Source organism: Pseudomonas sp. LBUM1659 (genome assembly GCF_059716045.1).
On the sequence record NZ_CP166797.1, the window covers coordinates 5,483,751 to 5,541,421 of the forward strand.

Annotated in this window: 50 protein-coding genes, 2 tRNA genes, 3 rRNA genes and 1 pseudogene (1 of these 56 only partly in view); 28 read left to right on the plus strand and 28 right to left on the minus strand. The window is 58.0% G+C overall.

What is annotated here, in order from left to right; all coding sequences use genetic code 11:
* From ACA048_RS24945 to ACA048_RS25010, 14 genes are all read right to left on the minus strand, one after another.
* Positions 1-1,800, minus strand: the 5' portion of a protein-coding gene (locus ACA048_RS24945) for a PqiB family protein (RefSeq protein WP_497626708.1). Its footprint begins 504 nt before the window's first position; 1,800 of the gene's 2,304 nt are visible here — the first part of the coding sequence; its start codon is at positions 1,798-1,800; its stop codon lies beyond the left edge, outside the window.
* Positions 1,793-2,416 carry a paraquat-inducible protein A gene (locus tag ACA048_RS24950; RefSeq protein WP_497626709.1) on the minus strand — a complete coding sequence of 208 codons (624 nt, stop codon included), beginning with the start codon at positions 2,414-2,416 and terminating at the stop codon, positions 1,793-1,795. The genes ACA048_RS24945 and ACA048_RS24950 overlap by 8 nt, the downstream gene beginning before the upstream one ends.
* Positions 2,403-3,062: a paraquat-inducible protein A gene (locus ACA048_RS24955; protein WP_497626710.1), complete on the minus strand. Its 660-nt coding sequence runs from the start codon at positions 3,060-3,062 to the stop codon at positions 2,403-2,405. The genes ACA048_RS24950 and ACA048_RS24955 overlap by 14 nt, the downstream gene beginning before the upstream one ends.
* Positions 3,063-3,211: 149 nt before the next feature.
* Positions 3,212-3,327: ribosomal RNA gene (gene rrf / locus ACA048_RS24960) — 5S ribosomal RNA — on the minus strand.
* Between the two features lie 156 nt (positions 3,328-3,483).
* Positions 3,484-6,375, minus strand: a 23S ribosomal RNA gene (locus ACA048_RS24965).
* A 236-nt stretch (positions 6,376-6,611) separates the two neighbouring features.
* Positions 6,612-6,687 (minus strand) — tRNA-Ala (locus ACA048_RS24970).
* A gap of 30 nt (positions 6,688-6,717) precedes the next feature.
* Positions 6,718-6,794: transfer RNA gene (locus tag ACA048_RS24975), tRNA-Ile, on the minus strand.
* A gap of 162 nt (positions 6,795-6,956) precedes the next feature.
* Positions 6,957-8,493 (minus strand): 16S ribosomal RNA (locus ACA048_RS24980).
* Together the 16S, 23S and 5S rRNA genes with 2 tRNA genes alongside form the textbook arrangement of a ribosomal RNA operon.
* 487 nt (positions 8,494-8,980) lie before the next feature.
* Positions 8,981-9,601, minus strand: a complete 621-nt coding sequence (gene msrQ, locus ACA048_RS24985; protein WP_497626711.1) for a protein-methionine-sulfoxide reductase heme-binding subunit MsrQ — start codon at positions 9,599-9,601, stop codon at positions 8,981-8,983.
* Complete coding sequence (msrP, locus tag ACA048_RS24990) at positions 9,601-10,614, minus strand: protein-methionine-sulfoxide reductase catalytic subunit MsrP (protein WP_497626712.1); 1,014 nt, start codon at positions 10,612-10,614, stop codon at positions 9,601-9,603. The genes msrQ and msrP overlap by 1 nt, the downstream gene beginning before the upstream one ends.
* A 63-nt stretch (positions 10,615-10,677) precedes the next feature.
* Positions 10,678-11,535: a CDP-diacylglycerol--serine O-phosphatidyltransferase gene (pssA, locus tag ACA048_RS24995; RefSeq protein ID WP_007948646.1), complete on the minus strand. Its 858-nt coding sequence runs from the start codon at positions 11,533-11,535 to the stop codon at positions 10,678-10,680.
* A gap of 145 nt (positions 11,536-11,680) precedes the next feature.
* Positions 11,681-12,697 carry a ketol-acid reductoisomerase gene (ilvC, locus tag ACA048_RS25000; RefSeq protein ID WP_007948647.1) on the minus strand — a complete coding sequence of 339 codons (1,017 nt, stop codon included), beginning with the start codon at positions 12,695-12,697 and terminating at the stop codon, positions 11,681-11,683.
* Between the two features lie 48 nt (positions 12,698-12,745).
* Positions 12,746-13,237 carry an acetolactate synthase small subunit gene (gene ilvN, locus ACA048_RS25005; protein ID WP_003176102.1) on the minus strand — a complete coding sequence of 164 codons (492 nt, stop codon included), beginning with the start codon at positions 13,235-13,237 and terminating at the stop codon, positions 12,746-12,748.
* A gap of 2 nt (positions 13,238-13,239) precedes the next feature.
* Positions 13,240-14,964 (minus strand): acetolactate synthase 3 large subunit, encoded by a 1,725-nt coding sequence (locus tag ACA048_RS25010; protein ID WP_497626713.1) that lies wholly within the window; start codon positions 14,962-14,964, stop codon positions 13,240-13,242.
* Positions 14,965-15,367: 403 nt separating this feature from the next.
* Between ACA048_RS25010 and ACA048_RS25015 the strand changes: the two are divergent.
* Positions 15,368-15,505: pseudogene (locus ACA048_RS25015) on the plus strand (DUF4124 domain-containing protein); the annotation flags it as partial.
* Positions 15,506-15,546: 41 nt separating this feature from the next.
* On the opposite strand, the gene ACA048_RS25020 reads toward ACA048_RS25015, so the two are convergent.
* The 3 genes from ACA048_RS25020 to mrcB are packed head-to-tail and all read right to left on the minus strand — an operon-like array spanning position 15,547 to position 18,969.
* Positions 15,547-15,882 (minus strand): YqcC family protein, encoded by a 336-nt coding sequence (locus ACA048_RS25020; protein WP_497626714.1) that lies wholly within the window; start codon positions 15,880-15,882, stop codon positions 15,547-15,549.
* A complete protein-coding gene (locus ACA048_RS25025; RefSeq protein WP_497626715.1) occupies positions 15,882-16,628 on the minus strand; it encodes a tetratricopeptide repeat protein in 747 nt (248 codons plus the stop codon). The genes ACA048_RS25020 and ACA048_RS25025 overlap by 1 nt, the downstream gene beginning before the upstream one ends.
* 16 nt (positions 16,629-16,644) lie before the next feature.
* Entirely contained in the window at positions 16,645-18,969 is a 2,325-nt protein-coding gene (gene mrcB / locus ACA048_RS25030) for a penicillin-binding protein 1B (RefSeq protein WP_223515688.1), read from the minus strand.
* 118 nt (positions 18,970-19,087) lie between these two features.
* On the opposite strand from mrcB, the gene ACA048_RS25035 reads away from it, so the two are divergent.
* From ACA048_RS25035 to ACA048_RS25045, 3 genes are all read left to right on the plus strand, one after another.
* Positions 19,088-20,644: a bifunctional aminoglycoside phosphotransferase/ATP-binding protein gene (locus ACA048_RS25035; RefSeq protein ID WP_497626716.1), complete on the plus strand. Its 1,557-nt coding sequence runs from the start codon at positions 19,088-19,090 to the stop codon at positions 20,642-20,644.
* An 89-nt stretch (positions 20,645-20,733) separates the two neighbouring features.
* On the plus strand, positions 20,734-21,078 hold the full coding sequence (locus ACA048_RS25040) for a pentapeptide repeat-containing protein (protein ID WP_310339230.1): 345 nt from the start codon (positions 20,734-20,736) through the stop codon (positions 21,076-21,078).
* A 233-nt stretch (positions 21,079-21,311) separates the two neighbouring features.
* On the plus strand, positions 21,312-21,584 hold the full coding sequence (locus ACA048_RS25045) for a TfoX/Sxy family protein (RefSeq protein ID WP_497626717.1): 273 nt from the start codon (positions 21,312-21,314) through the stop codon (positions 21,582-21,584).
* A 266-nt stretch (positions 21,585-21,850) separates the two neighbouring features.
* On the opposite strand, the gene ACA048_RS25050 is transcribed toward ACA048_RS25045, so the two are convergent.
* The 4 genes from ACA048_RS25050 to ACA048_RS25065 are packed head-to-tail and all read right to left on the minus strand — an operon-like array spanning position 21,851 to position 25,396.
* Entirely contained in the window at positions 21,851-22,702 is an 852-nt protein-coding gene (locus ACA048_RS25050; protein ID WP_497626718.1) for a ChaN family lipoprotein, read from the minus strand.
* Positions 22,703-22,722: 20 nt separating this feature from the next.
* Complete coding sequence (locus ACA048_RS25055; protein ID WP_497626719.1) at positions 22,723-23,490, minus strand: heme ABC transporter ATP-binding protein; 768 nt, start codon at positions 23,488-23,490, stop codon at positions 22,723-22,725.
* On the minus strand, positions 23,490-24,473 hold the full coding sequence (locus ACA048_RS25060; RefSeq protein WP_452628996.1) for a FecCD family ABC transporter permease: 984 nt from the start codon (positions 24,471-24,473) through the stop codon (positions 23,490-23,492). The genes ACA048_RS25055 and ACA048_RS25060 overlap by 1 nt, the downstream gene beginning before the upstream one ends.
* A gap of 50 nt (positions 24,474-24,523) precedes the next feature.
* The gene (locus ACA048_RS25065) at positions 24,524-25,396 is read right to left on the minus strand and encodes a heme/hemin ABC transporter substrate-binding protein (RefSeq protein WP_497626720.1); all 873 of its coding nucleotides are present in this window, start codon (positions 25,394-25,396) and stop codon (positions 24,524-24,526) included.
* A 164-nt stretch (positions 25,397-25,560) separates the two neighbouring features.
* On the opposite strand from ACA048_RS25065, the gene ACA048_RS25070 reads away from it, so the two are divergent.
* Positions 25,561-25,878, plus strand: a complete 318-nt coding sequence (locus tag ACA048_RS25070; RefSeq protein WP_497626721.1) for a Rieske (2Fe-2S) protein — start codon at positions 25,561-25,563, stop codon at positions 25,876-25,878.
* Here ACA048_RS25070 and sfsA read toward each other — a convergent pair.
* A complete protein-coding gene (gene sfsA, locus ACA048_RS25075) occupies positions 25,875-26,588 on the minus strand; it encodes a DNA/RNA nuclease SfsA (protein WP_497626722.1) in 714 nt (237 codons plus the stop codon). The two genes, ACA048_RS25070 and sfsA, sit on opposite strands and share 4 nt — an antisense overlap.
* Entirely contained in the window at positions 26,588-27,760 is a 1,173-nt protein-coding gene (locus tag ACA048_RS25080; protein WP_497626723.1) for a pyridoxal phosphate-dependent aminotransferase, read from the minus strand. Before ACA048_RS25080 ends, sfsA begins: the two co-directional genes overlap by 1 nt.
* A 333-nt stretch (positions 27,761-28,093) precedes the next feature.
* On the opposite strand from ACA048_RS25080, the gene dksA reads away from it, so the two are divergent.
* From dksA to ACA048_RS25155, 15 genes are all read left to right on the plus strand, one after another.
* Entirely contained in the window at positions 28,094-28,537 is a 444-nt protein-coding gene (dksA, locus tag ACA048_RS25085; RefSeq protein ID WP_007948662.1) for an RNA polymerase-binding protein DksA, read from the plus strand.
* A gap of 204 nt (positions 28,538-28,741) precedes the next feature.
* The gene (gluQRS, locus tag ACA048_RS25090) at positions 28,742-29,638 is read left to right on the plus strand and encodes a tRNA glutamyl-Q(34) synthetase GluQRS (RefSeq protein WP_497626724.1); all 897 of its coding nucleotides are present in this window, start codon (positions 28,742-28,744) and stop codon (positions 29,636-29,638) included.
* A 77-nt stretch (positions 29,639-29,715) separates the two neighbouring features.
* Positions 29,716-29,892 carry a hypothetical protein gene (locus ACA048_RS25095; protein WP_003176118.1) on the plus strand — a complete coding sequence of 59 codons (177 nt, stop codon included), beginning with the start codon at positions 29,716-29,718 and terminating at the stop codon, positions 29,890-29,892.
* Positions 29,876-32,830: a sensor histidine kinase gene (locus ACA048_RS25100; RefSeq protein WP_497626725.1), complete on the plus strand. Its 2,955-nt coding sequence runs from the start codon at positions 29,876-29,878 to the stop codon at positions 32,828-32,830. Before ACA048_RS25095 ends, ACA048_RS25100 begins: the two co-directional genes overlap by 17 nt.
* Positions 32,831-32,852: 22 nt before the next feature.
* Positions 32,853-34,289 carry a sigma-54-dependent transcriptional regulator gene (locus ACA048_RS25105; protein WP_497626726.1) on the plus strand — a complete coding sequence of 479 codons (1,437 nt, stop codon included), beginning with the start codon at positions 32,853-32,855 and terminating at the stop codon, positions 34,287-34,289.
* 739 nt (positions 34,290-35,028) lie between these two features.
* The gene (locus ACA048_RS25110) at positions 35,029-36,429 is read left to right on the plus strand and encodes a polynucleotide adenylyltransferase PcnB (RefSeq protein WP_497626727.1); all 1,401 of its coding nucleotides are present in this window, start codon (positions 35,029-35,031) and stop codon (positions 36,427-36,429) included.
* Between the two features lie 3 nt (positions 36,430-36,432).
* Complete coding sequence (folK, locus tag ACA048_RS25115) at positions 36,433-36,918, plus strand: 2-amino-4-hydroxy-6-hydroxymethyldihydropteridine diphosphokinase (RefSeq protein ID WP_497626728.1); 486 nt, start codon at positions 36,433-36,435, stop codon at positions 36,916-36,918.
* Positions 36,919-37,248: 330 nt separating this feature from the next.
* On the plus strand, positions 37,249-38,049 hold the full coding sequence (gene panB / locus ACA048_RS25120; protein WP_497626729.1) for a 3-methyl-2-oxobutanoate hydroxymethyltransferase: 801 nt from the start codon (positions 37,249-37,251) through the stop codon (positions 38,047-38,049).
* Complete coding sequence (gene panC, locus ACA048_RS25125) at positions 38,046-38,906, plus strand: pantoate--beta-alanine ligase (protein WP_497626730.1); 861 nt, start codon at positions 38,046-38,048, stop codon at positions 38,904-38,906. Before panB ends, panC begins: the two co-directional genes overlap by 4 nt.
* A gap of 195 nt (positions 38,907-39,101) precedes the next feature.
* On the plus strand, positions 39,102-39,482 hold the full coding sequence (gene panD, locus ACA048_RS25130; protein WP_497626731.1) for an aspartate 1-decarboxylase: 381 nt from the start codon (positions 39,102-39,104) through the stop codon (positions 39,480-39,482).
* 229 nt (positions 39,483-39,711) lie between these two features.
* Positions 39,712-41,376, plus strand: coding sequence for a glucose-6-phosphate isomerase (gene pgi / locus ACA048_RS25135; RefSeq protein WP_497626732.1), 1,665 nt, complete (start codon positions 39,712-39,714; stop codon positions 41,374-41,376).
* Between the two features lie 181 nt (positions 41,377-41,557).
* Entirely contained in the window at positions 41,558-43,495 is a 1,938-nt protein-coding gene (acs, locus tag ACA048_RS25140) for an acetate--CoA ligase (protein WP_497626733.1), read from the plus strand.
* Between the two features lie 50 nt (positions 43,496-43,545).
* The gene (locus ACA048_RS25145; RefSeq protein ID WP_497626734.1) at positions 43,546-44,418 is read left to right on the plus strand and encodes an oxygenase MpaB family protein; all 873 of its coding nucleotides are present in this window, start codon (positions 43,546-43,548) and stop codon (positions 44,416-44,418) included.
* A 173-nt stretch (positions 44,419-44,591) separates the two neighbouring features.
* Entirely contained in the window at positions 44,592-45,608 is a 1,017-nt protein-coding gene (locus ACA048_RS25150) for a class I SAM-dependent rRNA methyltransferase (protein WP_497626735.1), read from the plus strand.
* A 60-nt stretch (positions 45,609-45,668) separates the two neighbouring features.
* The gene (locus tag ACA048_RS25155) at positions 45,669-48,653 is read left to right on the plus strand and encodes a DUF748 domain-containing protein (RefSeq protein ID WP_497626736.1); all 2,985 of its coding nucleotides are present in this window, start codon (positions 45,669-45,671) and stop codon (positions 48,651-48,653) included.
* Between the two features lie 239 nt (positions 48,654-48,892).
* On the opposite strand, the gene ACA048_RS25160 is transcribed toward ACA048_RS25155, so the two are convergent.
* Together ACA048_RS25160 and ACA048_RS25165 are read right to left on the minus strand one after the other, a co-directional pair.
* Positions 48,893-49,246, minus strand: coding sequence for a BON domain-containing protein (locus ACA048_RS25160; RefSeq protein ID WP_497626737.1), 354 nt, complete (start codon positions 49,244-49,246; stop codon positions 48,893-48,895).
* 307 nt (positions 49,247-49,553) lie between these two features.
* Positions 49,554-49,976, minus strand: coding sequence for a pilin (locus ACA048_RS25165; protein ID WP_497626738.1), 423 nt, complete (start codon positions 49,974-49,976; stop codon positions 49,554-49,556).
* Between the two features lie 238 nt (positions 49,977-50,214).
* Here ACA048_RS25165 and ACA048_RS25170 point away from each other — a divergent pair, with 238 nt between their 5' ends.
* Genes ACA048_RS25170 through yacG form a run of 4 tightly spaced genes read left to right on the plus strand, consistent with a single transcriptional unit; the run spans position 50,215 to position 53,123 of the window.
* Complete coding sequence (locus ACA048_RS25170; RefSeq protein ID WP_497626739.1) at positions 50,215-51,432, plus strand: type II secretion system F family protein; 1,218 nt, start codon at positions 50,215-50,217, stop codon at positions 51,430-51,432.
* Between the two features lies 1 nt (position 51,433).
* Positions 51,434-52,306, plus strand: coding sequence for a prepilin peptidase (locus ACA048_RS25175; protein ID WP_497626740.1), 873 nt, complete (start codon positions 51,434-51,436; stop codon positions 52,304-52,306).
* Positions 52,303-52,926, plus strand: a complete 624-nt coding sequence (gene coaE, locus ACA048_RS25180; protein ID WP_497626741.1) for a dephospho-CoA kinase — start codon at positions 52,303-52,305, stop codon at positions 52,924-52,926. Before ACA048_RS25175 ends, coaE begins: the two co-directional genes overlap by 4 nt.
* On the plus strand, positions 52,923-53,123 hold the full coding sequence (yacG, locus tag ACA048_RS25185; RefSeq protein ID WP_497626742.1) for a DNA gyrase inhibitor YacG: 201 nt from the start codon (positions 52,923-52,925) through the stop codon (positions 53,121-53,123). Before coaE ends, yacG begins: the two co-directional genes overlap by 4 nt.
* A 3-nt stretch (positions 53,124-53,126) precedes the next feature.
* On the opposite strand, the gene ACA048_RS25190 is transcribed toward yacG, so the two are convergent.
* From ACA048_RS25190 to ACA048_RS25200, 3 genes are all read right to left on the minus strand, one after another.
* Positions 53,127-53,342 carry a hypothetical protein gene (locus ACA048_RS25190; protein WP_497626743.1) on the minus strand — a complete coding sequence of 72 codons (216 nt, stop codon included), beginning with the start codon at positions 53,340-53,342 and terminating at the stop codon, positions 53,127-53,129.
* 63 nt (positions 53,343-53,405) lie between these two features.
* Complete coding sequence (locus tag ACA048_RS25195) at positions 53,406-54,095, minus strand: energy-coupling factor ABC transporter permease (protein WP_497626744.1); 690 nt, start codon at positions 54,093-54,095, stop codon at positions 53,406-53,408.
* Positions 54,092-54,559, minus strand: coding sequence for an FAD/FMN-containing dehydrogenase (locus ACA048_RS25200; protein ID WP_497626745.1), 468 nt, complete (start codon positions 54,557-54,559; stop codon positions 54,092-54,094). The genes ACA048_RS25195 and ACA048_RS25200 overlap by 4 nt, the downstream gene beginning before the upstream one ends.
* A 129-nt stretch (positions 54,560-54,688) precedes the next feature.
* Between ACA048_RS25200 and ACA048_RS25205 the strand changes: the two genes are divergently transcribed.
* From ACA048_RS25205 to ACA048_RS25220, 4 genes are read left to right on the plus strand one after another with little or no spacing between them, the layout of a single operon-like run.
* Positions 54,689-55,315 (plus strand): DUF1780 domain-containing protein, encoded by a 627-nt coding sequence (locus ACA048_RS25205; protein ID WP_007942303.1) that lies wholly within the window; start codon positions 54,689-54,691, stop codon positions 55,313-55,315.
* Positions 55,312-55,839, plus strand: a complete 528-nt coding sequence (locus ACA048_RS25210; protein ID WP_497626746.1) for an MOSC domain-containing protein — start codon at positions 55,312-55,314, stop codon at positions 55,837-55,839. Before ACA048_RS25205 ends, ACA048_RS25210 begins: the two co-directional genes overlap by 4 nt.
* Before the next feature lie 50 nt (positions 55,840-55,889).
* Positions 55,890-56,063 (plus strand): DUF3094 domain-containing protein, encoded by a 174-nt coding sequence (locus ACA048_RS25215; protein ID WP_008028730.1) that lies wholly within the window; start codon positions 55,890-55,892, stop codon positions 56,061-56,063.
* A 60-nt stretch (positions 56,064-56,123) separates the two neighbouring features.
* Positions 56,124-57,422: an NAD(P)/FAD-dependent oxidoreductase gene (locus tag ACA048_RS25220; RefSeq protein ID WP_497626747.1), complete on the plus strand. Its 1,299-nt coding sequence runs from the start codon at positions 56,124-56,126 to the stop codon at positions 57,420-57,422.
* Positions 57,423-57,671 lie beyond the last annotated feature (249 nt).

The following is a 57,671-nucleotide window of genomic DNA, read 5'->3' on the forward strand; positions in this document are numbered from 1 at the left end:
GGTGACCAGGGTTTCGAGGTTGGAGGACTTGATCAGACCCAACTCAGGTTTCACCACCCAGAACTGACTGCCGACCCGGGCGATGCGCTCTGGCACTACGGTGATCCGTGCTGTGAGCATCACCGATTGCAGATCATCGGTGAGGTCAACGTCTTCAATCTTGCCGACATCCAGGCCTTTGAATCTCACAGGAGTGCCGTTACGCAAGCCATCGGCGCGCTCAACCTTGAGGGTGACCACGGTACCTTTCTGATTGGCCTCGTCATGGTTGGCGAACAGACGGAAACGCGGAATCTTCTTTTGCAGCGGTGCCTTGGCTTCAGGCGTCTCAAAGGCGATGCCCCCCGCCATCAGGCTTTGCAGCGATTCACTTTTGACTTGGATTCCGTCCGTCAGTCCGCCCGTGAGCGTGATGCCGCTGGCATTCCAGAATCGCGTCGAGGCGTTAACCAACCCTTCGTATTCCTTCTCGATGTGGACACCGATTACCAGTCGCTTCGTTTTCTTGGAGAATTGATAACTCTGGACCGAACCGACCTTGACCTGCTTGTAGAGAATCGGGCTGCCGACTTCCAGCGAGCCGAGGTTTTCGGTGAACAACACCAGGTGCAGGCCCGGCGAACGCAAATCCAGCGGCGGCGCCTTGGGCCGTGCCACGAATTCACGCTGCGGTGCTGAACCTTTATCGCCAGGGCGCACCGCGATGTAGTTACCTTTGACCAACGCTTCCAGACCGGTGATACCCGCGAGGGAAATCGACGGTTTGACCACCCAGAACTGAGTGCCGGTGACCAGGTAATCTTCGGCCAATGGATCGAGGGTCAATTCCGCAGTGGCACCGGACAGGTCCGGATCAACCTTCAGCGCTTTCAGAGTGCCGACCTGGATGCCTTTGTACATCACCGGCGTACGGCCTGCTTGCAAGCCTTCGAAATCGGTGAGTTTGACCTTGACCCGAATACCGGCTGCCGCGGCGTCAAAGTCTTCGTAGAGACGGAACGGCAGGCTTGGATCGGTGGGTGGACTGTCCTTGCGATTCTCCGGAGTGGCGAACGCGATACCACCGGCGACGATGCTCGCAAGTGACTCGCTGCGAATTTTCACACCGGACAGGTTGGCATCGATGCTGATGCCGCTGGCGTTCCAGAAACGCGTGTGTTTGCGCACCAGATTGGCGTAGGTGGGTTCAATGAAAACTTTGAGCTCGACGGTACTCTGGTCTTCCGAGAGCACGTAGCTTTTGATCTCGCCGACCTTGATCTGCTTGTAGAACACAGGGCTGCCACGGTTCAGAGAACCGAGACGATCAGCCTTGATGGTCAGGTGCAAACCCGGCTTGGCGTCGGACAACGGTGGTTCTTGGGCCAGCGCCTTGAATTTGCGAGTGGGCTCACCTTCACCGGGGCTGATCGCTACGTAATTACCCGAAACCAGCGTCTCCAGACCGGTAATACCGGCCAGTGTCACGCTCGGTTTGACCAGCCAGAAGCGTGTGCTGGTCTTGAGGTATTGCTCGACATCCTTATTCATCTCGACAGTCGCGATCACGCCTTTGGAAGCGCCTTCGTCATCGAGTTTGAGGGCTTTCACCTTACCGACGGACATGCCTTTGTAGACCACTTCGGTCTTGTTGGCCTGGATGCCTTCGCCGCTTTCGAAACGTATCTGAACTTCGATGCCTGTCTCGTTATAAGCACGCCAGCCGAGCCAGCCGCCGATGATCAAAGCAACCAGGGGCAGAATCCAAATGGCCGACCAGTTCGAGGCCGGTCGGGTTTTAGCTGTAGGCAAATCAGTCATGGTCGTCGTCCGACTCCGTGTTATCCCAAATCAGTCGGGGATCGAAAGAAACTGCGGCAAGCATCGTCAAAATCACCACACTGGCGAAGGCGATGGCGCCAAGATTGGCTTCAATGCTGGCAAGCCGGCCGAAATTCACGACCGCCACCAGGATGGCGATCACAAAGATATCCAGCATCGACCAGCGGCCGATGAACTCGATAAAGCGGTACATCCAGATTCGTTGACGAGCCGAGAGTGGCTGGCGGCGCTGTATCGAAAACAGCAGCAACCCGATGCCCACCAATTTGAACGTCGGCACTAGAATACTGGCAATGAACACCACCGCCGCGATGGGAAACATGCCGTAATGAACCAGGTCAATCACGCCGGACATGATGGTGCTGGGGGCGCCCTTGCCAAGTGAATTGATGGTCATGATCGGCAGCATGTTGGCCGGGATGTATAGAATCGCAGCGGTAATCAGCAGCGCCCAGGTGCGCACCAGGCTGTTCGGGCGACGGGCATGAACCAGCGCACCACAACGAGTGCAGACTTGCTCATCGCTGTCAGCTTCCTGCTTGTTCAACTCATGGCATTCAGCACAAATCAGAATGCCTGCATCAATCGCCCGCATGGGCATCCTCTCCTGATAAAGCCTGCCAGATCTGATGAGGCGACATCACAACCTCCAACCCGACCTGAACCAACAGCAAACTGATAAAGCACACCAGACCAAGACCTACACTAATGGCTGCCATATCTGCCAGTTTTACGAACGCGACCAGTACGCCCATGAGGTAAACCTCAAGCATTCCCCAGTCCCGTAAATGGTGATAAATGCGATAGAGCAGCAAGCCGTAGCTGCGTCCGATATCAAAGCGAATACTCAACAAGACTGCCAATTGGCAGAGCAGTTTGAGCAAAGGGATTCCCATGCTGCACAGGAACACAATCACCGCAACGCTTTGCATGCCGGTATCGAACAAGGCGACAACGCCGCTCCAGACAGTGTCCTTAGACGATTGCCCGAGTAGATTGAGCTCCATGATGGGTAAAAAGTTCGCCGGCACATACAGCAATAACGCGGCGATGACCAAGGCGAGACTGCGTTGCACGACGTTGTGCCGATGGGCGTAGAGTTCATAACCGCAGCGCGGGCACAGCGCTTTCTCGCCATGGGCGAGTTCGGGTTTTCGCATCAGTAAGTCGCACTCATGACATGCGACCAAATCGTCCAGCGGTAATTCTGACAGCCTTTGGGCGTCAACCGAATCTGGCATAAAGGCTCTGGCTCCGAGAAAGTTGGGCCTATTCTAGAGGTATGAATCGAAAATAACTGCGTCAATTTGTGCGCTAATTAGAGGAGTACTTTTTTTCGGGCAAAACAAAACCCCTACCTGCATACGCAGATAGGGGTTTCGGAATTTAATCTTGACGATGACCTACTCTCACATGGGGAAACCCCACACTACCATCGGCGATGCATCGTTTCACTGCTGAGTTCGGGATGGGATCAGGTGGTTCCAATGCTCTATGGTCGTCAAGAAATTCGGTAGCCAGGTCGTTTTCTCTTGCGAGATCACGCTCCAGCGAATGGGTATGTAATAGATTTGTGTGTTTCGTTTCGAATTTTCGAATGTGTATCGTCTTCACACACCGCAATCTGGTCTCTTTCGAGTTCACAGATTGCTTGGGTGTTATATGGTCAAGCCTCACGGGCAATTAGTATTGGTTAGCTCAACGCCTCACAGCGCTTACACACCCAACCTATCAACGTCGTAGTCTTCGACGGCCCTTCAGGGGACTCAAGGTCCCAGTGAGATCTCATCTTGAGGCTAGTTTCCCGCTTAGATGCTTTCAGCGGTTATCTATTCCGAACATAGCTACCCGGCAATGCCACTGGCGTGACAACCGGAACACCAGAGGTTCGTCCACTCCGGTCCTCTCGTACTAGGAGCAGCCCCTCTCAAATCTCAAACGTCCACGGCAGATAGGGACCGAACTGTCTCACGACGTTCTAAACCCAGCTCGCGTACCACTTTAAATGGCGAACAGCCATACCCTTGGGACCGGCTTCAGCCCCAGGATGTGATGAGCCGACATCGAGGTGCCAAACACCGCCGTCGATATGAACTCTTGGGCGGTATCAGCCTGTTATCCCCGGAGTACCTTTTATCCGTTGAGCGATGGCCCTTCCATACAGAACCACCGGATCACTAAGACCTACTTTCGTACCTGCTCGACGTGTCTGTCTCGCAGTCAAGCGCGCTTTTGCCTTTATACTCTACGACCGATTTCCGACCGGTCTGAGCGCACCTTCGTACTCCTCCGTTACTCTTTAGGAGGAGACCGCCCCAGTCAAACTACCCACCATACACTGTCCTCGATCCGGATAACGGACCTGAGTTAGAACCTCAAAGTTGCCAGGGTGGTATTTCAAGGTTGGCTCCACGCGAACTGGCGTCCACGCTTCAAAGCCTCCCACCTATCCTACACAAGCAAATTCAAAGTCCAGTGCAAAGCTATAGTAAAGGTTCACGGGGTCTTTCCGTCTAGCCGCGGATACACTGCATCTTCACAGCGATTTCAATTTCACTGAGTCTCGGGTGGAGACAGCGCCGCCATCGTTACGCCATTCGTGCAGGTCGGAACTTACCCGACAAGGAATTTCGCTACCTTAGGACCGTTATAGTTACGGCCGCCGTTTACCGGGGCTTCGATCAAGAGCTTCGCGTTAGCTAACCCCATCAATTAACCTTCCGGCACCGGGCAGGCGTCACACCCTATACGTCCACTTTCGTGTTTGCAGAGTGCTGTGTTTTTAATAAACAGTCGCAGCGGCCTGGTATCTTCGACCGGCATGGGCTTACGCAGTAAATGCTTCACCCTCACCGGCGCACCTTCTCCCGAAGTTACGGTGCCATTTTGCCTAGTTCCTTCACCCGAGTTCTCTCAAGCGCCTTGGTATTCTCTACCCAACCACCTGTGTCGGTTTGGGGTACGGTTCCTGGTTACCTGAAGCTTAGAAGCTTTTCTTGGAAGCATGGCATCAACCACTTCGTGTACTAAAAGTACACTCGTCATCAGCTCTCGGCCTTAGAATCCCGGATTTACCTAAGATTCCAGCCTACCACCTTAAACTTGGACAACCAACGCCAAGCTGGCCTAGCCTTCTCCGTCCCTCCATCGCAATAACCAGAAGTACAGGAATATTAACCTGTTTTCCATCGACTACGCTTTTCAGCCTCGCCTTAGGGACCGACTAACCCTGCGTCGATTAACGTTGCGCAGGAAACCTTGGTCTTTCGGCGTGGGTGTTTTTCACACCCATTGTCGTTACTCATGTCAGCATTCGCACTTCTGATACCTCCAGCAAGCTTCTCAACTCACCTTCACAGGCTTACAGAACGCTCCTCTACCGCATCACCTAAGTGATACCCGTAGCTTCGGTGTATGGTTTGAGCCCCGTTACATCTTCCGCGCAGGCCGACTCGACTAGTGAGCTATTACGCTTTCTTTAAAGGGTGGCTGCTTCTAAGCCAACCTCCTAGCTGTCTAAGCCTTCCCACATCGTTTCCCACTTAACCATAACTTTGGGACCTTAGCTGACGGTCTGGGTTGTTTCCCTTTTCACGACGGACGTTAGCACCCGCCGTGTGTCTCCCATGCTCGGCACTTGTAGGTATTCGGAGTTTGCATCGGTTTGGTAAGTCGGGATGACCCCCTAGCCGAAACAGTGCTCTACCCCCTACAGTGATACATGAGGCGCTACCTAAATAGCTTTCGAGGAGAACCAGCTATCTCCGAGCTTGATTAGCCTTTCACTCCGATCCACAGGTCATCCGCTAACTTTTCAACGGTAGTCGGTTCGGTCCTCCAGTTAGTGTTACCCAACCTTCAACCTGCCCATGGATAGATCGCCCGGTTTCGGGTCTATTCCCAGCGACTAGACGCCCTATTAAGACTCGCTTTCGCTACGCCTCCCCTATTCGGTTAAGCTCGCCACTGAAAATAAGTCGCTGACCCATTATACAAAAGGTACGCAGTCACCCAACAAAGTGGGCTCCCACTGCTTGTACGCATACGGTTTCAGGATCTATTTCACTCCCCTCTCCGGGGTTCTTTTCGCCTTTCCCTCACGGTACTAGTTCACTATCGGTCAGTCAGTAGTATTTAGCCTTGGAGGATGGTCCCCCCATATTCAGACAAAGTTTCTCGTGCTCCGTCCTACTCGATTTCATGACCAAGAGATTTTCGCGTACAGGGCTATCACCCACTATGGCCGCACTTTCCAGAGCGTTCCGCTAATCTCAAAGCCACTTAAGGGCTAGTCCCCGTTCGCTCGCCACTACTAAGGGAATCTCGGTTGATTTCTTTTCCTCAGGGTACTTAGATGTTTCAGTTCCCCTGGTTCGCCTCTTAAGCCTATGTATTCAGCTTAAGATAACCATCTTATGATGGCTGGGTTCCCCCATTCAGACATCTCCGGATCAAAGTCTGTTTGCCGACTCCCCGAAGCTTTTCGCAGGCTACCACGTCTTTCATCGCCTCTGACTGCCAAGGCATCCACCGTATGCGCTTCTTCACTTGACCATATAACCCCAAGCAATCTGGTTATACTGTGAAGACGACATTCGCCGAAAATTCGCAATTTAACTCACAAATTTTACCTTAGCCTGATCCGCTACCAGTGAAAGTAACGTCCAGTCTATCTTTCTATCACATACCCAAATTTTTAAAGAACGAACTAGTCAAAGACTAGAAATCAACATTCACCATCACCACGATGGAATGCTCATTTCTAAGCTTTATACAAACAGAAGCAGTAGTGGTGGAGCCAAACGGGATCGAACCGTTGACCTCCTGCGTGCAAGGCAGGCGCTCTCCCAGCTGAGCTATGGCCCCGTATTTCTACAGGCGTTTCCCACACAAAATTGGTGGGTCTGGGCAGATTCGAACTGCCGACCTCACCCTTATCAGGGGTGCGCTCTAACCAACTGAGCTACAGACCCAATTTCGAGCTACTAAGGCCGACCTCACCCTGCTCTTTACCACAAAGCATGGGGTGCGCTCTAACCAACTCAGCTACAAACCGATACAGGCTGCTTCTTTCGTCTTCTTCAATGAATCAAGCAATTCGTGTGGGAGCTTATGGAGCAGCTGATGTCGTCGATTAAGGAGGTGATCCAGCCGCAGGTTCCCCTACGGCTACCTTGTTACGACTTCACCCCAGTCATGAATCACACCGTGGTAACCGTCCTCCCGAAGGTTAGACTAGCTACTTCTGGTGCAACCCACTCCCATGGTGTGACGGGCGGTGTGTACAAGGCCCGGGAACGTATTCACCGCGACATTCTGATTCGCGATTACTAGCGATTCCGACTTCACGCAGTCGAGTTGCAGACTGCGATCCGGACTACGATCGGTTTTATGGGATTAGCTCCACCTCGCGGCTTGGCAACCCTCTGTACCGACCATTGTAGCACGTGTGTAGCCCAGGCCGTAAGGGCCATGATGACTTGACGTCATCCCCACCTTCCTCCGGTTTGTCACCGGCAGTCTCCTTAGAGTGCCCACCATCACGTGCTGGTAACTAAGGACAAGGGTTGCGCTCGTTACGGGACTTAACCCAACATCTCACGACACGAGCTGACGACAGCCATGCAGCACCTGTCTCAATGTTCCCGAAGGCACCAATCCATCTCTGGAAAGTTCATTGGATGTCAAGGCCTGGTAAGGTTCTTCGCGTTGCTTCGAATTAAACCACATGCTCCACCGCTTGTGCGGGCCCCCGTCAATTCATTTGAGTTTTAACCTTGCGGCCGTACTCCCCAGGCGGTCAACTTAATGCGTTAGCTGCGCCACTAAGAGCTCAAGGCTCCCAACGGCTAGTTGACATCGTTTACGGCGTGGACTACCAGGGTATCTAATCCTGTTTGCTCCCCACGCTTTCGCACCTCAGTGTCAGTATCAGTCCAGGTGGTCGCCTTCGCCACTGGTGTTCCTTCCTATATCTACGCATTTCACCGCTACACAGGAAATTCCACCACCCTCTACCATACTCTAGCTTGTCAGTTTTGAATGCAGTTCCCAGGTTGAGCCCGGGGATTTCACATCCAACTTAACAAACCACCTACGCGCGCTTTACGCCCAGTAATTCCGATTAACGCTTGCACCCTCTGTATTACCGCGGCTGCTGGCACAGAGTTAGCCGGTGCTTATTCTGTCGGTAACGTCAAGGCACCAACGTATTAGGTTAATGCCCTTCCTCCCAACTTAAAGTGCTTTACAATCCGAAGACCTTCTTCACACACGCGGCATGGCTGGATCAGGCTTTCGCCCATTGTCCAATATTCCCCACTGCTGCCTCCCGTAGGAGTCTGGACCGTGTCTCAGTTCCAGTGTGACTGATCATCCTCTCAGACCAGTTACGGATCGTCGCCTTGGTGAGCCATTACCTCACCAACTAGCTAATCCGACCTAGGCTCATCTGATAGCGCAAGGCCCGAAGGTCCCCTGCTTTCTCCCGTAGGACGTATGCGGTATTAGCGTCCGTTTCCGAGCGTTATCCCCCACTACCAGGCAGATTCCTAGGCATTACTCACCCGTCCGCCGCTCTCAAGAGAAGCAAGCTTCTCTCTACCGCTCGACTTGCATGTGTTAGGCCTGCCGCCAGCGTTCAATCTGAGCCATGATCAAACTCTTCAGTTCAAACATCTTTGGGTTTTTAAGAAACCCTAAACTTGGCTCAGCAATCGTTGGTTACATCTTTGATTTCTCGCGGAGTAACTTGTGATGCTGATAATCTTGTTGACTATCAGTCTGACTCCACAAGCACCCACACGAATTGCTTGATTCAGTTGTTAAAGAGCGGTTGGTTAAGATCTTTCGTCTCAACCGAGGCGCGCATTCTACAGCAGCCTCTGTTGCTGTCAAGCGGTTATTTTCAGAAGTTTTCAAAGTTTCCTTTGTAACTTCAACCACTTGCGCTTTCGATCTCTCGTCAGCGGGAGGCGAATTCTACAGCGTTACACACTGCTGTCAACACCTCTTTTTCAACTCCTTTCGGGCTTCGATGACCTGAAGCCGCTTACTGCCGAAAACCGCGTAACTCTTTGTTTATCAAGGAGTTTTCCGTTTCGACTGCGCCGGAAGTGGGGCGAATTATAGACATCCAGAATCTGCCGTCAACCTTTAATTAGGCCTTTCGCATAGGCGGTACCTTTTTAGCCACTAAACGCGGGATTCGACGGGCAACGACCGGTATACGCAGTACTAATAACAACGCCCCTATAGAGGTATACACCGCCCACTCCTTCAGATCGGCACGAACAATCCACAACATATGCAGCAATCCAAGCCCGAGAGCCACATAGACCAGGCGATGCAGCTTCTTCCAGCGAACGCCCAAACGCCGCTGACTGTAGCGATTGGAGGTCACCGCCAACGCCAGCAAACACAGAAGCCCCAATGCACCAACAATAATGTACGGCCGTTTGCGCAACTCAACACCCAGTTGCGACCAGTCGAACCCAAGAATGAACGCCGTATAGCCGCTTAAATGCAAAACCACATAGGCGAAGCACCACAACCCCAACTGCCTTCGCACCGCAATCCACCCTGCCCACCCGGTGAGTTTTTGCAGAGGCGTCAAGCTGAGGGTAATGAGCAGCAGAACAAGCGTCCCCAACCCCAGTCGATCGACCAGTACCTTGCCCGGATCGGGACCCAGCACATCCGCCCACGCCTGATACAACCAGAGCAGCGGCCACACCGCTGCCGCAATGAAGACGCCCATACGCCAAACAGGAAAACGCATCAGTAGTTCTTCCGCAAATCGAGCCCTGTATACAGAGAGGCGACTTCATCCGCGTAGCCGTTAAACATCTGCGTGTCCCGCACATTCGGCTTGAACAGACCACTGGGCAAACGACGCTCCCGCGCCTGAGTCCAGCGCGGGTGATCAACCGTGGGATTCACATTTGCGTAGAAGCCATACTCATCCGCGGCAATGCTCTGCCAAGTGGTTTTCGGCTGCTCGCTGACCAGGCTGATACGCACGATGGATTTGATGCTCTTGAAGCCGTACTTCCAAGGCACCACCAAACGTAGCGGCGCTCCATTCTGATTGGGCAATTCACGCCCATACATGCCCACCGCCAGAATCGCCAGCGGGTTCATCGCTTCATCCAGACGCAGCCCTTCTACATACGGCCAGTCAATCAAGGCAAAGCCTGACCGCTGACCCGGCATACTTTTGGGATCTTCCAGGGTTTCGAAACGAATGTACCTCGCATTTGAGGTCGGCTCGACATGCTTGAGCAAGGCCGAGATGGGGAACCCTATCCACGGAATGACCATCGACCACGCTTCAACACAGCGAAGACGATAGATCCGCTCCTCCAACTGATAAGGCTTCATGAAGTCTTCCAGCGCATACCGCCCTGGCTTGCCCACCTCTCCATCCACCACCACGCTCCACGGCTCAGTCTTTAACGCCCCCGCATTGGCAGCAGGGTCGCCTTTATCAGTGCCGAACTCATAGAAGTTGTTGTAGTGGGTTGCATCCTTGAACGGCGTAATCGCTTCGTCCTTGACGTTGATCGAGCCCCATTTAGTAGAGGGAAGCTTTTCGGCAAACCAGGAAGGCGCCTTGCCAGGCTCGACATCCGCATAGCGCACAGCTTCTTCGGCACGGGCCCAGCGCGGCAGGCTACTGACAGCCAAACCAGCAACGGCAGCACCGAGAACATTGCGACGGGATAGATAGAAGGATTCAGGCGTGACGTCCGACTCATGGCAGTCAGACGCTTTCGGGACTTTGATCAGCATGGCAACTCCGCAGCATTGGAGAACAGTTGCACCAATAGACTGCGGAGTATGAGGGAAATTACATCACTCGGCGTTTTTGTGCCGACGAAGACGCAACAGATATTGCACCGGGCCGGAGGCCGCGTAGGCGAGGAAAACCAGCAGCAGAATGCGTGGCGGATCGCTGAAGACCACAGCAAACACCAGCACCACCGCAAGGATCGCCACAAAAGGTACGCGCCCTTTCAAGTCCAGTTCCTTGAAGCTGTTGTACTTGATGTTGCTGACCATCAGCATGCCGGCAGCCGCAACCATCAGCGCAACCAGGAAGGACATCTTTGATCCCTGAATGCCGTAGTCGCTGAACGCCCAGACAATCCCTGCAACCACACCCGCCGCCGCCGGACTGGCCAGACCGATGAAGTAGCGCTTGTCCGCAGTGCCGACCTGAGTGTTGAAGCGCGCCAGACGCAGCGCAGCGCCCGCCACATAGATGAAGGCGACCATCCAGCCGACCTTGCCCATATCACCCAAGGCCCAGCCAAACGCCAGCAATGCCGGCGCGACACCAAAGGCGACCATGTCTGACAGTGAGTCGTACTCGGCACCAAAAGCGCTCTGGGTATTGGTCATGCGAGCCACACGGCCATCAAGACCGTCGAGCACCATCGCAACGAAAATCGCGATGGCGGCAAAAGCAAAGTACTTGCTCGCATTGACCGAATCACCAGCACTCAACGCCGCCTGGGCGCTCATCGAGTTGATGATGGAGTAGAACCCTGCGAACAGGTTCGCAGTGGTGAACAGATTCGGTAGAAGATAGATACCACGATGCCGGACTTTGCGGCCTTCAGCGTCATGCCCTTCTTCGATATGTTCATCGATGGGCAGCAGGCTTTCGGCGTCAGAAGCCTGGTTTGGCTCTTCGGGGCGTTCGCTCATGGACATTACCTTGCAACAGGATGGAAAGTTTTCGACAGGTGTCTGGGACGACGGTTCGGCCACAAACGATGCAGCTTTATACCAGAAGCAGCGATCCAAACGAAAAAACGCGGCCTAGGCCGCGTTTTCCGTACAAGGGCGTGACTTAGTTTTTGGCTTTGTCGACGATCTTGTTGGCACCGATCCACGGCATCATGGAGCGCAGTTGCTCGCCGATGATTTCGATACCGTGAGCGGCGTTGTTGCGACGCTTGGCGGTCATCGAAGGATAGCCGGTTGCGCCTTCGCTGATGAACATCTTGGCGTATTCGCCGTCCTGAATACGTTTCAGGGCGTTGCGCATGGCCTGACGGGACTCGGCGTTGATCACTTCCGGACCGGTCACGTACTCGCCGTACTCAGCGTTGTTGGAGATCGAGTAGTTCATGTTGGCGATACCGCCTTCGTACATGAGGTCAACGATCAGTTTCAGTTCGTGCAGGCACTCGAAGTAGGCCATTTCCGGCGCGTAGCCAGCTTCAACCAGGGTTTCGAAACCGGCTTTAACCAGTTCAACAGTACCGCCGCACAGAACAGCTTGTTCGCCGAACAGGTCGGTTTCAGTCTCGTCCTTGAAGGTGGTTTCGATGATGCCGGTACGACCGCCACCAACGCCAGCAGCGTAGGACAGCGCAACGTTCTTGGCGTTGCCCGAAGCGTCCTGATAGATAGCGATCAGGTCAGGGATGCCGCCGCCTTTGACGAACTCGGAACGCACGGTGTGGCCCGGTGCTTTCGGCGCGATCATGATCACGTCGAGGTCAGCGCGCGGAACAACCTGGTTGTAGTGAATCGCGAAGCCGTGGGAGAAGGCCAGGGTGGCGCCTTTCTTGATGTTCGGCTCGATTTCGTTTTTGTACAGGGCAGACTGGAACTCGTCCGGGGTCAGAATCATAACCAGGTCCGCAGCCGCAACAGCGGAAGCAACGTCAGTCACTTTCAGGCCGTGAGCTTCGGCTTTGGCAACAGTGGCCGAACCTTTACGCAGACCAACAGTGACGTCAACGCCGGAGTCTTTCAGGTTGCACGCTTGAGCGTGGCCCTGGGAACCGTAACCGATGATGGCAACTTTTTTGCCCTGGATGATGGACAGGTCGCAGTCTTTTTCGTAATAAACTTTCATGAAATTCCCCTATGTATCCAGGCCGTTCAGGCCATTCGCTAATTTGGTTTAGATGCTGAGTACTTTGTCGCCGCGGGCAATACCGGTTACGCCGCTACGGACGGTTTCCAGAATCGACGCAGTGCCAATGGACTGAATGAAGCTGTCGAGCTTGTCGCTGGTACCGGTCAGTTGAACGGTATACACGCTGGCGCTGACATCGACGATCTGCCCACGGTAAATATCGGTAGTGCGCTTGATCTCGGCACGCTGGGCGCCGGTGGCCTTGACCTTGACCAGCATCAGTTCGCGCTCGATGTGAGCACTCTCCGACAGGTCGACCAGTTTGACCACTTCAATCAGCTTGTTCAGGTTCTTGGTGATCTGCTCGATGACTTCATCGTGGCCAACGGTGGTCAGCGTCAGACGCGACAGAGTCGGGTCTTCGGTTGGTGCCACGGTCAGGCTTTCGATGTTGTAGTTGCGCTGCGAGAACAGGCCGACTACACGAGACAGAGCGCCCGGTTCGTTTTCCAGAAGCAAGGAAATAATGTGTCGCATGATTAAGTACGCTCCGTCTTGCTCAGCCACATATCGCGCATGGAGCCGTCTTTGATCTGCATCGGGTAGACGTGTTCGCTGGTGTCGACCGAAATATCGATCACCACCAGGCGATCTTTCATGGCAAACGCTTCTTCCATCTTCGACTTCAAATCTTTCGATTCGGTGATACGCATGCCGACGTGGCCATAGGCCTCCGCCAGCTTGACGAAGTCAGGCAGCGACTCCATGTAGGAGTGCGAGTGACGACTGCCGTAACTCATGTCTTGCCACTGGCGAACCATACCCAGAACGCCGTTGTTCAGGATGACGATTTTTACCGGCAAACCATATTGCAGACAGGTGGACAGTTCCTGAATGTTCATCTGGATACTGCCCTCGCCCGTTACACAGGCGACATCCGCATCCGGGAAGCTCAACTTGATACCCATGGCCGCCGGGAAACCGAAGCCCATGGTGCCCAATCCACCGGAGTTGATCCAGCGGTTCGGCTTGTTGAACTTGTAGTACTGCGCCGCGAACATTTGGTGCTGACCCACGTCGGAGGCCACAAAGGCATCGCCCTTGGTGACTTCGCACAGGGTTTCGATCACGGTCTGCGGCTTGATGACGCTGCCGTCGCCCTTGTCGTAAGGGAACAGGCCACGTTCACCGCGCCATTCGTCGACCTGCTTCCACCAGCTGGCAACGGACTCCTTGTTCGGGGTCTCGCCGATTTCCTTGAGGATCGCGACCATTTCGGTCAAGACGCTCTCGACCGGGCCGACGATAGGCACGTCTGCCTTGATGGTCTTGGAAATCGAAGCCGGGTCGATGTCGATGTGAATGATCTTGGCATTCGGGCAGAACTTGGCCGGGCCGTTGATCACGCGGTCATCGAAGCGGGCGCCGACTGCAAGAATCACGTCGGCATGATGCATCGCCAGGTTGGCGGTGTAGCTGCCGTGCATGCCGAGCATGCCGATGAACTGACGGTCGGTGCCAGGGTAGGCACCCAGGCCCATCAGGGTATTGGTCACTGGCAGGTTGAGCATCTTCGCCAATTCGGTCAGGGGCGCGGAGCCACCACCGAGAATCACACCGCCGCCGGCGTACATCACTGGACGCTTGGCCGCCAGGAGCATTTCTGCCGCCTTGCGGATTTGCCCGGAGTGACCGCGAACGGCCGGGCTGTAGGAACGCAGCTTGGCTTTCTTCGGGAAGATGTATTCGAACTTCTCGGCCGGGTTGGTCATGTCTTTCGGAATGTCGACAACGACCGGGCCCGGACGACCGGATTGCGCCAGGTAGAACGCTTTCTTCATGACTTCCGGGATTTCCGATGCGTGCTTGATCATGAAGCTGTGCTTCACGATCGGCCGGGAGATACCGATCATGTCGGTTTCCTGGAACGCATCGGTGCCCACCATGCTGCTAGGCACCTGGCCGGAAATGACCACCATCGGAATGGAGTCCATGTAGGCCGTGGCAATACCGGTGATGGCGTTGGTTGCGCCCGGGCCGGAAGTCACCAGTACCACGCCGGCTTTACCGGTGGCACGGGCATAACCGTCAGCCATATGGGTCGCAGCCTGCTCGTGACGAACCAGGATGTGGGTCACTTCCGGTTCTTTGAACAGGGCATCGTAGACATGAAGAAGAGCACCACCCGGGTACCCGTAGATATATTTGACGCCTTCGTCACGCAAGAAGCGGACGAGCATCTCACCGCCAGATAAAAGCTCCACGTTGTTCACCTCTAAAACGCCAGAATACCGCCCACACAAACGGGGACGGGTCTTAATAGGTTTACTTCTCAGCAGAGCATGAGCGACGGTGGTCGCCGACTACGTCAGCACTGACTGAGCAAGTATTGGGATCGTCCCAAGTGTTGCGGGCCTTTCCCACCCAGCGCGAGGTAACGCGTTGCGGGTGTAACAAGTCGGCGCGGATGTGCGCCTCATGATCTGCTGAGTGGGTCTGCTTCTGGCAGTCCCTCTACAGCGGACTTTGGATTCTTCTGTTTCGTCCTCTGCAAGTCAAGTCGTCAATGTGCTTTATTGAAGTAAGCACATGAGAAAGCAAGAAAAAATCGCCAAACAACGACTGTGTTAGCTTCGATTGCGCAACTCATGACCAGGAAATGGCGTGCAGGCGCGGACGAACCTGGCTCAACTGCAAAACAATCCGCGACTTCGGGAGGATGTGGACGGCGAGATGCGCCGCCTGACCGATCAACAACGTCAGGAACGCATTGGCGAAACACAGAAACAGGTTGCGAAAAACTGCTGTAGGAGCCGAGCAAGCTCGGTTCCTACAAAAGACCGGTGTCAGCGGGAGGTAGTGATCAGCAGGTCGAACTCTTTGAGCAGCACTTGCAGCTGCCGATCCTTGCCCTGGACATCACGGGCGGCGAAGACCATTTCGGCCATCTCCTGAATCCCGGATACAGTGGGCAATGGCAAATCCTGCTCGAGGAGCATTTTCATCCGAGGCAGGAAGATCCATTGCAGCCACTGCTCGAAGTCCAGCGTATCGACCGAAAACGGCTCGACGCTGGAAAGCGCTTCAGTGGAAGGCGAGACGTCATCCCACCACCCCTGCACCCGCAGTTCACGCTCAATCAACAGCAACTGCTCGGCAATCTTCGGGAAACGTGCGTCCATCACAGCGATACCTTGGCCTTTTGACGGGCCAATGCTGCGCCGGCAGAATCACCTTGCTTGTCACGCGCCTGGGCAATCAAATCCCAGAGGCTGGCCTGAAGATCCGGACGGCCATTGGCGAACGTCAGACCACGACGAGCGAATTGTTCCGCCTGCGCGGCATCCCCTTGAGCCATGCGCACCTGAGCCAGGCGATAAAGCACTTGCGGCTCACGCGGAGCGACGCGCTGAGCACGCTCCAGACTGGACGAAGCACCGTTGAGGTCGCCGCTTGCCTGTTGCTGCTGAGCCGTGGTCAACAACGCCAGCACCGGACCATCCAGCTGCTCGTCGGCTGACAGACCGCCAGCGTTCGCCGAAGGTATTCCGCTCGGCGTCGACGGCATGCTGTAACTGCCCTGATTGATCGGTGCCGACTGGACCGGCGACGTATCGATCGGCCCTGGAGTAATCGGGCCTGGCGTGATTGGCGAGGTACTGATCGGCGCCGAGGTGACGGCACCGCCGCCCGGGACCATCACCACTACACCGGTGTCGCCTTGCGGAATCGCCTGGGTTTGAGGTTGGGATTGGGCTTGCGCAGGACGCTTCACAGACGTCTTGCGAAAGCCACCATTTGCCGAAATCCGCTCACTGCTGGACACAGCCGTGCCGGAATCCTCAACCGGAATCGAACCACGCTGTACGGTGGAGCAACCGCTGAGCAACGCCACGGTGACAACCGCTGGTATCAACCACTTGTTCACTTGAATCCCTCTTTGCTTAATTCATCCAGCCCTTGACCCAATCCATCACCGTTTCACCGGAAGCAGGGCCTTCGCCACCACAAGCCGCACCGGGAGGTGGTTCGCTGCCGCGAATATACGGCATCTGTACAGCGCCTGGGCAGCCCGCATCGGAGCCTTGCCCGGTACGCGAATCGACCCAGGCTTGAACAACGTTGTCCGGCTGCGGCATGTCCAGCGGCAGCGGATCGGCCTTACGCATGAAACTGGTCCAGACCTGCAAGGCACCGGTGGCACCCGTAAACGGAGTCTTGCCGTTGTCATCGCGGCCCAGCCAGACCACCGCCAGCAAGTCCTGACTGAAACCGGCAAACCAGCTGTCCCGGGAATCGTTACTGGTACCGGTCTTGCCGGCCAGGGTCAGAGTCTTGGGCAACACGTTATAAACCGAACTGCCGGTACCTTCACGCATGACCCGCTGCATGGCGCTTTGGATCAGGTAAATGGATGCCGGGTCAAAACGCTGCTCTATCTGGAACGGATAGCGCTTGAGCGGTTCGCCTTCGGCGGTCAATACGCTACGAATCCCACGCATCGGCGTATTGAAACCACCGTTGGCGAGGGTCTGGTACATGGTCGCCACTTCAATCGGCGTCATGCCACCTGCGCCCAGCAACATCGACGGGAACGCAGGGAATTCGCGAGTCACGCCCAAGCGAGCCAGGGTTTTGAGGACATTCGGTACACCCATTGCCAAGCCCAGACGCGCGGTCGACAGGTTGTAGGAATGCGCCAGCCCCTGATACAGGAACACCGTACCGTGGGAACGGTGATCGTAGTTCTGCGGTTTCCAGACCTGACCGTCCGCGCCTTTGACCGAGAAGGATTCGTCCGACAGCCAACTGGTCAGAGTGTATTGAGTGGGTTTCTCAAGAGCCGTCAGATAAACCGCCGGCTTGATCAACGAACCGATGGGGCGTACCGCGTCCAGTGCACGGTTGAAACCTGCAAAACTGGCCTGACGGCTGCCGATCATGGCCTGGACCTCACCGGTTTCCGGGTTGGTCACGACCATGGCCGCTTCGACTTCATCGGAACCCTTGCGACCGGACAGGCGCTTGAAGGTGTCGTTGACAGAGGCTTCGGCTTTCATTTGCAGAATCGGGTCGAAGCTGGTGAAGATCCGCAGCCCCTCTTCGGTCAAGTCTTCGTCGCGGTAGTCTTCGCGCAACTGGCGTTTAACCAGATCGATAAAACCCGGGAACGAACTGTCGGCCAGCTTGCCGCGCGTCGTCACACCCAGTGGCATTTTCTTCGCGGCAGCGACCTGCTCAGCGGTGGCGACGCCTTGTTGCTCAAGGACATCGAGCACCAGATTGCGTCGTTCCAGCGCCCGCTCAGGATTGCGACGCGGGTTGTAATAGGACGGCCCCTTGACCATCCCCACCAACATGGCAACTTGATGCAGTTTCAGTTCGGACAACGGCTGCCCGAAGAAGAACTGGCTGGCCAGACCGAAACCGTGAACCGCGCGCTGGCCGTCCTGACCAACGAACACTTCATTGAGGTAAGCCTCAAGAATTTCTCGTTTGTCGTAATGCAGCTCAAGCAACATCGCCATCATGGCTTCGGTGAGTTTGCGCGACAGGCTGCGTTCACTGGTCAGGTAGAAGTTCTTGACCAACTGTTGTGTCAGCGTACTGCCGCCCTGGGTCATCTTTCCGCCAGAGGTGTTGACGTAGACGGCTCGGACAATCGACTTGGGTGACACGCCCCAGTGGCTATAGAAATCCCGGTCTTCCACTGCAACCAGGGTTTCCAGCAGATACGGGGGCACCTGATCGAGTTTGATCAGGATACGGTCTTCCAGGTTTTTCGGGTAAATCCCGCCGATCATCAGCGGCTCCAGCCGCACCACCGAAAGCTTCGAACCATCGGTCGCCGAGAGCTCCGCGACATAGTCACCGGAGAAACGCACGCGCACGGGCTGCGGCTTTTCCAGGCCTTCATAGAACTGGAAGCCACGGGTATTCAAGTCGACGGTATTGCCGTTGACCGACGCGGCGCCCGGGCCGTTGCTCACGCTTTCGCGGCGGTAGCCCAAGGCGTCGAGCTCGGTAAGGAAGTCATCCTTGCTCAGTTTCTGGCCGGTAAACAGCTCAAGCGGGCGCGCATACACCTTGGCCGGGATCGTCCAGCGCTTGCCGGAAAATTTTTCCTGGACGATAGCGTCGAGGTAAACCGCGAATCCGGCGAGCACGACGAGGCCGACCAGACTGAGTTTAAGGGCCCAGCCCAGCCAAGGGCTCAGGCCCCTGGAAGGTGGTTTTTTTGGAGTGCGGGGGGATCGAGTACGAGTCATGGCGGCGGATTATACGCACTTTATTCATACTCAACAGGCGCCCTCCAAGGTTTGCGTCAGGCGGACTTGCGGCCATAATGGCGGCCTTGAATTTTTCCCAGACTCTGAAGGATCGCCTGTGAGCCAGCCCCTGATCGCCGCCCTGCAAAACCCGGCCCTCTACCCGCATCCGGTAGACGGGTTCCAGGTCATCGAAACCCATATTTCCTGGGTCATCCTCACAGGCCCCTTTGCTTATAAAGTGAAGAAGCCAGTGAATTTCGGCTTTCTTGACTTCACCAGCCTCGACGCCCGCGAGCATTTCTGCGCAGAAGAACTGCGCTTGAACCAGCGCCTGACCAACGATTTGTATCTGGAAGTGCTGCCAATCACCGGCAGTGCCGAAGCACCACAACTGGGCGGTGAAGGTCCGGTCGTCGATTTCGCCCTGAAAATGCGTCAATTCCCCCAAAGCCAGCTGCTCAGCACCCTGCAGGCCAATGGCGAACTGACCACCGCGCACATCGACGAGATGGCCGCGCAGATCGCTCAATTCCACCTCAACGCGCCGAAAGTTCCTGCCGAACACGAAGCTGGCACCCCGGACAGCGTCATGGCGCCCGTGCGTCAGAACTTCGAACAGATCCGCCCGTTCCTCAGCGATAAGGCCGATCTGCAGCAACTCGATGCCCTGCAAGCCTGGGCCGAAAGCAGCTTCGAACGCCTCAAGCCACTGTTCGCTCAGCGCAAGGCCGAGGGTTTCATCCGCGAATGCCACGGTGATATCCACCTGGGTAACGCCACCGTGATCGATGACAAGGTCGTGATCTTCGACTGCATCGAGTTCAACGAACCGTTCCGTTTCACCGACGTCTACGCCGACACCGGTTTCCTGGCGATGGACCTGGAAGACCGTGGCCTGAAGTCCCTCGCGCGCCGGTTCATCAGCCAATACCTGGAGCTGACCGGGGACTATCAAGGCCTTGAACTGCTGAACTTCTATAAAGCCTACCGCGCACTGGTTCGCGCCAAAGTCAGCCTGTTCAGCATGCCCGCCGAAGCCGATCCGGTGCAGCGCGCCACGACCCTGCGCCAGTACCGCAACTACGCCAACCTCGCGGAAAGCTACAGCACCATTCCTTCGCGTTTCATGGCGATTACCCACGGCGTGTCCGCCGTCGGCAAGAGCCGCGTCGCCATGCGTCTGGTCGAAGCGTTGGGCGCCATCCGCCTTCGCTCGGATGTAGAACGCAAACGACTGTTCGGCGAACAAACCGTACCGAATGACCCGCAGGCCGGCATTTATAGTGCCGACGCCAGCGCCGCCACCTACAGCCGTCTGCATGAGATTGCCGGGATCATCCTGCGCGCCGGTTTCCCGGTGGTGATCGATGCCACTTACCTCAAGCGCGACCAGCGCGACGGCGCGGCAAAAATCGCCGAGGCCACGGGTGCACCGTTCCTGATCCTCGATTGCAATGCGCCGCAAGCCGTAATCGAGAGCTGGCTGGCCCTGCGCCAGGCAGACAACAAGGACCCATCCGACGCCAACCTGGCCGTTATAGAAGCCCAGCAAGCCAATCGTGAACCGCTGACGCCAGCTGAGATTCTGTGCAGCAAGCGCGTCCAGACCAATGAAAGCGGGACGCTCGACACGGTCGTTGCGCAAATTCGTCAACGCATGCCAGGCCTGTAAAATTATTTCAGCCGTGAAGCCTCCCCTGGCTTCACGGCTGTCAAATAGTGGCACTACACTGGCGTCATAAAACCATCAGGTGATGCGACATGAGCCAGCCCAAATTTCTCGACACCCCGCTGTATGCCTTGCTGCACAAAGACGACATCACAGGCTTCAACAACGAACGGCCCAAAGACGGACCTATCGACATGGTCGGTGGCGATTTCCGCGGCCTGGACTTGCGCGAGCTGAACGCTGATGGCGTCGACTTTACCGATGCCTATTTCCGTTCCGCGGACTTGCGAGGCATCGACTTTCGCAACGCATCCCTCGAAGGTGCCAGCCTTGCGCACGCACAGATCTCCGGCGCGTACTTCCCGCCAGAGCTGAGCGCGGACGAGATCCTGATGTCGATGAACTTCGGCACTCGCCTGCGTTATCGCACTCGCTAAAACGACGCTTTACCTGACAGGTCCAGCGCCCCCGCTTTGCGCTGGACTCCGTGTGAGCCCCCAAAGGCTATCTAGTATCCCACCCCATTGCGTTCGCCGACATTCACTCAAGTTGAGTTTGCTTCTTAGAAGCTTTTACGTCGAAATCCACCAAACAATCACGCTTTTCCTACTGATGGCTACACTCCTGAGAAGTTCGCTCACGCACCGTTCGGCCGTCGCAAGGAGGCTTGATGAATGATGAACTGCAACACCTGAAAAATCTTGGCAAAACGTCGGCGCAGTGGTTGCATGCCGTGGGTATCCACAGCGCCTCGGACTTGCGTCGCCTTGGGGCGGTGGATGCATATCGGGCCGTGCGTACGCGCGGGTTTCGGGCGTCCAAGGTGTTGTTGTATGCGATCGAAGGCGCATTGATGGATGTGCACTGGAACGACATCCCAGCCGAACGTAAAGAAGACTTGAACAAACAACTGGAAGCGATTTCGTCACGCAACAAGGTTTGAAGGCATTGATTTCGCTCAGGCGCGCAGCCCGGACTACCCAGTAATGACTGGGCTTTGAAACGGGTTGACGGCCCATTTAAAAGAAATCAAAAAACAGCGGTTGACTTGGTAATGAGAATCGATATTATTATCACAACTGGTCGCGAGACTGGTCGATATTTGAAAAGCCCTTGGTTCGGACTCTCAGATATCTCCTCATCAGGCTAATCACGGTTATTTGACCCGGCTCTTGCCGGGTCTTTTTTTGCCCGTGAAAAACCTGGACGTTATTTGCCGAACTGCTGACGCATCTGCGCGCAATAATCCTGAGGCGGTGAAGCGGGGGTGTACCAGACGTAATCGGCCATTGTTGCTGTTACCAAGGCCCCCTGCTCTGCCAGCATCAATACCGTCGGCGCTTGCGCCTGCCCCAAATCCAGCATATGGATCGGCACGCCAACGTCCTTGCGCGCGTGATAGGCACCGGCAAACAGCAGTGAAGGCGTCGGGGCTGCCAGCAAACGCTCGGCCATTCGCCGATCTCGTTGCTGCTGGACCGCCAACATGGCGGGCATTTGTGAAGTGGGCAGCAAGCCGCAATGGGAGTCGCTGATCTGTGCCAGCAACGCTTCCTTGACCGACGCTGCATTGGACCGCGAACCGCTCAATGCCGGCGGTTTGGCGTAGACCGCACGCACCTCGAGGTTATCCAGATTGGCCGCGAGCAGCGGATAAGGCTGAGTCAGCGCGAAACGTACGATCGGCCCGTACAGGTCCCAGTCCCAACCCTCCTGCCAAGCCAAAGCAGCAGGCAAATTTTCCGGTGGTGTCGAGGCTTGACGAACACCATCGACGCGCTTTTGTTGATCCGGCGTAAGCATTTCCAGGAGCAAACTGCCTTGGGGCCGCCGCTCACCCAGCGACTGCAGCAACCACAGTTGCAGTTGGTGGTGATCGCGATTGTCATGCTGCTCACCGACGATCAGCCGTGAAGGCTTGGCAAGTCGTTCGATCAGTTCCGGCGCCGTCAGAGTTTCACCGGTACTCAGGTCCCGAATGTCAGCGCTGACCGGCGGTGGCTCCGAGACATGCTGGCAGGCACTCAATAGCAGTACGGCCAACAGCAAAATTCCACGCATGTTCACCTCGATGACAAGTATCAGCGGGCGATGATCAGCGGATGCCCACGCTCCGGGTGTTGCTGGACCAATACTTCCAGGCCGAACACGGCTTTGAGCGGCTCGGGTTTCAGGACCTGTTCCGGCGTATCCAGTGCCACCGGACGCCCGCCCTCAAGCAGTAACAGACGATCACAATAGCGCGCCGCCAGGTTCAGATCATGCAAGATGACCAATACGGCCCCTCCGCGATCGGCAAACTCGCGCACCGCTTGCAGTGTGGTGTGCTGATGCAGCGGGTCGAGCATCGAGGTCGGCTCATCGAGCAACAGCGTCTGCCCCGCCTCGCCCGGCCAGAGCTGCGCCAGCACCCGGGCCAGATGCACCCGCTGACGCTCGCCACCGGACAACGCCAGATAGCTGCGGCCACTCAGGTGCCCGGCATCGGCGGCGTGCAACGCGGCAGCGACAATCTCGTCATCGCGTACCCGACCGCTTTGATGGGGCAAACGCCCCATACCCACCACTTCTTCGACGAGAAAGGCAAAGTCCAGGGTCGACACCTGCGGCAGGACCGCCAGACGTTGCGCGCGCAACGCGGCGGCCCAGTGACGCAATTCGTGATCATCTAGCCAGACGCTTCCCTGATGGGCGTGCAATTCGCCGCACAAGGCACTCAGCAAAGTACTTTTGCCGGCGCCATTGGGACCGAGCACGCCAAGCACTTCGCCAGACAGGAGCTCAAGCGTGATGTCCGTCAGCACAGTCTTGGCGCCCCGACGGATTTGCAAGTTCTGCGAGCGCAACATCAGGCGCGCCTCCGGAGCAACAAGAACAGGAAAAATGGCGCACCAATAAAGGCCGTAACGATGCCGATCGGCAGTTCGGCGGGCGCCAGGGCCAGTCGCGCCACCAGATCGGCAAACAACAGAAGACTCGCACCTGCCAGTACCGAGGCGGGCAACAATACTCGATGATCGGGACCGGCCAGCAAGCGCACGAGGTGCGGCACCACCAGCCCGACAAATCCGATCATCCCCGCCGCCGCCACCGCCGCGCCAACCCCCAGTGCTGTGCAGAACACCAATTCGCGCTTGAGCCCCTCGACATTAATGCCCAGATGACCGGCCTCCGACTCTCCCAGCAACAACGCATTCAAGGCCTTGGCTCGACGCGGCAACCACAGCGCCACGCCCGCACTCACCACCAACAATGGCCAGAGTCGCGCGTAACTGGCGCCATTGAGGCTGCCCAAATTCCAGAATGTCAGCGTACGCAGGGTCGCGTCGTCAGCCAGATAGGTGAACAACCCCACCGCCGAACCCGCCAGAGCGGTCAATGCGATACCGGCCAGCAGCATCGTCGCGACGTTCGTCTGGCCGTTTCGTCGGCCCAGTCGATACACCAGCGCCGTCACCCCCAAGCCACCGAGAAACGCACATACCGACAGCAAATAAGGCCCGAACGACTCGGGCAGACCGCCAAACATTGACCCGCCCACAATCGCGATGGCCGCACCCAATGCTGCGCCGCTGGACACCCCCACCAATCCCGGGTCCGCCAGCGGGTTACGAAACAGGCCCTGCATCGCCACACCGGTCAGCGCCAGCACGCCGCCCACCGCCAGGCCCAGCAAGGTTCGCGGCAGTCGGATCTGCCCCACGATCAATTCGGCTTGCTCCAGACCGTCCGGCGCAATCGGCAATCCGACCAGGCGCAGCGCAGCGTGCAAGGTGTCGAGCAACGGCAAACTGACCGGCCCCAGCGCCAACGACAGCCAGATCGCCAGCAAACATAGAAGGCTCAGGCCAATGAACAGAGCACGAGGTTTAACCAGGACGGTCATTGGCCGGCCGTGCCAGGAAAGAACCCGTCAGACAGCTTTTTCAGGCTATCGGGCAACCGTGGTCCCAGCCCGCCCACCAGCAACGTCGGATCCAGCTCTATGACTCGACCATCCCTCGCCGCGCGGGTCGAGGACAGCATCGGGTTTTCCTTGAACAGTGCGGCACGCGCCGCATCCCCCATTAGAGCGCGGTCGGCAAACACCAGCACCTCAGGGTCCAGGCTCACCAGCGACTCGACAGAAAATGACTTATAGCCCGTATGCGTGGCCAGGTTGTGGCCACCCGCCTGTTGCAGCAACCAATCGGCGGCAGTGTCTTTGCCAGCGATGAGCGGTTTGCCGCCGGCATGCCCGAGCAGCATCAAAACGCCCGGTGATTGTTGCATCTGCTGTGCCTGGGTCACGCGGATTTTTTGTTGATCGAGTTGCGCCAGATAATGCTGGTACGCCTGGGCAGCCTGGTTTTCAGCTCCCAGCAACTTGCCCAGATGCTGCAAATTGCCCTGTAACGTCGGCAGATCCGGCTGAGCCGAGAACAACTCGACCTGCACCCCCGCGTTACGAATCTGCGAGAGCACTGGCGGCGGGCCCATTTCTTCGGTGCCGATGAGTAGCTGCGGGCGTAAGCTCAAGATGCCTTCCGCCGACAATTGGCGCTGATAGCCAATGCTTGGCAGCGCCTTGAGGCTTTCAGGATGCTGACTGGTGGTGTCGACACCGACCAGTTTCGATTCGCCCCCCAGTGCGCTCACCCATTCGGACAACGCGCCACCGGCACTGACCCAACGTTGCGGCAACTCGGCCGCTGCGCCAGGATGACTGACGAAGAGTCCGACACAGAACGCAGCAACGCGGGTACTCGGGCGCATAAACAGCTTCCTTTACAGTTTTCCCAGGCACCGAGATGGCAGGCCAAGTATTCTCGGCCTCTGGCACCTGCGCCGACGGGCAAGGCGGCCATTTGATAATTGTTTGCATTTGAACGTCAAGCTCGGACATTTCTGGTCACGAGACGCAGGACTAGAGGATAGACATGAAGTTTCTTTGCACAGGTGCCGAATTGGCTGACGCCAGCAGTCGCGGTTTCGACATCGAAGGGCAGAAGCTCTTTGCCGTACGCCGCGACGGCCAGGTCTACGTCTACGTCAATCGCTGCCCGCACCGTGGTGTCGGCCTGGAATGGACGCCAGACAGCTTTCTCGACCCCAGTAACAGCCTGATCCAGTGCGCCACCCACGGCGCACTGTTTCTGATCGAAGACGGCGAATGCGTTTCCGGCCCCTGCGCCGGTCAATCGTTGACCGCCGTGCCCTGCCGTGAAGACGCGCAAGGCATCTGGGTCAGCTTTTAGCCGTTGAGCAGCACGTCCAGGCGCCGATCAACCACCATCTCTTCATGGGTCAAACTCACGCCATAGGCCAGCACCTCGACCCCGCACGCCACGGCCTCACGCAAGGCCGCCGCGTAGGCCGAATCGATTTCTTCAGCAGGACGCACGGCATCGGTGCCGGTCAGGTTGACGCAATACAACTGAACCGCACGAATCCCGTCCCGGGCCAAATGCGCCAATTCGCGCAAATGCTTGGCCCCGCGCTGGGTCACCGCATCGGGAAACGCGGCCACCGAGGAACCGTCGAAGCCCAGGGTGACGCTTTTGACTTCTACATAAGCCGGGCCGCTGGGGTAATCGAGACGAAAATCGATTCGGCTGCTTTCCTGCCCATAGGCGACTTCGCGCTTGAACCCGGTAAAACCGTTCAGCTCACTGATCACACCGGCGCGTAGTGCCTCTTCAATCAATCCATTGGCTCGCCCGGTATTGACGCAAAACAAGCGCCCTTGAGGGGTTTCGCCGATTTCCCAGGTACCAGGCAACTTGCGCTTGGGGTCATTGGAGCGGCTGAACCAGACCTGCCCACCTTCAACCTGGCAATTGAGCATCGAGCCCGTGTTGGGACAATGAAGGGTCAGCAACTCGCCGCTAACGGTTTCGATATCGGCGAGAAAGCGCTTGTAACGCCGGATCAGGCGCCCTTCTTCGAGGGGAGGCTGAAAACGCATCAGCCTTGCCAGCTCTTCAAACCGCGAGCGATCCGCTCGACCGCTTCCTGCAAGCGCGGCAGGCTTTGGGTGTAGGCAAAACGCACGTGGTGTCCAGCGTGAAAGCGCCCGAAATCCAGTCCCGGGGTAATTGCCACGTGTTCAGTTTCGAGGAAGTGCCGACAGAACGCGAAGGCATCACCGCCGAACTTGCTGATATCCGCGTACAAATAGAACGCGCCTTCCGGCTCCACGGCAATGCCAAAACCCAGCTCGCGCAACGCAGGCAGCAGGAAATCGCGACGACGACCAAATTCGGCACGGCGCTCTTCGAGAATGCTGATGGTCGCCGGCTCAAAGCAGGCCAATGCGGCGTGCTGGGCCATGCTCGGCGCGCTGATGTAGAGATTTTGTGCGAGTTTTTCCAGCTCACCGACGGCAGCCGCCGGTGCGACCAGCCAACCGAGACGCCAGCCAGTCATGCCGAAGTATTTTGAAAAGCTGTTCAGCACAAATGCGTTGTCATCGACTTCCAGCACGCTGGCGGCATCGGTGCCGTACGTCAGGCCGTGATAGATCTCATCCACCACCAGATGGCCGTGTCGGAGCTTGATCGCCGCAGACAAGCTCGCCAGTTCGTCGCGCGTCAGGATCGTCCCGGTCGGATTGGCTGGGGAAGCCACTAACGCGCCCACGCTGTCGTGATCCCAGTGACGCGCGACCAGATCAGGGGTTAGCTGATAACGCACCTCCGGACCTACAGGAACAAGCTGCGCCGCACCCTCCACCAATCGCAGAAAGTGCCGGTTGCAGGGGTAGCCCGGATCCGCCAACAGCCAGTGCTTGCCCGGGTCCACCAGCAAGGCAGTGGCTAGCAATAAGGCGCCCGAACCGCCGGGGGTGATGAGGATTCGTTCGGGATCAATGTTCAACCCATAACGCTGCTGATAGAAATTGGAAATGGCCTCTCGAAGCTCGGGAATGCCCCGCGCAGCGGTGTAACGAGTCTTCCCCGCCGTCAATGCGGCCTGGCCGGCCTGAATGATCGGCTCGGCGGTGGTGAAGTCCGGCTCGCCGATTTCCAGGTGAATCACGTCGTGGCCAGCGGCTTGCAGTTCATTGGCCCGCGCCAGCAACGCCATGACGTGGAAAGGTTCGATTGCACGACTGCGGGCACTGTAGGACTGAGCCATTAGCCTTCCTTCAACAGAGAAAAGAATCAATTCTACCCATGCGCAGGAACGAGCGAGAGCCTAAAGCGGTCAGACGCCTTAGCACCTGACCATAAACGACTCAAACGAGTACTCCAAGTTTGACTAAAATCAATATTTGACCAGGTCTCCAACACCACCAGACAAGGCTTTGCAATGATTTGCAAGCGCCCCGAGCCACTACTTCAACATCCGGGAGTAGCGCGCCCCGATTTGATCTGGTAAGTTCGCCCGCTTGCAGCCGCAGGGCCGGCAGGTGTCGGTGATGGAGCAATCCTGCGCAGATGGATTACAAGAGTAGAGGCGGTCCATTTCATGCCCACCCAAGCAAAGCAACAGCAAAGCACGACAATCAGCGGCTTCGAACCCTACAAAGAAGTGAAGGGCGAGGAGTACATGGGCAAGCCCATGCGCGCGCACTTCACCAAGATCCTGAACAAGTGGAAACAGGACTTGATGCAGGAAGTCGACCGTACTGTTGATCACATGAAAGACGAAGCGGCCAACTTCCCGGACCCGGCAGACCGTGCCAGCCAGGAAGAAGAATTCAGCCTCGAGCTGCGTGCCCGCGACCGCGAGCGCAAGCTGATCAAGAAGATCGACAAGACACTGCAACTGATTGAAGACGAAGAATATGGTTGGTGCGAGTCCTGCGGCGTCGAAATCGGCGTCAAGCGACTGGAAGCCCGCCCTACCGCCGACATGTGCGTTGACTGCAAGACCCTGGCGGAAATCAAGGAAAAGCAAGTCGGCAAGTAACATCGACTTGAACGAAGAACGGAGCGTGCGAACGCTCCGTTTTTGTTTCTGACGCCAGCCAATACCTGTTGCGTCTTCAAAATCGCCATCGCGAGCAAGCTCGGCTCCTACAAGGGCCGGCGCAATCTCCTGTAGGAGCCGAGCTTGCTCGCGATGGCGGTTTCAAGCCGTGCCCACAGGACCAGACAAAGTAACATCGCGCCCATGACTGCCATCGCCTCCCCCACCTACATCGGGCGTTTCGCCCCCACGCCCAGTGGACATTTGCATTTCGGTTCGCTGGTCGCCGCACTGGCTTCATACCTCGACGCCCGCGCGGTGGGTGGCCGTTGGCTGATGCGCATGGAAGACCTCGACCCGCCACGGGAAGAACCCGGCGCTCAGGCGGCAATTCTCAAGGCACTTGAAAGCTACGGTTTTGAGTGGGACGGAGAAATGGTCCGCCAGAGCGACCGGCACGAGGCTTATGCTGAAGTGCTTAATCGCCTGTTCAATCACGGCCTCGCTTACGCCTGCACCTGCTCGCGCAAACAATTGGAACCGTATCACGGCATTTATCCGGGGCTGTGCCGCAACGCCGGCCACGGCACAGAAGACGCGGCGATTCGCCTGCGCGTGCCCGAACTGGAATACCACTTCATCGACCGCGTACAAGGCGAATACCGCCAGCATCTGGGGCGCGAGGTGGGTGATTTTGTGATTCGCCGTCGTGACGGGCTCTACGCTTATCAACTGGCCGTCGTGCTGGACGACGCCTGGCAAGGCATTACCGACATCGTGCGTGGCGCCGACCTGCTGGATTCCACGCCGCGCCAGCTCTATCTGCAAGAACTGCTCGGCCTGCGCCAACCGCGTTATCTGCACATCCCGCTGATTACCCAGCCCGATGGCAACAAACTCGGCAAATCCTACCGCTCGCCGCCGTTGACCGAAGATCAGGCGACACCTTTATTGCTGCGGGCATTGCGCGCACTCGGGCAAAACCCCGGCACCGAACTGACTTACGCCAGCCCACGGGAAGTATTGAACTGGGGCATTGCCCACTGGGATGCGGCACTTATCCCGCGCACACTGAACCTGCCCGAGGCGCAAGTGCAGTGATCGCACTTGCAGTGGCGCGCCCATCCGTTACCATCGCCGCACGTTTTCGGGCACGCGCATAAAAAAGAGAGGCCGGGATGTACATCTATCGCTTGGTCCTGCTCCTCGTAGTGGGGATTTATCTGTTTTCCCCGGCCATCATGGATTGGTGGATCGACGCCACTGGCGCCTGGTATCGCCCTTATCTGCTCTGGCTGATTCTGATTGTCGTGACCTTCATCCTGCAGAGCCAAAAAGATGCCGATGAGCTTTAGCCTGACCCAGATGATCCTGATCAGCGCCGCGTACCTGGCAGTGCTGTTCGGCGTGGCCTGGGTCAGCGAACGGGGCATGATCCCCCGGGCGATCATTCGCCACCCGCTGACGTACACCCTGTCATTGGGCGTTTACGCCAGTGCCTGGGCGTTTTATGGCACGGTGGGCCTGGCCTATCAGTACGGTTACGGATTCTTGTCCAGCTACCTCGGGGTCTCCGGCGCATTTTTGCTGGCGCCGGTGCTGCTGTACCCGATCCTGAAAATTACCCGCACCTATCAACTGTCGTCGCTGGCCGACCTGTTCGCGTTCCGTTTCCGCAGCACCTGGGCCGGCGCGCTGACCACGATTTTCATGCTGATCGGCGTGTTGCCGCTGCTGGCCTTGCAGATTCAAGCGGTCGCCGACTCCATCAGCATTCTCACCCGTGAGCCGGTGCAGCATCGGGTCGCCCTGAGCTTCTGCGCACTGATTACGCTGTTCACCATTTTCTTTGGCTCCCGCCACATCGCCACCCGCGAGAAACATGAAGGCCTGGTATTCGCCATTGCCTTCGAATCGGTGATCAAGTTGATCGCCATCGGCGGCGTGGGCCTGTATGCGTTGTATGGCGTGTTCGACGGCCCGCAACAGCTTGAACTCTGGCTGCTGCAAAACCAGACCGCCCTCGCCGCCTTGCACACACCGCTGCAAGAAGGGCCCTGGCGAACGCTGTTGCTGGTGTTCTTTGCCTCGGCGATTGTGATGCCGCACATGTATCACATGACCTTTACCGAAAACCTCAACCCGCGCTCGCTGGTCAGTGCGAGCTGGGGCTTGCCCCTGTTCCTGCTGCTGATGAGCCTGGCAGTGCCGCTGATTCTATGGGCCGGCCTGAAACTCGGCGCCACCACCAATCCCGAATACTTCACGCTGGGCATCGGCATCGCCGCCAACAGCAAGGCCTTGGCGCTGTTGGCGTATGTCGGCGGTCTGTCGGCGGCGAGCGGCCTGATCATCGTCACCACCCTGGCGCTGTCCGGGATGGCACTGAACCATCTGGTGTTGCCGCTCTATCAGCCACCGGCCGAAGGCAACATCTACCGCTGGTTGAAGTGGACCCGCCGGGCGCTGATCGTGGCGATCATCATGGCCGGCTACGGCTTCTACCTGCTGCTGGGTGCAGAACAGGATCTGGCGAACCTCGGCATCGTCGCGTTTGTCGCCACGTTGCAGTTCCTGCCAGGTGTCCTGTCAGTCCTGTACTGGCCGACCGCCAACCGCCGCGGCTTCATCGCCGGTTTGCTGGCAGGGATTCTGGTGTGGCTGGTAACGATGTTGTTGCCGCTGGTGGGCAATCTGCAGGGCTTCTATATTCCGCTGCTGAACATGATCTACGTGCTGGACGACACCAGTTGGCACATGGCGGCGATTGCCTCGCTGGCGGCCAACGTGCTGATGTTCACCCTGGTCTCGCTGTTCACCAATGCCAGCCCGGAAGAGGCCAGCGCCGCTGAAGCGTGCGCAGTGGACAATGTGCGTCGCCCGCAACGCCGCGAATTGCACGCCGCCTCCCCTCAGGAATTTGCCACACAGCTGGCAAAACCCTTGGGCGCCAAGGCGGCGCAAAAAGAAGTCGAACAGGCGCTACGCGATCTCTATCTGCCCTTCGACGAGCGCCGGCCTTACGCCTTACGCCGTTTGCGTGACCGCATTGAAGCCAACCTGTCCGGCCTGATGGGCCCGAGTGTGGCGCAGGACATGGTCGAAACATTCTTGCCTTATAAGGCGGGCGGCGAGAACTATGTCACCGAAGACATTCACTTCATCGAAAGTCGCCTTGAGGATTACCACTCGCGCCTGACCGGCCTTGCCGCCGAACTCGATGCCCTGCGCCGCTATCACCGCCAGACCTTGCAGGAACTGCCGATGGGCGTCTGCTCGCTGGCCAAGGATCAGGAAATCCTCATGTGGAACAAAGCCATGGAGGAACTGACGGGGATTGCCGCGCAGCGTGTGGTGGGTTCGCGCCTGAGCACCATTGCCGATCCGTGGAAAGAACTGCTGCAAGGCTTCATTAATTTGCCGGACGAGCATTTACACAAACAGCACCTGGCCCTCGATGGCCAGACCCGCTGGCTGAACCTGCACAAAGCGGCAATCGATGAACCGCTCGCACCGGGTAACAGCGGCTTGGTGTTGCTGGTGGAAGACCTGACCGAAACCCAGATGCTCGAAGACAAACTGGTGCACTCCGAGCGCCTGGCCAGCATTGGTCGACTCGCGGCGGGCGTGGCCCATGAAATCGGCAACCCGATTACCGGAATTGCTTGCCTGGCGCAGAACCTGCGCGAAGAGCGCGAAGACGATGGCGAGCTGAAGGAAATCAGCGGCCAGATCCTGGAGCAGACCAAGCGCGTGTCACGCATCGTTCAGTCGCTGATGAGCTTCGCCCACGCCGGCAGCCACCAGCAAAGCGACGAGCCCGTCTGTCTGGCCGAAGTGGCTCAGGATGCCATCGGCTTGCTGGCGCTGAACCGACGCAATTTCGAAGTGCAGTTCTATAACTTGTGCGACCCCGATCACTGGGTCGAAGGCGATCCGCAGCGACTCGCCCAAGTACTGATCAACCTGCTCTCAAACGCCCGGGACGCCTCGCCTCCCGGCAGCGCAGTACGGGTTAAAAGCGAAGCCGGCGAACACACGGTCGACTTGATCGTGGAAGACGAAGGCAGCGGTATTCCGAAGAACATCATGGACCGATTGTTCGAACCTTTCTTCACCACCAAGGATCCTGGCGAAGGCACCGGTCTGGGCCTTGCACTGGTCTATTCCATCGTTGAAGAGCATTATGGACAAATCACCATCGACAGCCCGGCTGATATTCAAAGCCAACGCGGCACCCGTATCCGGGTGACCTTGCCGCGTCATGTCGAAGCGACGTCCGCTGTGAACTGAGACCGTCGAGAGTATCGAATCAATGCCGCACATTTTGATCGTCGAAGACGAAACAATTATCCGCTCCGCCTTGCGCCGCCTGCTGGAACGTAACCAGTACCAGGTCAGCGAAGCCGGTTCAGTGCAGGAAGCACAAGAACGCTTCACTATTCCCACGTTCGACCTGATCGTCAGTGACCTGCGCCTACCCGGCGCGCCCGGCACCGAGTTGATCAAACTCGGCCAGGGCACGCCGGTGCTGATAATGACCAGCTACGCCAGCCTGCGTTCGGCGGTCGACTCGATGAAGATGGGCGCGGTGGATTACATCGCCAAGCCTTTCGATCACGATGAAATGCTCCAGGCCGTCGCCCGTATCCTGCGCGACCGGCAATCACTGCCAGCCAACGGCGAACCTGCCGCTGGCAAAGCAGGCAATGGCGCCGCAAAGGCTGGCGTCGATAACAGCAACGGCGAAATCGGCATTATCGGTTCGTGCCCGCCGATGCAGGACCTGTACAGCAAAATCCGCAAAGTTGCGCCAACCGATTCCAATGTCCTGATTCAAGGTGAATCCGGTACCGGTAAAGAGTTGGTGGCGCGTGCCCTGCATAACCTGTCCAAGCGCGCCAAGGCACCGATGATTTCGGTGAACTGCGCAGCCATTCCGGAAAGCCTGATCGAGTCCGAGCTGTTCGGTCACGAAAAAGGCGCGTTCACCGGCGCCAGCGCCGGGCGTGCCGGTCTGGTGGAAGCGGCAGACGGCGGCACCCTCTTCCTCGATGAAATCGGCGAATTGCCCCTTGAAGCCCAGGCCCGCTTGCTGCGCGTGTTGCAGGAAGGCGAAATTCGCCGGGTGGGCTCGGTGCAATCGCAGAAGGTCGACGTACGCCTGATCGCCGCAACCCACCGGGACCTCAAGAGCCTGGCAAAAATCGGCCAGTTCCGTGAAGACTTGTATTACCGCCTCCACGTGATCGCCCTGAAGCTGCCGGCCTTGCGCGAGCGCGGTGCGGACGTTAACGAAATCGCCAATGCGTTCCTGGCGCGGCAGAGCGCGCGGGTCAACCGCACCGATCTGAAATTCGCCCCGGATGCCGAACAGGCGATTCGTCATTACACCTGGCCTGGTAACGTTCGTGAGCTGGAAAACGCCGTCGAGCGCGCGGTCATCCTGTGCGAAAGCCCGGAGATTTCTGCCGAGCTGCTGGGTATCGACATCGAATTGAGTGGCCTGGATGAGGACGAGTTCATCGGCCTGGCACCGCAACAGGGCAACAATGGCAGCAACTCCAGCCATGAGCCGACCGAAGACCTGTCACTGGAAGACTACTTCCAGCATTTCGTCCTCGAGCATCAGGACCACATGACCGAAACCGAACTGGCCCGCAAACTCGGGGTCAGCCGCAAATGCCTGTGGGAGCGCCGTCAGCGCCTGGGCATCCCGCGGCGCAAGACCGGGGTCGCCAGCGAAAGCTGAATGTCACCTGTCCGATGCGTGGGTAACACGTGACTTCGTGAAAAAACTGTTACCTCAGATTTTTCACGTAACAGAAGCCGGGGCTTACGGTAACGAAGCCCCGGCTTTTTTTGGCCTTGAAAAACCCCATCGGCCGACCTAACCCCTTGTTTTACTGGGGTTCGCAAAAGTTGGCACGCACCCTGCAATATGTTTGGTACAAGAACAATAACAAGCAATGCATAACATAATAAAAATAAGACGAATCGACTCACGCACAATAAAAACAAGACGGCGAGAGGCGCAGCTAACTGATTCTTTTGGAGAGGCGTTGTATTTGGGGCTTGCCCCACGACCAGGCCGAGAATAATAAAAAACTGTCCTAAGACAGTGCCTGAACTGGTTGGATCGCAAGATCACTGCAGCACAGCGACCAAAGCAATCCGTTTGCTCTTGGCTCCCGATTGGGAGGGTCATGAAGGAAAAGCTTCATGGCGAGGGCACTTAACAAAAACAAAAAGCCCGAAACCAATAATAAAAATAGAGCATGCAACTACTTCTTGGGGAGCTTCGGCTCCCCTTGTAGTTTCTGCGATTCGAAAAAACCGCTCGAATCTGCCTTGTCTTTCTCTGGAAGCCTGCGGCTTACAGCTCATATCTGCTGTGTCCTACACCATCCCTCGACTAAATGCTAGAATCCCCGCCCATCATGCGGTCATTCTTCTGTTATGGCCGAACATTCCTTCAAACAGTGCATCCCATGCTGAAGAAGCTGTTCCAGTCATTCCGTTCTCCCAAGCGTCATACGCAACACATTCGCAGTACGCCTGAGGTGCTCAACAGCGGCCAACACTCGCTGCAAAAGGCGCAATTCAGCCGTTACGCGGTGAATATCGTCGAACGCCTGCAGAACGCCGGTTATCAGGCTTACCTGGTCGGCGGCTGCGTGCGTGACATGCTGCTCGGCATCACACCGAAGGATTTCGACGTTGCCACCAGTGCCACACCTGAACAGGTGCGCGCCGAATTCCGCAATGCGCGGATCATCGGTCGCCGATTCAAACTGGTGCATATTCACTTCGGTCGCGAAATCATCGAAGTGGCGACCTTCCGCGCCAATCACCCGCAAAACGACGAGGAAGAAGACAGCAACCAGTCTTCCCGTAATGAAAGCGGGCGCATCCTGCGCGATAACGTCTACGGCACGCTGGAAGAAGACGCGCAACGCCGCGACTTCACCATCAACGCCCTGTACTACGATCCGGTCAGCGAGCGCATTCTCGATTACGCCAACGGCGTACACGACATCCGCAATCACCTGATCCGCCTGATCGGCGATCCGAAGCAGCGCTACCAGGAAGACCCGGTACGGATGCTGCGGGCCGTGCGTTTTGCTGCCAAGCTGAATTTCGGTATCGAAAAACACAGCGCCGCGCCGATTCGCGAGCTGGCGCCAATGCTGCGCGAGATCCCGTCGGCCCGTCTGTTCGAGGAAGTGCTCAAGCTGTTCCTCTCCGGCCACGCCGCGGACACCTTCGAGATGCTGGTCGACCTGCAACTGTTCGATCCGTTGTTCCCGGCCAGTGCCGAGGCGCTGGAATACAACCCGACGTATACCCACACCCTGATCAGCGATGCACTGATCAACACGGACCTGCGGATCAAACAGAACAAACCGGTGACCCCGGCGTTCCTGTTTGCCGCCCTGCTGTGGCCTGCCCTGCCGGCTCGTGTATTGCGCCTGCAAGAACGTGGCATGCCGCCGATTCCGGCCATGCAGGAAGCCGCTCACGAGCTGATTGCCGAACAGTGCCAGCGCATCGCAATCCCGAAACGCTTCACCATGCCGATCCGCGAGATCTGGGACATGCAGGAGCGCCTGCCACGCCGTAGCGGCAAGCGCGCCGACCTGTTGCTGGACAACCCACGGTTCCGTGCCGGTTACGACTTCTTGCTGCTGCGCGAAGGCGCCGGTGAGCAGACCGATGGCCTGGGTGAATGGTGGACGGATTACCAGGACGCCAATGACAGCGAACGTCGCGACATGATCCGCGACCTCAGCGGCAAGGAAGACGGCACCAGCGCGCCACGCAAACGTCGCCGCAGCGGTGGTGCCAAGCGTAAACGCGCAGCCGGCGAACCGAGCGTCTCGGGCGAGTAATCCATGGAACGCATCTACATCGGCATGGGCAGCAATCTGGCTGACCCCGCCGAACAATTGCGCAACGCCGTCGACGCGCTGGCGCAGCTGCCACAGACCGAGCTGGTCGGAGTGTCCGCGTTTTATCAGAGCGACTCGCTGCTGCCTGGCCAACCGCGTTACACCAACGCGGTTACCGCCCTCGACAGCACCCTCGCACCGTTGGACCTGCTTGATGCGCTGCAAGCCATCGAGAACGGACAGGGTCGCGAACGTCTTGAACGCTGGGGGCCACGCACCCTGGATCTGGACATCGTGCTGTTTGGCGATCGGCTGATCGATGACCCTCGCCTCAAAGTCCCTCACTACCACATGCAGGAAAGGGCTTTTGTCCTGTATCCGCTGGCCGAACTGGCGCCTGCGGATTTGCGTTTGGCCGATGGCCGCACGCTGAGCGAATTGCTCGCGGCCTGCCCGTTCGTCGGCCTGGAACGCCTGCCCCAAAATTGACCCAAATCCCCTGTAGGAGCCGAGCTCGCTCGCGATAGCGATCACACAGTCGACATCGTCGCTGAATGTGAGGCCGCCATCGCGAGCAAGCTCGGCTCCTACAGGCGTCTATTTCCCCGGTAACACCCCCGCCGTAACAAGGCGGTAACACATCCAATTGACTTCCCGAGTTCTCCTCACGACTATAGGCGTCCCGCTGCCGCCAACACGGCGTTGAAGGGCGCAATCCAGGCCTTAAAAGCACGACAACAGACCGTGCGCCTGTATTTAACGAAGAATCACGCGCGTTACTCGCAGTAGTTTCCACAGCGCCTGAATGAGGATCTTTTCATGCCAGCCATCACCCTGACCACTCTGCAAGGTCTCAAGCAAAAAGGTGAAAAAATCACCATGCTGACCTGCTATGACGCGACCTTCGCCCACGCCTGCAATGAGGCTGGCGTCGACGTGCTGCTGGTGGGCGACTCCCTCGGCATGGTTTTGCAGGGTCACGACAGCACCCTTCCCGTGACGACCGCTGACATGGCTTACCACGTGGCAGCCGTCAAACGTGGCAACACCGATGCACTCATCCTCGCAGACCTGCCGTTCATGGCCTACGCCACCACCGAACAAGCCATGACCAACAGTGCCCTGTTGATGCAAGCCGGTGCGCACATGGTCAAGGTAGAAGGCGCTCTGTGGCTGGCGGACTCGATCCGCCTGCTGGCCGAGCGCGGCATCCCGGTGTGCGCGCACTTGGGGCTGACGCCGCAATCGGTGAACCTCCTTGGCGGTTACAAAGTCCAGGGTCGCAACGAAAACCAGGCTCGGCAAATGCGTGCCGATGCCATTTCGCTGGAACAGGCCGGGGCAGCCATGTTGCTGCTTGAATGCGTGCCCAGCGAACTGGCCGAAGAAATTACCCAGGCCGTGAAGATTCCGGTCATAGGTATCGGCGCCGGCAGTGGCACCGACGGCCAGGTACTGGTCCTGCACGACATGCTGGGCTTGTCTATTACCGGTCGCGTGCCAAAATTCGTGAAAAACTTCATGACCGGCCAGCCCACCCTTCAAGCAGCCCTGAATGCTTACGTGACTGAAGTCAAAGCGGTAACTTTCCCAGGTATCGAACACGGATTCTCTGCATGAACACCGTAAAAACCGTACGCGAACTGCGGGCCGCCGTGGCCCGTGCCCGCAGTGAAGGCAAGCGCATCGGCTTCGTGCCGACCATGGGCAACCTGCACAGCGGTCATATAGCGCTTATTACCAAAGCCTCCCAACGGGTGGATTTCGTGGTTGCGAGCATTTTCGTCAACCCGCTGCAATTCGGTGCCGGCGAAGACCTCGACAAGTACCCGCGCACCCTCGCCGCCGATCAGGAGAAACTGCTCCAGGCCGGTTGCCACTTGCTGTTCGCGCCAAGCGCTGAAGAAATGTACCCGGGCGGCATGGCCGGCCAGACGCGGGTCAGCGTTCCGCTGCTGTCTGAAGGCCTGTGCGGCGCCAGCCGCCCAGGGCATTTTGAAGGTGTGGCAACGGTGGTCAGCAAATTGTTCAACATGGTCCAGCCGGACCTGGCGGTCTTCGGCCAGAAAGACTACCAGCAACTGGCGGTGATCAAATCCCTGGTCCATGACCTGAACATGCCAGTCCAGATTATTGGTGAGCCGACTGTCCGTGCGGCCGACGGCTTGGCACTGTCTTCGCGCAATGGTTTCCTCAGCGAAGAGCAGCGGGCTGTGGCGCCGGTGGTCTATCGCACGCTGAGTTCGATTGCCGACGCGATCAAACAGGGTGACCGGGATTTCCCCGCGCTGATCGACGCGCAGATCAAACAGCTTGAAGTGGCTGGGTTGCGCCCCGATTACCTTGAGATTCGCCATGCGCTGACCTTGCGTCCGGCCACGGCAGATGATCGCGATCTGGTGATTCTGGTCGCGGCGTTCCTTGGCACCACACGGTTGATCGACAACCTGCACCTGAACCTCGACGCGCCCGCCTGATTCACCATCGCCCCTGTAGGAGCTGGCTTGCCAGCGAAGGCGGTGTGTCATTCAGCATTGATGTTGACTGACACACCGTCTTCGCGAGCAAGCTCGCTCCTACAGGGGTCCTGCGTCAATTCCTGCATTGTATTGCTGCCCTTTGAGGCTTCGGGCAAACTCCCCGCCGTTCGATTCCGACCTTGGAAAACACTCATGCACGCCATCATGCTCAAGGCCAAGCTGCATCGCGCCGAAGTCACCCACGCAGTACTTGATTACGAAGGTTCTTGCGCCATCGACGGCGAATGGCTGGACTTGTCCGGCATCCGTGAATACGAGCAAATCCAGATCTATAACGTCGACAACGGCGAACGCTTCACCACTTACGCGATTCGTGGTGAAGAAGGCTCGCGCATGATTTCGGTCAACGGTGCCGCCGCCCACAAAGCCAAGGTCGGCGACCGCGTGATCATCTGCGCTTACGCTCATTACAGCGAAGCCGAGCTGCTCTACTTCAAGCCGCGCATGCTCTACATGGCGCCGGGCAATGAACTGAGCCACACCAGCAATGCCATTCCAGTCCAGGTCGCCTGATCGAACCGACATCCTGTCTTTTTTCCGTTTGTCGGACTGTTTCTGACTTCGATGTTAAAAAGTACCGGAAACAGGTCAGACAAAGTCAAGACAGATCAAGGCGCGGGGTTTACTGTATTCGCCCTGCGCCATGAAATCGTGTCGACGCAGTTGACCGGACGCCGACCCGCAGCGCTCCGGGATTTTTAGTGTTCAAAAAGCCGTTCAAGTAAAAAGGAAACCCGCAGCGATGGCGTACTACCGCACTCCTCAAGACGTGACCGCTCTGCCCGCTTGGCAGGCGTTGAATGATCACCGCCAAGCCATGCAGGATTTCAGCATGCGCGAAGCCTTCAATGCCGACCCGCAGCGTTTTACTCAATTTACCCTTAGCAGCTGCGGGCTGTTTCTCGATTACTCGAAGAACCTGATCAACGCCGAGACCCGCAATCTGCTGGTAGGTCTGGCGAATGAAGTCGACCTCGAGGGCGCGATCAAGTCGCTGTTCGACGGCGAAATCGTCAACGCCTCCGAGGGTCGCCCGGCCCTGCACACCGCACTGCGCCGCCCGGTGGGCGACAAGCTGTCGGTGAATGGCGTCAACGTGATGCCGGAAGTGCACAAAGTACTGAACCAGATCACCGACCTCGTGGGCCGCATCCACGACGGTTTGTGGCGCGGTTACACCGAGAAACCGATCACTGACGTGGTGAACATCGGCATCGGCGGCTCGTTCCTCGGCCCTGAGCTTGTGTCCGAGGCGCTGCTGTCCTACGCCCAAAAAGGTGTGCGCTGCCACTACCTGGCGAACATCGATGGCAGTGAGTTCCACGAACTGACCATGAAGCTGCGTGCCGAGACCACGCTGTTTATCGTTTCGTCGAAATCCTTCAACACCCTCGAAACCCTGAAGAATGCCCAGGCCGCACGCGCCTGGTACCTGGCTCAGGGTGGTTCGGAAGCCGAGCTGTATCGTCACTTCATCGCCGTTTCCAGCAACCATGCCGCGGCGGTGGCGTTCGGTATTCGCGAAGAAAACATCTTCCCAATGTGGGACTGGGTCGGCGGCCGTTACTCGCTGTGGTCGGCCATCGGCTTGCCCATCGCGCTGGCCATCGGCATGTCGAACTTCAAGGAACTGCTGTCCGGTGCCTACACCATGGACCAGCATTTCCAGAGCGCGCCTTTCGAACAGAACATGCCGGTGCTGCTGGCCCTGCTCGGCGTGTGGTACGGCAATTTCTGGGGCGCGCAAAGCCACGCGATCCTGCCGTACGACCACTACCTGCGTAACATCACCAAGCACTTGCAACAGCTGGACATGGAGTCCAACGGCAAGAGCGTGCGTCAGGACGGCACCCCGGTGTCCACCGACACGGGCCCGGTCATCTGGGGTGGCGTCGGTTGCAACGGTCAACACGCTTATCACCAGCTGCTGCACCAAGGCACCCAACTGATCCCGGCCGACTTCATCGTGCCGATCGTCAGCTTCAACCCGGTGTCCGACCACCACCAGTGGCTGTACGCCAACTGCCTGTCGCAGAGCCAGGCGCTGATGCTCGGCAAGACCCTTGCCGAAGCGGAAGCCGAGCTGCGTGACAACGGCATGAGCGAAGACGACGTGCAGAAACTCGCCCCGCACAAGGTGATCCCGGGCAACCGTCCGAGCAACACCCTGGTGGTCGAACGCATCAGCCCGCGTCGCCTCGGCGCACTGGTGGCGATGTACGAACACAAAGTCTTCGTGCAAAGCGTGATCTGGGGCATCAACGCTTTCGATCAGTGGGGCGTGGAACTGGGTAAAGAACTGGGCAAAGGCGTCTACAACCGCCTGGTCGGCAGCGAAGAAACCCCGGCTGACGATGCCTCGACCCAAGGCCTGATCAACTACTTCCGCGGCCGTCACCGCGGTTGACCCCTCGCTCCCGTAGGAGCCGAGCTTGCTCGCGATGAACGATAACGCGGTGATACACCGCGGCGTCTGCATCGCGAGCAAGCTCGGCTCCTACAGGGTTGCGTTTGTTTTCGGGTCTTGAACCCTCTTCTCACTCGGCGCATCTTTATCTCTTGTCGCAAAACAAGAATAAGGAACCGTCATGTTCGATATCAGCACGTTCCCCAAAGCCGATGCCGTCCGCCGGGCTGCGAATTTAAGTCAAGACGACTATCACCGCCTGTATCGCGAATCCATCGAACACCCCACTACCTTCTGGGCCGAACAAGCCACGCGCTTTCTCGACTGGAGTACGCCGTGGGACACCGTCCAGCGCTACAACCTGAAAACCGGTGAAGCCAGCTGGTTTGCCGGCGGCAAGCTGAACGTCAGTTACAACTGCATCGACCGTCATCTGGAACAGCGCGGCGATCAGGTCGCGATCATCTGGGAAGGCGACGATCCCGCCGAATCCGCGCAAATCACTTACAAAAAACTCCATCACTACGTCTGTCGCCTGGCCAACGTGCTCAAAAGCCGTGGCGTGAAGAAAGGCGACCGCGTATGCATTTACATGCCGATGATCCCCGAAGCTGCCTACGCCATGCTCGCCTGCACGCGAATCGGCGCGGTGCATTCGGTGGTCTTTGGCGGTTTCTCCCCGGACTCGGTGCGCGACCGGATTCTCGATGCCGATTGCCGCACCGTGATCACCGCCGATGAAGGCGTGCGCGGCGGTAAATTCGTGCCACTGAAGGAAAAAGTCGACAAGGCGCTGGAGAATTGCCCGAACGTCAGCACCGTCATCGTGGTCGAGCGCACGCAAGGCAAAGTGAATTGGGTTGAAGGGCGCGACCTCTGGTATCACCAGGCCTTGCGCGACGTCAGCGACGATTGCCCGCCGGAGCCGATGGACGCCGAGGATCCGCTGTTCATCCTCTACACCTCCGGCAGCACCGGTAAACCCAAAGGCGTGTTGCACACCACCGGCGGCTACCTGCTGCAAGCCGCGATGACCTTCAAATACGTGCTCGACTACCGCGATGGCGAAGTGTTCTGGTGCACCGCCGATGTCGGCTGGGTTACCGGCCACAGCTACATCGTCTACGGTCCGCTGACCAACGGCGCGACCACGCTGATCTTCGAAGGCGTGCCGAGTTACCCGAGCAGCTCGCGCTTCTGGCAGGTCATCGACAAACACCACGTCAACATTTTCTACACGGCGCCGACCGCCCTGCGTTCGCTGATGCGTGAAGGGCCGGAACCGTTGAAGGAAACCTCGCGTGCCAGCCTCAGATTACTCGGCAGTGTCGGTGAGCCGATCAACCCGGAAGCGTGGGATTGGTACTTCAATGTTGTCGGCGAACAGCGCTGCCCGATTGTCGACACCTGGTGGCAGACCGAAACCGGCGGCATCATGCTCAGCCCGCTGGTCAGCGCACAACGGATCAAACCCGGCTGCGCCACGCAACCGATGTTTGGCGTGCAACCGGTGTTGCTCGATGAAACGGGCAAGGAAATCAAAGGCGCCGGCAGTGGCGTGCTGGCGATCAAATCCAGCTGGCCGGCGCAGATCCGCAGCGTCTACGGCGACCCGCAACGGATGGTCGACACCTACTTCAAGCCCTACCCCGGTTATTACTTCACCGGCGACGGCGCGCGACGCGATGAGGACGGCGATTACTGGATCACCGGGCGCATCGACGACGTGATCAACGTCTCCGGGCACCGTATCGGCACCGCCGAAGTGGAAAGTGCCCTGGTGCTGCACGACAGCATCGCCGAAGCCGCGGTGGTCGGTTACCCCCACGACCTCAAAGGCCAGGGCATCTACGCCTTCGTCACGCCCATGAACGGCACCGAACCCAACGACGAGTTGAAGAAAGAACTGCTGGCCCACGTCAGCAAGGAAATCGGCAGCTTCGCCAAACCGGACTTGATCCAATGGGCGCAGGCCTTGCCGAAAACCCGCTCGGGCAAGATCATGCGGCGTATCCTGCGCAAAATTGCCTGCAACGAACTGGACACGCTGGGGGATACTTCGACCCTGGCCGATCCGAGCGTTGTCCAGGACCTGGTGGATAAACGCCTGAACCAATAAGCTTCGCGCGGCCAGCATTGGCCGCGTTTTATTTTCGCCACTGAGTCGCCATGGAATTCATCCGTACCCGCATCGAAACCCAGATCATGAGCCTGACCGGTCTGTCCCTCGGCAAGCTCGATCTGGAAAATCCAAAAGGCGATCCCGGCCTGTTCGGCCCAGACTCGGTAAGTTGGCAAGTGCATGGTGATTTCAGCAGCATGCTCATCGGCGGCATCAGTGCCCTGATGCTGCAAGCCTTGCATCCATTGGCCCTGGCTGGTGTCTGGGACCATTCGAATTTTCGCCAGGACATGCTCGGTCGGCTGCGTCGCACCGGGCAGTTCATCTCCGGCACCACGTATGGCTCACGGAAGGATGCCGACTGGCTGATCGAGAAAGTCCGCACAATCCACCTGCAAGTGACGGGCACTGCGCCGGACGGGCGCCCCTATGCGGCCAGTGATCCGGACCTGCTGACCTGGGTGCATGTGGCCGAAGTCAGCAACTTTCTCGCCGCGCATTTGCGTTATCGCAATCCGAATCTGTCCCTGGCCGATCAGGACCGTTACTACGGGGAAATCGCGTTGATCGCCGAGCGACTGGGCGCCCGTGATGTGCCCCGCTCGCGGCAGCAGATTGCCGATTACCTTGAGCGCATTCGCCCACAGCTGCTGTGTGACGAGCGCAGTCGGGAAGTGCTGCGGTTATTGTTGAATGCGCCCTCCCCCAGCCGTTTGGCCAAGCCTTTTGGCGGTTTGATGATGCAGGCCGGGATCGACCTGTTGCCAGACTGGGCCAGTGACATGCTCGGCGTCAGCCAGAACCCGCTGCAACGCAAACTGATCCGCGCCAGCGTCAACCGCAGCGCCCCGATGCTGCGCTGGGCGGTGCGTAATGGCTCGGTGCAAAGGGCCAAGCGACGGATGGGGTTGCTCACCTGAAAAGCTAGAAGCTTCGCGAGCAAGCCCGCTCCCACACTGTATTTTGTCGGCCACACATCTTGGGTATTACTCAAATCAAGTGTGGGAGCGGGCTTGCTCGCGAAGGCAGCACCTCGGTATGGCGCCAAGCTGCTAAACTCCCGCGCCAAATTCCCTCCTGCAAGGCGCCCAGCATGTCTTCCTTGAATCAGGCGCTGCGCGCCGCCCTAGAACATCGCCAGGACCTGCTTGCCGAACTGCATCAGCAAGGCACTGATTGCTATCGCCTGTTCCACGGCAGCCAGGAAGGCGCCGGCGGCCTGACCATCGACCGCTATGGCCCGCAGCTGTTGGTGCAAAGCTTTCACCAGTCGCTGGAGCGCGACGCGCTGCTGCAATTGCACGAGGCAATCAACCAGCATCTGGGCCTCGACACCCTGCTGGTCTACAACGACCGCTCCCGGGGCAATTCGCGCATCGACCGTGAGGACACGGTTTACCGTGCCGATGAGGCGGCGCTGGAAGACTTGGTCGGCCACGAATGGAGCCTGAACTACCGGGTTCGCGGGCGTCACGCCGGCCAGGACCCGCTGCTGTTCCTCGACCTGCGCAACACCCGTGGCTGGGTCAAAGCGCACAGCCAGAACAAAAGCGTGCTCAACCTGTTTGCCTACACCTGTGGCGTCGGCCTGAGTGCTGCGGCCGGTGGCGCCCGTGAGGTGTGCAATCTGGATTTCGCCGAGGGCAACCTGGCGGTCGGCCGTGAAAATGGTCTGCTCAACCCGCAGTTGCCCGCCATGCAATTCGTCCAGTCCGATTACTTCCCGGCGATCCGCCAACTGGCCGGCCTGCCAATCAGTCAGCGGCGCGGGCAGAAACTGCCGAGCTACCAACGCCTGGAACAGCGCCAGTACGACCTGGTGCTACTCGACCCTCCCGCTTGGGCCAAGAGTGCTTTCGGCACCGTCGACCTGCTGCGCGACTACCAGAGCCTGCTCAAACCCGCGCTGCTGACCACCGCCGACAATGGCGTGCTGATCTGCTGCAACAACCTGGCGAAGGTCAGCATGGACGACTGGCGCGAACAGGTGCTGCGTTGCGCAGAGAAAGCCGGACGACCGGTGCGCGAGTGGACGGTGATGACACCGGGCGCTGATTTTCCGTCGATGGATCAGCAGCCGCCACTGAAAACGCTGATTCTGCAGCTCTGACATTCACCCAAAAATTCAGACAAATCCTGCAAAGCGTGGTCACTTCGGAACTGCAATCGCATGCCATACTCCAAGGCACTCCGATTCAGACAGATGAAGCCACACATGCCCAAAGGATTGATTCGCGCTATCGGCGCCTTGTTGACTGCTCTGGCCCTCTACAGCTTGCTGGGGTTTCTGATTTTACCGGGTATCGCGTTGCGGATTGCCAACCAGCAATTGGCCCATTACGCCACGGTGCCCGCCCACCTTCAGCGGATTGAATTCAACCCGTTCAGCCTGGAAGTCACCCTTTGGGGCCTGGTCATCGGCGAACCGGGCAAGGAACAGATCGGCTTCGAACGCCTGTACGCCAACCTGCAAGTCGACAGTCTCTGGACCAAGGCCGTGCACCTGTCCGACATCGAACTGGACAAACCCAAGACTGAAATCCTCTTCGGCAAGGACGGGCAGCTCAACCTGCTTGGGCTGTTCAAACTGCCCGCAAGCGAGCCGACACCTGCCGATCCGAATGCCAAGCCGTTTCCGCTGCGCGTGGACCGGATCAATCTGGCCGGCGGCGCGGTGCACTTCCAGGACCAGCGCCCCAGCGAACCCATCGAATTTCTCTACGACAAACTCGATTTCGAGCTGAAAAACCTCAGCACCCTACCCGACGACAGCGCCGACATGACGCTGGTGGCCATCGGACCGGCCGGTGGGCAAGTCGACTGGACTGGCAACTTCAGCCTGATCCCACTCGCCTCCGAAGGTAAGCTGAAAATAACTGATGGCAAGATGAAATCCTTTTGGCCTTATGTGCGTGATGCGGTGCCACTGGATCTCGAAAGTGGCGTCCTTAGCCTCAGCACCGACTACAAACTCAATCTGTCCAAAGAAACCGAACTGCTGCTGAGCAATGTCGCTGTCAGCGTCGCGCCTTTCGCGATCAAGGCCCCGGACGGACGGCCACTGGCGACGCTCGAACGATTGGACATCAGCGATACCACCGTGGACCTGGCCAAGCAGCAAGTGGTGGTCGGCAAGATCCGCAGCCAAAAACTGGAAACCTGGGCCGCCCTCGAAGCCGACGGGCAACTCGACTGGCAGAAGTTGTTCGCCAGCCAGCCGTCCAGACCCGCCGCCAAAGCCAAGGCCGAACCCGCCAGTACGCCAGCGGCAGCCGACTCACCCAAACCGGAACCGGCGCCACCGAGCAAACCGTGGCAGGTGCGGCTCAAAGACGTGCAATTGCGCGATTACCAGGTGCACCTGGCCGACCGCAAGGCGCAACCCGCCGTAGCGCTGGATGTCGGCCCGCTGAACCTGGACTTGCAGAATTTCGACAGCCTTAACGGTTCGCCTTTTAATCTCAAGCTCGACACCGGCGTGGGCAAACAGGGCAAGATCCTGGCTGATGGCGTGGTCAATCTCGCCCCGATCAGTGCCAAACTGAAGGTGCAGACCAAAGACATCGACCTGCGTGTCGCACAGTCTTACATCACCCCGTTCATTCGCCTGGAACTGCGCAGCGGCATGCTCGGCAGTGATCTGGCGGTCGATCTGAAAAGCACCGAGCCGCTGGCATTCAGCGTCACCGGCCGGGCTCAAGTCGATCAGTTGCACACCCTCGACACCCTTAAAAACCGCGACTTCCTCAAATGGCAGCAGTTGGTGCTTGAAGGCCTGAACTATCAACACGGTGACAGCCTGTCGATCGACAAGGTCAACCTGTTCCAACCTTATGCACGCTTCATGATCAACGAAGATCGCACCACTAACATCGACGACCTGCTGATCCCGCAACCGCCCGACACAGGCGCCAAAACAGCCGCTGCCAAACCGGCCAGCAACAACAAACCACTGGGCATTCACATCGGCGGCATTGCCATCAATGACGGCTCGGCCAACTTCGCCGACTTCAGCCTGACACCTAACTTCGTCACCGCCGCGCAGCAGCTCAACGGGCAGATCGGCACCATCGACAGTCGTCAGGCGAAACCGGCCAGCGTGGATATCAAAGGCAAGGTAGATCGTTATGCACCCGTGACCATCAAGGGCGCGGTCAATCCGTTCGACCCGATGGCCAGCCTCGACATCGCCACCAGTTTCAAACGTGTGGAACTGACCACGCTCACGCCTTACTCCGGCAAGTTTGCCGGGTATCGCATCCGTAAGGGCCGGCTCAACCTCGACTTGCATTACCTGATCGTCAAAGGCCAGCTCAAGGCTGAAAACAAAGTGGTGGTCGAGCAATTGGAGCTGGGGGAAAAAGTCGACAGCCCGGATGCCGTGAGCCTGCCACTGAAACTGGCGATTGCCTTGCTCAAGGATGTGGATGGCAAGATTTCCATCGAATTGCCCGTCACGGGCGACCTCAATAATCCGCAGTTCAGCGTCATGCCGATTGTCTGGCAAACCCTGCGCAACCTGATCGTCAAAGCGGCCGCTGCGCCGTTCAAACTGATTGGCGGATTGGTCAGCGGCGGCGGTTCCGAAGACTTGGGCACCGTATCGTTCGCACCAGGCGCAAGCGATTTGAGCCAGGAAGCCGAAGGGGCGTTGGTCAAACTGTCCCAAGCCTTGAAGGAACGTCCGGCCCTGCGCCTTGAAATCGAAGGTACGGCCGCCGCCAGCAGTGACGGCCCGTTGATTGCCGAGCAACGTCTGGAGCGGGAATACCAATACAACTACTACAAAATGCTCCAGCGTCGCGGTGACAAAGTCCCGGCCCAGGCTTCATTGCTGGAGGTCCCGGAAAACGAGAAAGGCCCGCTGCTGGAAGGCATCTACCGCACGCGCCTGAAGACTCAACCGTCGGCCGAATGGAAGGACCTGGGCAAGGAAGAACGCACCTCCAAAATGCGTGCCGACGTGATCAAGTTCTGGAGCACCAGCGACGTGCTGTTGCGTCAGTTGGGGCAGGAGCGCGCCGGCAGTATCAAGGACTATCTGGTGGATAAAGGTCAGCTGGCCGACGACCGTGTGTACTTCATCGACGCCAACCTTGGCGAAGCGCAAAGTGATGGCCGGGTGGTGACGCCGTTGCACCTGGATGCGCAGTGACTCAGAAGAGAGCGCTCATACATTCAAGAATGATGTCGACTGACACTCCACTATCGCGAGCAAGCTCGCCCCACAGTTGTTTTCTGAGTTGCCCAAATAGAACAGGCCCCCGACACGAATCTCGGGGGCCTGTAATGGCCACATCCTTATGGCCTTTCGCATGAACTCCTAAGAAGTGGCATCAGTATTACTCAGTCCGTCTGCCACACCTTCCCCCGGTCCAGGCGAGAAGTCTTGCCTTACTCGGCTTTCAGGCCGTCAGCGGAGACCGCTTTGACGCCTTTGATTTTCTTGGTGATCGCCACAGCGGTGGCTTTCTGAGAGTCAGTCACTGCAACCGTGGACGACAGGGACACTACGCCTTTGTTGGTTTCGACTTTGATGTCCGTGCCCGGAATGCCTTTTTCGGTCAGCAGGTCGCTTTTAACTTTGGTCGTGATCCAGGTATCGGAAGTAGCTTCCGTGGCCTTGGTCATTTCACCAGCAGCCAAGGTCATCGGCGCTTGAGTGGTGGTGGTCTGTGCGAATGCTACGTTGGTCATGGTCAGGGTCAGCGCGGTAGCAGCAGCGGCAGCGATAGCGAACTTCTTCATACGAGTAACTCCTGTTTTTCTAGAAAGTCTGCTGGTTGTCTTCTCAGCAGGGTTACTGGGTAGAGTGCGAACGCTGTGCCAACTTTGAGACAACTACAAAATCGTTATAAATCAATGTGTTATAAATATTGCGAATTTTCGAAATCATGCAAAATGCATGACTTGGTAAAACTCTGCATGCAACTTGCGGGTTTTCACAAAGTTCCTAACACCCTGAATTTTTTGCCTTTTTTTCAGTAGCAAGGCATTCGACAAACAAAAAAAAGCCCCGCAACCGAAGCAGCGGGGCCGTGCTGGATGTCAGCGATTACGTCGCGGAACTGATGCAACTTTTAGGCAGGTAGTCTTGTTCAGCGGAACTGGCACACGACCAGCCTTTGGTTGCATCACGGGTCAACGTAATGGTCTTGCTCAACACTGGCGCCGGGGCATTCAAAATCGTGCAGGTGATGGTGCCATTGCCTGTGGCCACAGCGCCGGTGACCGCGACGGTGCAATTGCTGGTCGTGGCATCGCCCGCCGGCGCCACGTTGGCTACGGTTGGCGCCTCGCCCTGGTTGATCGCATCTTCATACGGCACCTTCATTGCGGAAATCTCGGCCAGACCCGCCGTCAACTTCGCCCTGGCCTGATATTTGGAATACATCGGCAACGCAAACGTCGCCAGAATCCCGATGATCGCCACCACGATCAGCAGTTCGATCAGGGTAAAACCTTTCTGAGTCTTCATAGACAAGCTCCATGCATGAGTCGAAAGCTCATGATCTGAAAGAGCATCAGCACAGCACAGCCCATGCCAAGCGCCACAGCCCCTGTTGGCGGGGCATGAAGTCAAACCAAAGACCTTTCCATCCCCCAGTAACCGCACTATCTGACACTTTTTGTCACCTCAAGGCCGCTGGTTTGGCTCAGCGCCTTGACTAGGCTATAAGCCATGAAGAAATCAATCGGGTCACCTAGGGCTGAACATGTCGGTCAAAGCAGCAAAAACAAATGTCTACGCCTGGGAAGGCACAGACAGGAAAGGCACCAAGATGATCGGTGAGTTGAGCGGCCAGAACCCGGCGTTGATCAAGGCCCAACTGCGCAAGCAAGGCATCAACCCCGGCAAGGTGCGCAAGAAATCAGCGTCGATTTTCAACGTCGGCAAACGCATCAAAACTCAGGACATTGCCCTGTTCACCCGGCAGATGGCGACCATGATGAAAGCCGGCGTGCCGCTCTTGCAGTCGTTCGACATTATCGGCGAAGGCTTCGATAACCCGGCCATGCGCAAACTGGTGGACGAGTTGAAACAGGAAGTCGCGGCGGGTAACAGCTTCGCCGCGTCCCTGCGCAAAAAGCCGCAGTATTTCGATGAGCTCTACTGCAACCTGGTGGATGCCGGCGAGCAGGCCGGCGCCCTCGATACTTTGCTGGAACGGGTGGCGACCTATAAGGAAAAGAGCGAAAGCCTGAAGGCCAAGATCAAGAAAGCCATGACCTATCCACTGGCCGTGGTGTTTGTCGCGATCATTGTCACGGGGATTCTGCTGGTCAAGGTGGTGCCGCAATTCGAATCGGTGTTCAAAGGTTTTGGTGCCGAACTGCCTGCCTTCACGGTGATGGTCATCGGCCTTTCGGCGTTCATGCAGCACTGGTGGTGGGTGATGCTCGGTGTGCTGATCGCGGCGATTTTCGGCGTGCGTCACGCGTTCAAGAAATCCCCGGGCTTTCGTGACTGGCTGGACACCTGGCTGTTGAAACTGCCCCTGATCGGCACGCTGATGTACAAGTCTGCCGTGGCCCGCTTCGCGCGTACGCTGTCAACCACCTTTGCCGCCGGCGTGCCATTGGTTGAAGCGTTGGAGTCCGTGGCCGGTGCGACCGGTAACATCGTGTTCAAGCGTGCGGTGCTGCGCATCAAGCAGGACGTGTCGAGCGGCATGCAGCTGAATTTTTCCATGCGCACTTGCGGCGTCTTCCCCAACATGGCGATTCAAATGACGGCCATTGGTGAAGAGTCAGGCGCACTGGATACCCTGCTCGACAAGGTCGCGGGCTTCTACGAAGACGAAGTAGACAACATGGTCGATAACCTCACCAGCCTGATGGAGCCATTCATCATGGTCGTGCTGGGTGTTATCGTCGGGGGCCTGGTGGTTGCGATGTACTTGCCCATCTTCCAACTCGGCTCAGCGATCTGACATGCCTTTGATTGAAATACTGACGGTTTACCCAGCGTTCTTCGTAACCCTCGCATTAGTGGTGGGCCTGGTCGTGGGCAGCTTCCTCAATGTGGTGATCTGGCGCCTGCCGAAAATGCTCAACCGCGAGTGGCGGCTGCAAGCCCATGATGTGCTGGGTGTACCGCCCGAAGCGCCAGGCCCGACCTACAATCTGATGCTGCCCCACTCACATTGCCCGCAGTGCGATCATCAAATTCGCGCATGGGAAAACATTCCGGTTTTCAGTTATCTGTTTTTACGGGGGCGATGCTCGAACTGTGCCGCACCGATCAGCAAGCGCTATCCGCTGACCGAACTGACCTGTGGCCTGCTCTCGGCATTTATCGCTTGGCATTTCGGTTTCGGTTGGCAGGCCGGCATGGTGTTGGTTTTGACCTGGGGCTTGCTGGCGATGAGCCTGATCGACGCCGAGCACCAACTGCTGCCGGATGTGCTGGTACTGCCGCTGTTATGGCTGGGGTTGATCGTCAACAGTTTCGGGGTCTTCGTGTCATTGCATGAAGCGCTATGGGGGGCGGTGGCCGGGTACATGGCGTTGTGGTCGGTTTTCTGGCTGTTCAAGCTGCTCACCGGAAAAGACGGTATCGGCCACGGTGATTTCAAGTTACTGGCCATGCTCGGGGCGTGGGGTGGCTGGCAAATTCTGCCGCTGACGATCCTGCTGTCATCGCTCGTAGGCGCCATTCTCGGGGTGATTTTGTTGCGTCTGCGCAACGCGAAAACCTCGTCGCCAATCCCCTTCGGCCCCTATCTGGCGATTGCCGGCTGGATTGCCTTGCTCTGGGGTGGTCAAATAACCGACTTCTATTGGCAGTTTGTCGGTTTGAAATGAATACCCCTGTGGAAAAACCCTGGATTCTCGGCCTGACCGGCGGCATCGGCAGCGGCAAAAGCGCGGCCGCCCAACACTTCATCGACCTGGGCATCCACGTCGTGGACGCCGATCACGCGGCGCGCTGGGTGGTGGAACCGGGTCGCCCGGCGCTGGCCGCCATCGCCGAACACTTCGGCCCTGGTGTGCTGCAAGCCGACGGGCAACTGGATCGTGCGTCCCTGCGCGCATTGATCTTTGAAGTGCCGGATGAACGCCGGTGGCTCGAAGGCTTGTTGCATCCGTTGATCGGTGAAGAAATCGCTCACAATCTGGCCAAGGCACAATCGCCCTACGCGATTCTGGTTTCGCCGCTGCTGATCGAGTCCGGGCAGACCGCCATGACTCAACGCGTCCTGGTGATCGATGCCCCGCAACAGTTACAAATCGAACGCACCTTGCAGCGTGACCAGACCACTGAACAACAGGTCCAGGCGATCCTCAAGGTCCAGACCAGCCGCCAGGACCGCGTGAGCCATGCCGACGATGTGGTGGTCAACGACCGCGACCTCGCCTGGCTGCACAGCGAGGTCGAACGCCTGCATCACTTTTACCTTACTTTGCGTGGAGGCCAGTCATGAGCCAGACCCCAACCGTCCAATGCCCAACCTGTGGCGCTCCTGTTGAATGGAGTGCCGAGAGCACCTTCCGGCCGTTCTGCTCGGATCGCTGCAAACTGATCGATCTCGGGGCATGGGCATCGGAGGAGCACAAGATTCCGGTCAGCCCGGACGCCGAGGACGACCTGTTCAGCGAAGACTTCGAACCGCGTCACTGAGGTTCAAGGCCGCATAAAACCGTAATCCTGGTCGTCATCGAGGTTTTCCGCCAGAAAACGCAACTCGTCGGCCAGGTCTTCAGTGCTGCGCACTGCCTTGCTCTGCTGTACCACTGCGCTGAGCAAAGCGCGCAGGCTCAAGCCCGGATCAAACCCCACCTCCTGCGCCCCATCCAGACTCCGACGCAACTCTTGCCTTGCCCACTCGTACACACTCATACCGATGCTCCTGAAGGTTTTGTCGAGCATGAGTTCGCCGATGAAGGGCCAATGTGATGTGGATCAAGACTTCGGGTCGTCGTCTTTCCAGGGAGCCGAAAGGTAGCGCGTGCGATTGAACGTCTCCAGCCATTCAGGGCTGAACACCACCAATGCGCTGACCACCATGCCGTTGATGAACGCCTCCGGGAAAATCAGCAGCCACAGATAGCCGACAAAGTCTTCCAGCCAATACGGCATGGCAAAACGTTCGTCGAACCACAGCAACCACAGCGCCAGCAGCAGGCACAACAACGCCGACAGCGCCGCCGCAAAAAAACCGGAACAAAAGATATACACGAAGAGATTACGCGGCTGCGCACGCTCCACCCGGATGGCGATGCATTCGGTGACCAGCACCGGCAGTAAAATCAGCAACGCCCCGTTTACACCGACGGCGACCAGGTCCTGACGCCCGAGCAGCACCAGCCCGCACTGCGCAATCAAGCCGCCGATGATCGCCAACGGCCAATCCAGCAGCAGGGTCACGGCTGTCATGCCGATGAAATGATAAGACACGCCGGTGTCGAAATCCCGCCGCACCAGCCACAGCATAAACAACGCGAACACCGTGCCGAACAGTAAATGCTGGCGGCGGCTGTCTGTGAATAGCTCAACCCAGGGCGCACGCCAGATGGCCCAGAGCAGCACGGGCACATAGATCAGCCAGCCGACCGTCAGCGTCTGCGGAGACAGCAGTTCGGCACCGATCATGGTCGGGCCTTCTCTAGCGCCTCATGTAGCTGCGCGGCCGTGGCATATTCGTGTTGTGCCAACAATTGGCCGTCCTTGAGTTGCAGCCACAGTACTTTGTCCTCAGCCCCGGGGTAGCGCGGCGCCACGCGCCCCTCACGGTCCAGCATTACCCGGTAGGAATAATCGCGCATGGCCGGAATGGCAAACATCTTCGCGATCAGCCTTGGCATACGCTGGATGTCCGCTAAAAATACGACGTGCCGCGCTTCCAGATAGCCTTTTGGCTGGCCTTGCAGTGCAGCCTCTAGCAGTTTGGCGGCGTCCATACTTCGCGCCACCAGCAGCGTCTGAGTCTGATTATCTAGCGTGAACGCCTGGTCGTACTGATCGAGCAAGGTCCAGGGTGCTAGTCGCTCGCCCACTTCCAGCGCCTGGGCCCACAAGGGCAGAAAACTGAGCAGCAACACCGGCCAATATTTCACATTCACCCCCTTGCCCTATCGCTTCTGCATGTTGGCCATCAGTCTACACCGCCCTTTCAGACTGCCCAGTGACGTCCATTGCCGGTAAACGCTTTCTGCTTGTCGCATTTGAACGCTAAGCTTGGGCCTATGGATGACTCAGATTATTTACGCCTGCTGACCATCGCGGCCGAGCAAGCCAACGCGTTCCTGTCCAATGCCCGCAAATGGGAGCGTGAGCGTTGGGTGTGCCAGCGCCTGCTGCAAGGCTTGAACATTCCCTACCGCGCCGACGAGTTCGCCCCCGCCGGCGAGCCGCCGGACGTATTGTTTCGGGAGGCGAATTTCGAGGTGTTCTTCGTGCTCGATGAGGGCCGGCGACTGAACGACGAATGGCGCGACGAACTGCAACGTCGGCGCAGTGCGTTTTCCCTGAGCCAGTTAGTGCGACGTGAAGCCAAACCCAAACGTATCCCCGCCAATGAGTTTTTGCTGAGACTGGCGCCGACCTTGCGCAAAAAAGCGCACAACTACAAAGAACGTGGCATGGACCTGGGGGAACTGGACATCATCGCCTTCGCCAGCCTCAAGCGCGAAGTGCTGGACCTCAACAGCCATTTTCCACCGCCTACCGAATACCTGCGCCAGGGCTGGCGCTCGCTGTCACTGGTCGGCCCGACCTTCGCCCGGGTGCTCTTCGCGCACCCGGATGCACCGGACTTCCTGCGCAGCAACCTGGGGCGCAGCATCGTCTTCGATGTCGGAATCAGCCTGTGAGCCCATTGCAGGCATTGCTCGCGCAAGTCCCGCAAACCGGCCGCGTACGCTGGATCGGCGTGCGCCCTGAGCCTCACGTACCGATGATCGAACTGGATGCCGTGGAAGCGCGACTCGAAGCCGGTTTAACCGGCGATCGAGCCCGCCCTGGCGTGCGTAACGCGCGGCAGGTGACGTTGATTCAGTGGGAGCATCTGGCAGTGATCAGTTCGTTGATGGGCCGCCCGGACGATCAACCGGTATTGCCTAATGATTTGCGGCGCAACCTCGTTATCAGCGGTATCAACCTGTTCAGCCTCAAGGGTCGTCGCTTCCGGATCGGTCAGGCGATTTTCGAAACCACAGGCTGGTGCCAGCCTTGCGCACGCCTGCAAAACAACCTTGGCCCCGGGACGTTTCAGGCCGTTCGCGGACATGGCGGAATCACCGCCCGAGTGATACAAAGTGGAATCATTCGACTGGACGATACGGTGAGCGTCGAGCCCATCCCGGACAGCGGCTATGCTCCGTTCAACGTGCGTTAAATCCGCCTGTAGCTTCTACACATTCAGCAACGTCTACCGACGAGGCCTTTATGACCAGCCGCCTGAACCCCGACGACCAAAAGCATGTCGAAGAGTACCTGCACTTGTCCCAGCACCGAGTCGAGCGCCGACCTTTCCGGCCGTGGATGCTCCTGGTGGTGGTGTTGGCAGTGACCATTGGTCTGGGCCTGTTGAGCCGATTTATCAGTTACCTGACGCTATGAGCTGCCTCGCGCTCGCTCGGGTAATTGCACCGATTTCTTTTAGCCTTGCGAGATATCCCCATGACTCATCGTATTGTCATCGTTGGCGGCGGCGCCGGCGGTCTGGAGTTGGCTACCCGTCTGGGTAAGACTCTGGGCAAGCGCGGCACGGCCAGTGTGATGCTGGTCGACGCGAACCTGACCCACATCTGGAAACCGCTGTTGCACGAAGTGGCAGCCGGGTCGCTGAACTCTTCCGAAGACGAACTCAACTATGTTGCCCAAGCCAAATGGAACCACTTCGAGTTCCAGCTGGGGCGTATGAGCGGGCTCGATCGCACGCTGAAAAAAATCCAGCTGGCCGCCACTTACGACGAAGCGGGGCTGGAACTGGTGCCTGCCCGTGAAGTGGGTTACGACTCGCTGGTGATTGCCGTCGGCAGCACCACCAACGATTTCGGCACCCAAGGCGCGGCGCAACACTGCCTGTTCCTCGACACACGCAAACAGGCCGAGCGTTTCCACCAGCAACTGCTCAACCACTACCTGCGCGCCCATGCCGGGCAAACCGACAAGGTCGAACAGATCAGTGTGGCCATCGTTGGCGCCGGGGCCACCGGGGTTGAACTGGCCGCCGAGCTGCACAACGCTGCGCATGAACTGGCTGCTTATGGTCTGGACCGGATCAAACCGGAAAACATGCACATCACCCTGATCGAAGCCGGCCCACGGGTATTGCCCGCCCTGCCGGAACGTATCGGTGGGCCTGTGCATAAAACCCTGGAGAAACTCGGGGTCAACGTCATGACCAATGCGGCGGTCAGTGAAGTGACGGCCGACAGCCTGATCACCGCCGATGGCCAAGTGATCAACGCGAGCCTGAAAGTCTGGGCCGCCGGGATTCGTGCGCCGGGTTTCCTCAAGGACATCGATGGCCTGGAAACCAACCGCATCAACCAGTTGCAAGTACTGCCGACCCTGCAAACCACCCGCGACGAAAACATCTTCGCCTTCGGTGACTGCGCGGCCTGTCCGCAACCGGGCTCTGATCGCAATGTGCCGCCGCGTGCCCAGGCGGCGCATCAACAAGCCTCGTTGCTGGCCAAATCGTTGAAGCTGCGGATCGAAGGCAAGCCTCTGCCTACGTACAAGTACACCGACTATGGATCGTTGATCTCACTGTCGCGTTTTTCGGCTGTGGGTAACTTGATGGGTAACCTGACCGGCAGCGTGATGCTGGAAGGCTGGCTGGCGCGGATGTTTTATGTGTCGCTGTACCGCATGCACCAGATGGCGCTGTATGGGGCATTTCGTACGGCGATGCTGATGCTGGGCAGCAAAATCGGGCGCGGGACTGAGCCGCGACTAAAACTGCACTAACTCGGTCTAGTGTGGGAGCGGGCTTGCTCGCGAAGAGGGAGTGTCAGTCGACATGAATGTTGCCTGGCACTCCGCTTTCGCGAGCAAGCCCGCTCCCACATTTGTTATTCATTGCCCTGAAGATCTGTGTCTCACTGTATCTCCCCCCGCGTTTTAGCCCCTTCGCTTACAAACTCCCCCTTGCGCGACACAGTAGCGATACACCCATCCCGCTAAATGGCCACACCCGAGCAAGGCACCACGCCTGCT

Coding starts and splice junctions, on each gene's coding strand:
- ACA048_RS24950 (WP_497626709.1), bottom strand. CDS start 2,416: ATGCGGGCGATTGATGCAGGCATTCTGATTTGTGCTGAATGCCATGAG.
- ACA048_RS24955 (WP_497626710.1), bottom strand. CDS start 3,062: ATGCCAGATTCGGTTGACGCCCAAAGGCTGTCAGAATTACCGCTGGAC.
- msrQ (WP_497626711.1), bottom strand. CDS start 9,601: ATGCGTTTTCCTGTTTGGCGTATGGGCGTCTTCATTGCGGCAGCGGTG.
- msrP (WP_497626712.1), bottom strand. CDS start 10,614: ATGCTGATCAAAGTCCCGAAAGCGTCTGACTGCCATGAGTCGGACGTC.
- pssA (WP_007948646.1), bottom strand. CDS start 11,535: ATGAGCGAACGCCCCGAAGAGCCAAACCAGGCTTCTGACGCCGAAAGC.
- ilvC (WP_007948647.1), bottom strand. CDS start 12,697: ATGAAAGTTTATTACGAAAAAGACTGCGACCTGTCCATCATCCAGGGC.
- ilvN (WP_003176102.1), bottom strand. CDS start 13,237: ATGCGACACATTATTTCCTTGCTTCTGGAAAACGAACCGGGCGCTCTG.
- ACA048_RS25020 (WP_497626714.1), bottom strand. CDS start 15,882: ATGGACGCACGTTTCCCGAAGATTGCCGAGCAGTTGCTGTTGATTGAG.
- mrcB (WP_223515688.1), bottom strand. CDS start 18,969: ATGACTCGTACTCGATCCCCCCGCACTCCAAAAAAACCACCTTCCAGG.
- ACA048_RS25040 (WP_310339230.1), top strand. CDS start 20,734: ATGAGCCAGCCCAAATTTCTCGACACCCCGCTGTATGCCTTGCTGCAC.
- ACA048_RS25045 (WP_497626717.1), top strand. CDS start 21,312: ATGAATGATGAACTGCAACACCTGAAAAATCTTGGCAAAACGTCGGCG.
- ACA048_RS25050 (WP_497626718.1), bottom strand. CDS start 22,702: ATGCGTGGAATTTTGCTGTTGGCCGTACTGCTATTGAGTGCCTGCCAG.
- ACA048_RS25055 (WP_497626719.1), bottom strand. CDS start 23,490: ATGTTGCGCTCGCAGAACTTGCAAATCCGTCGGGGCGCCAAGACTGTG.
- ACA048_RS25065 (WP_497626720.1), bottom strand. CDS start 25,396: ATGCGCCCGAGTACCCGCGTTGCTGCGTTCTGTGTCGGACTCTTCGTC.
- ACA048_RS25070 (WP_497626721.1), top strand. CDS start 25,561: ATGAAGTTTCTTTGCACAGGTGCCGAATTGGCTGACGCCAGCAGTCGC.
- sfsA (WP_497626722.1), bottom strand. CDS start 26,588: ATGCGTTTTCAGCCTCCCCTCGAAGAAGGGCGCCTGATCCGGCGTTAC.
- ACA048_RS25080 (WP_497626723.1), bottom strand. CDS start 27,760: ATGGCTCAGTCCTACAGTGCCCGCAGTCGTGCAATCGAACCTTTCCAC.
- dksA (WP_007948662.1), top strand. CDS start 28,094: ATGCCCACCCAAGCAAAGCAACAGCAAAGCACGACAATCAGCGGCTTC.
- gluQRS (WP_497626724.1), top strand. CDS start 28,742: ATGACTGCCATCGCCTCCCCCACCTACATCGGGCGTTTCGCCCCCACG.
- ACA048_RS25095 (WP_003176118.1), top strand. CDS start 29,716: ATGTACATCTATCGCTTGGTCCTGCTCCTCGTAGTGGGGATTTATCTG.
- ACA048_RS25100 (WP_497626725.1), top strand. CDS start 29,876: ATGCCGATGAGCTTTAGCCTGACCCAGATGATCCTGATCAGCGCCGCG.
- ACA048_RS25105 (WP_497626726.1), top strand. CDS start 32,853: ATGCCGCACATTTTGATCGTCGAAGACGAAACAATTATCCGCTCCGCC.
- ACA048_RS25110 (WP_497626727.1), top strand. CDS start 35,029: ATGCTGAAGAAGCTGTTCCAGTCATTCCGTTCTCCCAAGCGTCATACG.
- folK (WP_497626728.1), top strand. CDS start 36,433: ATGGAACGCATCTACATCGGCATGGGCAGCAATCTGGCTGACCCCGCC.
- panB (WP_497626729.1), top strand. CDS start 37,249: ATGCCAGCCATCACCCTGACCACTCTGCAAGGTCTCAAGCAAAAAGGT.
- panC (WP_497626730.1), top strand. CDS start 38,046: ATGAACACCGTAAAAACCGTACGCGAACTGCGGGCCGCCGTGGCCCGT.
- panD (WP_497626731.1), top strand. CDS start 39,102: ATGCACGCCATCATGCTCAAGGCCAAGCTGCATCGCGCCGAAGTCACC.
- pgi (WP_497626732.1), top strand. CDS start 39,712: ATGGCGTACTACCGCACTCCTCAAGACGTGACCGCTCTGCCCGCTTGG.
- acs (WP_497626733.1), top strand. CDS start 41,558: ATGTTCGATATCAGCACGTTCCCCAAAGCCGATGCCGTCCGCCGGGCT.
- ACA048_RS25145 (WP_497626734.1), top strand. CDS start 43,546: ATGGAATTCATCCGTACCCGCATCGAAACCCAGATCATGAGCCTGACC.
- ACA048_RS25150 (WP_497626735.1), top strand. CDS start 44,592: ATGTCTTCCTTGAATCAGGCGCTGCGCGCCGCCCTAGAACATCGCCAG.
- ACA048_RS25155 (WP_497626736.1), top strand. CDS start 45,669: ATGCCATACTCCAAGGCACTCCGATTCAGACAGATGAAGCCACACATG.
- ACA048_RS25160 (WP_497626737.1), bottom strand. CDS start 49,246: ATGAAGAAGTTCGCTATCGCTGCCGCTGCTGCTACCGCGCTGACCCTG.
- ACA048_RS25165 (WP_497626738.1), bottom strand. CDS start 49,976: ATGAAGACTCAGAAAGGTTTTACCCTGATCGAACTGCTGATCGTGGTG.
- ACA048_RS25170 (WP_497626739.1), top strand. CDS start 50,215: ATGTCGGTCAAAGCAGCAAAAACAAATGTCTACGCCTGGGAAGGCACA.
- ACA048_RS25175 (WP_497626740.1), top strand. CDS start 51,434: ATGCCTTTGATTGAAATACTGACGGTTTACCCAGCGTTCTTCGTAACC.
- coaE (WP_497626741.1), top strand. CDS start 52,303: ATGAATACCCCTGTGGAAAAACCCTGGATTCTCGGCCTGACCGGCGGC.
- yacG (WP_497626742.1), top strand. CDS start 52,923: ATGAGCCAGACCCCAACCGTCCAATGCCCAACCTGTGGCGCTCCTGTT.
- ACA048_RS25190 (WP_497626743.1), bottom strand. CDS start 53,342: ATGAGTGTGTACGAGTGGGCAAGGCAAGAGTTGCGTCGGAGTCTGGAT.
- ACA048_RS25195 (WP_497626744.1), bottom strand. CDS start 54,095: ATGATCGGTGCCGAACTGCTGTCTCCGCAGACGCTGACGGTCGGCTGG.
- ACA048_RS25205 (WP_007942303.1), top strand. CDS start 54,689: ATGGATGACTCAGATTATTTACGCCTGCTGACCATCGCGGCCGAGCAA.
- ACA048_RS25215 (WP_008028730.1), top strand. CDS start 55,890: ATGACCAGCCGCCTGAACCCCGACGACCAAAAGCATGTCGAAGAGTAC.
- ACA048_RS25220 (WP_497626747.1), top strand. CDS start 56,124: ATGACTCATCGTATTGTCATCGTTGGCGGCGGCGCCGGCGGTCTGGAG.